The organism is Thioclava sp. JM3 (genome assembly GCF_002213185.1).
Lineage (GTDB): Bacteria > Pseudomonadota > Alphaproteobacteria > Rhodobacterales > Rhodobacteraceae > Thioclava > Thioclava nitratireducens.
Window position 1 is genome coordinate 1 of sequence record NZ_NBOB01000003.1, and the last position, 56,136, is coordinate 56,136.

General features: G+C 65.2%; 51 protein-coding genes and 2 tRNA genes (1 of these 53 only partly in view). 31 read left to right on the forward strand and 22 right to left on the reverse strand.

Annotated features, from left to right (window positions below; all coding sequences use genetic code 11):
* Positions 1–390: 390 nt before the first annotated feature.
* Positions 391–465 (reverse strand) — tRNA-Gln (locus B6V73_RS05875).
* A gap of 98 nt (positions 466–563) precedes the next feature.
* Here B6V73_RS05875 and B6V73_RS05880 point away from each other — a divergent pair.
* Entirely contained in the window at positions 564–1,754 is a 1,191-nt protein-coding gene (locus B6V73_RS05880) for an NAD(P)/FAD-dependent oxidoreductase (protein WP_088724947.1), read from the forward strand.
* Between the two features lie 95 nt (positions 1,755–1,849).
* Here the strand turns inward: B6V73_RS05880 and B6V73_RS05885 are convergent, their stop codons facing one another.
* Complete coding sequence (locus B6V73_RS05885) at positions 1,850–3,154, reverse strand: UDP-glucose/GDP-mannose dehydrogenase family protein (protein ID WP_088724780.1); 1,305 nt, start codon at positions 3,152–3,154, stop codon at positions 1,850–1,852.
* Between the two features lie 311 nt (positions 3,155–3,465).
* Here B6V73_RS05885 and B6V73_RS05890 point away from each other — a divergent pair, with 311 nt between their 5' ends.
* From B6V73_RS05890 to B6V73_RS05915, 6 genes are all read left to right on the forward strand, one after another.
* On the forward strand, positions 3,466–3,654 hold the full coding sequence (locus tag B6V73_RS05890) for a hypothetical protein (protein WP_172976163.1): 189 nt from the start codon (positions 3,466–3,468) through the stop codon (positions 3,652–3,654).
* Positions 3,655–3,925: 271 nt separating this feature from the next.
* Positions 3,926–4,969, forward strand: coding sequence for a TRAP transporter substrate-binding protein (locus B6V73_RS05895; RefSeq protein ID WP_088724781.1), 1,044 nt, complete (start codon positions 3,926–3,928; stop codon positions 4,967–4,969).
* A gap of 2 nt (positions 4,970–4,971) precedes the next feature.
* Complete coding sequence (locus tag B6V73_RS05900; RefSeq protein WP_088724782.1) at positions 4,972–5,484, forward strand: TRAP transporter small permease; 513 nt, start codon at positions 4,972–4,974, stop codon at positions 5,482–5,484.
* Positions 5,477–6,790: a TRAP transporter large permease gene (locus B6V73_RS05905; protein ID WP_088722469.1), complete on the forward strand. Its 1,314-nt coding sequence runs from the start codon at positions 5,477–5,479 to the stop codon at positions 6,788–6,790. Before B6V73_RS05900 ends, B6V73_RS05905 begins: the two co-directional genes overlap by 8 nt.
* A gap of 69 nt (positions 6,791–6,859) precedes the next feature.
* Positions 6,860–7,177 (forward strand): antibiotic biosynthesis monooxygenase, encoded by a 318-nt coding sequence (locus tag B6V73_RS05910; protein WP_075774285.1) that lies wholly within the window; start codon positions 6,860–6,862, stop codon positions 7,175–7,177.
* A gap of 100 nt (positions 7,178–7,277) precedes the next feature.
* Entirely contained in the window at positions 7,278–7,550 is a 273-nt protein-coding gene (locus tag B6V73_RS05915) for a hypothetical protein (RefSeq protein ID WP_075774286.1), read from the forward strand.
* 15 nt (positions 7,551–7,565) lie between these two features.
* On the opposite strand, the gene B6V73_RS05920 is transcribed toward B6V73_RS05915, so the two are convergent.
* On the reverse strand, positions 7,566–8,030 hold the full coding sequence (locus B6V73_RS05920; protein ID WP_088724783.1) for a YdcF family protein: 465 nt from the start codon (positions 8,028–8,030) through the stop codon (positions 7,566–7,568).
* Positions 8,031–8,106: 76 nt separating this feature from the next.
* On the opposite strand from B6V73_RS05920, the gene B6V73_RS05925 reads away from it, so the two are divergent.
* Entirely contained in the window at positions 8,107–8,706 is a 600-nt protein-coding gene (locus tag B6V73_RS05925) for a rhodanese-like domain-containing protein (protein ID WP_075774288.1), read from the forward strand.
* 3 nt (positions 8,707–8,709) lie between these two features.
* Here B6V73_RS05925 and B6V73_RS05930 read toward each other — a convergent pair whose 3' ends face one another.
* The gene (locus B6V73_RS05930; protein WP_143597877.1) at positions 8,710–9,468 is read right to left on the reverse strand and encodes a DUF6782 family putative metallopeptidase; all 759 of its coding nucleotides are present in this window, start codon (positions 9,466–9,468) and stop codon (positions 8,710–8,712) included.
* Positions 9,465–11,648, reverse strand: a complete 2,184-nt coding sequence (gene uvrB / locus B6V73_RS05935) for an excinuclease ABC subunit UvrB (RefSeq protein ID WP_075774290.1) — start codon at positions 11,646–11,648, stop codon at positions 9,465–9,467. The genes B6V73_RS05930 and uvrB overlap by 4 nt, the downstream gene beginning before the upstream one ends.
* 413 nt (positions 11,649–12,061) lie before the next feature.
* Between uvrB and B6V73_RS05940 the strand changes: the two genes are divergently transcribed.
* The gene (locus B6V73_RS05940) at positions 12,062–12,373 is read left to right on the forward strand and encodes an ETC complex I subunit (protein ID WP_075774291.1); all 312 of its coding nucleotides are present in this window, start codon (positions 12,062–12,064) and stop codon (positions 12,371–12,373) included.
* Between the two features lie 87 nt (positions 12,374–12,460).
* Here B6V73_RS05940 and B6V73_RS05945 read toward each other — a convergent pair whose 3' ends face one another.
* From B6V73_RS05945 to B6V73_RS05960, 4 genes are all read right to left on the reverse strand, one after another.
* Positions 12,461–13,666 carry an ABC transporter permease gene (locus B6V73_RS05945; protein WP_088724784.1) on the reverse strand — a complete coding sequence of 402 codons (1,206 nt, stop codon included), beginning with the start codon at positions 13,664–13,666 and terminating at the stop codon, positions 12,461–12,463.
* A complete protein-coding gene (locus B6V73_RS05950; protein ID WP_088724785.1) occupies positions 13,666–14,370 on the reverse strand; it encodes an ABC transporter ATP-binding protein in 705 nt (234 codons plus the stop codon). Before B6V73_RS05950 ends, B6V73_RS05945 begins: the two co-directional genes overlap by 1 nt.
* Positions 14,367–15,617, reverse strand: a complete 1,251-nt coding sequence (locus B6V73_RS05955) for an efflux RND transporter periplasmic adaptor subunit (protein ID WP_088724786.1) — start codon at positions 15,615–15,617, stop codon at positions 14,367–14,369. Before B6V73_RS05955 ends, B6V73_RS05950 begins: the two co-directional genes overlap by 4 nt.
* A gap of 190 nt (positions 15,618–15,807) precedes the next feature.
* A complete protein-coding gene (locus B6V73_RS05960) occupies positions 15,808–17,880 on the reverse strand; it encodes a [FeFe] hydrogenase, group A (protein WP_088724787.1) in 2,073 nt (690 codons plus the stop codon).
* Positions 17,881–18,040: 160 nt separating this feature from the next.
* On the opposite strand from B6V73_RS05960, the gene B6V73_RS05965 reads away from it, so the two are divergent.
* From B6V73_RS05965 to B6V73_RS05985, 5 genes are all read left to right on the forward strand, one after another.
* Positions 18,041–18,889, forward strand: a complete 849-nt coding sequence (locus B6V73_RS05965; protein WP_088724788.1) for a hypothetical protein — start codon at positions 18,041–18,043, stop codon at positions 18,887–18,889.
* Between the two features lie 203 nt (positions 18,890–19,092).
* A complete protein-coding gene (locus B6V73_RS05970; protein ID WP_088724948.1) occupies positions 19,093–19,914 on the forward strand; it encodes a lytic transglycosylase domain-containing protein in 822 nt (273 codons plus the stop codon).
* Between the two features lie 68 nt (positions 19,915–19,982).
* Positions 19,983–20,450 (forward strand): GNAT family N-acetyltransferase, encoded by a 468-nt coding sequence (locus B6V73_RS05975; protein ID WP_075774298.1) that lies wholly within the window; start codon positions 19,983–19,985, stop codon positions 20,448–20,450.
* Positions 20,451–20,491: 41 nt separating this feature from the next.
* Positions 20,492–20,568: transfer RNA gene (locus B6V73_RS05980), tRNA-Arg, on the forward strand.
* 146 nt (positions 20,569–20,714) lie between these two features.
* The gene (locus B6V73_RS05985; protein WP_168174871.1) at positions 20,715–21,188 is read left to right on the forward strand and encodes a glycine zipper 2TM domain-containing protein; all 474 of its coding nucleotides are present in this window, start codon (positions 20,715–20,717) and stop codon (positions 21,186–21,188) included.
* Between the two features lie 48 nt (positions 21,189–21,236).
* Here the strand turns inward: B6V73_RS05985 and B6V73_RS05990 are convergent, their stop codons facing one another.
* The 5 genes from B6V73_RS05990 to B6V73_RS06010 all read right to left on the reverse strand — a co-directional run bounded on the left by B6V73_RS05990 (position 21,237) and on the right by B6V73_RS06010 (position 27,616).
* Entirely contained in the window at positions 21,237–23,075 is a 1,839-nt protein-coding gene (locus tag B6V73_RS05990; RefSeq protein ID WP_088724790.1) for a heavy metal translocating P-type ATPase, read from the reverse strand.
* A gap of 129 nt (positions 23,076–23,204) precedes the next feature.
* Positions 23,205–24,500, reverse strand: a complete 1,296-nt coding sequence (locus B6V73_RS05995) for an MFS transporter (protein ID WP_206185565.1) — start codon at positions 24,498–24,500, stop codon at positions 23,205–23,207.
* A 116-nt stretch (positions 24,501–24,616) separates the two neighbouring features.
* Positions 24,617–25,774, reverse strand: a complete 1,158-nt coding sequence (locus B6V73_RS06000) for a PAS domain S-box protein (protein WP_143597878.1) — start codon at positions 25,772–25,774, stop codon at positions 24,617–24,619.
* Between the two features lie 49 nt (positions 25,775–25,823).
* Positions 25,824–26,723 carry an HAD-IIA family hydrolase gene (locus B6V73_RS06005; RefSeq protein ID WP_240504107.1) on the reverse strand — a complete coding sequence of 300 codons (900 nt, stop codon included), beginning with the start codon at positions 26,721–26,723 and terminating at the stop codon, positions 25,824–25,826.
* A gap of 98 nt (positions 26,724–26,821) precedes the next feature.
* The gene (locus B6V73_RS06010; RefSeq protein ID WP_088724793.1) at positions 26,822–27,616 is read right to left on the reverse strand and encodes a DeoR/GlpR family DNA-binding transcription regulator; all 795 of its coding nucleotides are present in this window, start codon (positions 27,614–27,616) and stop codon (positions 26,822–26,824) included.
* A 171-nt stretch (positions 27,617–27,787) separates the two neighbouring features.
* Here B6V73_RS06010 and B6V73_RS06015 point away from each other — a divergent pair, with 171 nt between their 5' ends.
* The 8 genes from B6V73_RS06015 to B6V73_RS06050 all read left to right on the forward strand — a co-directional run bounded on the left by B6V73_RS06015 (position 27,788) and on the right by B6V73_RS06050 (position 36,844).
* Positions 27,788–29,425: a Na/Pi cotransporter family protein gene (locus tag B6V73_RS06015; RefSeq protein ID WP_088720069.1), complete on the forward strand. Its 1,638-nt coding sequence runs from the start codon at positions 27,788–27,790 to the stop codon at positions 29,423–29,425.
* A gap of 123 nt (positions 29,426–29,548) precedes the next feature.
* Positions 29,549–30,391 carry an SMP-30/gluconolactonase/LRE family protein gene (locus B6V73_RS06020; protein WP_088724794.1) on the forward strand — a complete coding sequence of 281 codons (843 nt, stop codon included), beginning with the start codon at positions 29,549–29,551 and terminating at the stop codon, positions 30,389–30,391.
* A gap of 476 nt (positions 30,392–30,867) precedes the next feature.
* Positions 30,868–31,920 (forward strand): phosphate ABC transporter substrate-binding protein PstS, encoded by a 1,053-nt coding sequence (gene pstS, locus B6V73_RS06025; protein ID WP_088720071.1) that lies wholly within the window; start codon positions 30,868–30,870, stop codon positions 31,918–31,920.
* 77 nt (positions 31,921–31,997) lie between these two features.
* Complete coding sequence (gene pstC / locus B6V73_RS06030) at positions 31,998–32,966, forward strand: phosphate ABC transporter permease subunit PstC (protein WP_088722480.1); 969 nt, start codon at positions 31,998–32,000, stop codon at positions 32,964–32,966.
* A gap of 3 nt (positions 32,967–32,969) precedes the next feature.
* Positions 32,970–33,809, forward strand: a complete 840-nt coding sequence (pstA, locus tag B6V73_RS06035) for a phosphate ABC transporter permease PstA (protein ID WP_075776978.1) — start codon at positions 32,970–32,972, stop codon at positions 33,807–33,809.
* 29 nt (positions 33,810–33,838) lie between these two features.
* Positions 33,839–34,618, forward strand: coding sequence for a phosphate ABC transporter ATP-binding protein PstB (gene pstB, locus B6V73_RS06040; protein WP_075776999.1), 780 nt, complete (start codon positions 33,839–33,841; stop codon positions 34,616–34,618).
* Between the two features lie 69 nt (positions 34,619–34,687).
* Entirely contained in the window at positions 34,688–35,785 is a 1,098-nt protein-coding gene (locus B6V73_RS06045; RefSeq protein WP_088724795.1) for a transglutaminase domain-containing protein, read from the forward strand.
* An 84-nt stretch (positions 35,786–35,869) separates the two neighbouring features.
* Positions 35,870–36,844, forward strand: coding sequence for a glyceraldehyde 3-phosphate dehydrogenase NAD-binding domain-containing protein (locus B6V73_RS06050; protein WP_088724796.1), 975 nt, complete (start codon positions 35,870–35,872; stop codon positions 36,842–36,844).
* Positions 36,845–36,900: 56 nt separating this feature from the next.
* Here the strand turns inward: B6V73_RS06050 and B6V73_RS06055 are convergent, their stop codons facing one another.
* The gene (locus tag B6V73_RS06055) at positions 36,901–37,620 is read right to left on the reverse strand and encodes a Bax inhibitor-1/YccA family protein (protein WP_075776975.1); all 720 of its coding nucleotides are present in this window, start codon (positions 37,618–37,620) and stop codon (positions 36,901–36,903) included.
* 134 nt (positions 37,621–37,754) lie between these two features.
* Positions 37,755–37,985, reverse strand: coding sequence for a DUF1127 domain-containing protein (locus B6V73_RS06060; protein WP_088724797.1), 231 nt, complete (start codon positions 37,983–37,985; stop codon positions 37,755–37,757).
* A 114-nt stretch (positions 37,986–38,099) separates the two neighbouring features.
* Here B6V73_RS06060 and B6V73_RS06065 point away from each other — a divergent pair, with 114 nt between their 5' ends.
* Complete coding sequence (locus tag B6V73_RS06065; RefSeq protein WP_075776973.1) at positions 38,100–38,948, forward strand: LysR family transcriptional regulator; 849 nt, start codon at positions 38,100–38,102, stop codon at positions 38,946–38,948.
* Here the strand turns inward: B6V73_RS06065 and B6V73_RS06070 are convergent.
* Positions 38,939–39,907 carry an NADPH:quinone oxidoreductase family protein gene (locus tag B6V73_RS06070; protein ID WP_088724798.1) on the reverse strand — a complete coding sequence of 323 codons (969 nt, stop codon included), beginning with the start codon at positions 39,905–39,907 and terminating at the stop codon, positions 38,939–38,941. The genes B6V73_RS06065 and B6V73_RS06070 overlap by 10 nt on opposite strands.
* A gap of 396 nt (positions 39,908–40,303) precedes the next feature.
* Between B6V73_RS06070 and B6V73_RS06075 the strand changes: the two genes are divergently transcribed.
* Positions 40,304–40,666, forward strand: a complete 363-nt coding sequence (locus tag B6V73_RS06075; protein ID WP_075776971.1) for a helix-turn-helix transcriptional regulator — start codon at positions 40,304–40,306, stop codon at positions 40,664–40,666.
* A 146-nt stretch (positions 40,667–40,812) separates the two neighbouring features.
* On the forward strand, positions 40,813–41,631 hold the full coding sequence (locus B6V73_RS06080) for an inositol monophosphatase family protein (protein ID WP_088720078.1): 819 nt from the start codon (positions 40,813–40,815) through the stop codon (positions 41,629–41,631).
* 132 nt (positions 41,632–41,763) lie between these two features.
* Here B6V73_RS06080 and B6V73_RS06085 read toward each other — a convergent pair whose 3' ends face one another.
* Positions 41,764–42,747, reverse strand: coding sequence for a Hint domain-containing protein (locus tag B6V73_RS06085; protein WP_088724799.1), 984 nt, complete (start codon positions 42,745–42,747; stop codon positions 41,764–41,766).
* Positions 42,748–42,958: 211 nt separating this feature from the next.
* On the opposite strand from B6V73_RS06085, the gene B6V73_RS06090 reads away from it, so the two are divergent.
* A complete protein-coding gene (locus B6V73_RS06090; protein WP_075776968.1) occupies positions 42,959–43,738 on the forward strand; it encodes an SDR family oxidoreductase in 780 nt (259 codons plus the stop codon).
* Positions 43,739–43,837: 99 nt separating this feature from the next.
* Entirely contained in the window at positions 43,838–44,938 is a 1,101-nt protein-coding gene (locus B6V73_RS06095; protein ID WP_088724800.1) for an ABC transporter ATP-binding protein, read from the forward strand.
* Positions 44,939–44,942: 4 nt separating this feature from the next.
* Here B6V73_RS06095 and B6V73_RS06100 read toward each other — a convergent pair whose 3' ends face one another.
* From B6V73_RS06100 to ccmI, 3 genes are read right to left on the reverse strand one after another with little or no spacing between them, the layout of a single operon-like run.
* A complete protein-coding gene (locus tag B6V73_RS06100) occupies positions 44,943–45,188 on the reverse strand; it encodes a DUF1289 domain-containing protein (protein ID WP_078548071.1) in 246 nt (81 codons plus the stop codon).
* The gene (ruvX, locus tag B6V73_RS06105; protein ID WP_088720082.1) at positions 45,185–45,658 is read right to left on the reverse strand and encodes a Holliday junction resolvase RuvX; all 474 of its coding nucleotides are present in this window, start codon (positions 45,656–45,658) and stop codon (positions 45,185–45,187) included. The genes B6V73_RS06100 and ruvX overlap by 4 nt, the downstream gene beginning before the upstream one ends.
* Positions 45,655–47,226, reverse strand: a complete 1,572-nt coding sequence (gene ccmI / locus B6V73_RS06110) for a c-type cytochrome biogenesis protein CcmI (protein ID WP_088724801.1) — start codon at positions 47,224–47,226, stop codon at positions 45,655–45,657. The genes ruvX and ccmI overlap by 4 nt, the downstream gene beginning before the upstream one ends.
* A 192-nt stretch (positions 47,227–47,418) precedes the next feature.
* Here ccmI and B6V73_RS06115 point away from each other — a divergent pair, with 192 nt between their 5' ends.
* From B6V73_RS06115 to B6V73_RS06130, 4 genes are all read left to right on the forward strand, one after another.
* Positions 47,419–48,663, forward strand: a complete 1,245-nt coding sequence (locus tag B6V73_RS06115; RefSeq protein WP_075776998.1) for a sarcosine oxidase subunit beta family protein — start codon at positions 47,419–47,421, stop codon at positions 48,661–48,663.
* Between the two features lie 70 nt (positions 48,664–48,733).
* Positions 48,734–49,057, forward strand: a complete 324-nt coding sequence (locus tag B6V73_RS06120; protein ID WP_078541870.1) for a sarcosine oxidase subunit delta — start codon at positions 48,734–48,736, stop codon at positions 49,055–49,057.
* Entirely contained in the window at positions 49,054–52,008 is a 2,955-nt protein-coding gene (locus B6V73_RS06125) for a sarcosine oxidase subunit alpha family protein (RefSeq protein WP_075776962.1), read from the forward strand. Before B6V73_RS06120 ends, B6V73_RS06125 begins: the two co-directional genes overlap by 4 nt.
* Positions 52,001–52,552, forward strand: coding sequence for a sarcosine oxidase subunit gamma family protein (locus B6V73_RS06130; protein WP_088722490.1), 552 nt, complete (start codon positions 52,001–52,003; stop codon positions 52,550–52,552). The genes B6V73_RS06125 and B6V73_RS06130 overlap by 8 nt, the downstream gene beginning before the upstream one ends.
* A gap of 378 nt (positions 52,553–52,930) precedes the next feature.
* On the opposite strand, the gene B6V73_RS06135 is transcribed toward B6V73_RS06130, so the two are convergent.
* Positions 52,931–56,136, reverse strand: partial view of a pyruvate carboxylase gene (locus B6V73_RS06135; protein WP_088724802.1) — the 3' portion only. The gene runs 229 nt beyond the window's last position; the window shows 3,206 of its 3,435 coding nt (coding positions 230–3,435); its start codon lies beyond the right edge, outside the window; its stop codon occupies positions 52,931–52,933.

The following is a 56,136-nucleotide window of genomic DNA, read 5'->3' on the forward strand; positions in this document are numbered from 1 at the left end:
CGAGCCTCGACGGGCTCGCCCCGTGGGAGTATCACCAAAGGTCGAAAGAGGACCAAACCCTGAACAGAGCTAACCTATAAACGCGGACTCGAAGGGGAGCAGGTCAAAATCCTTGAGGAGCATTACGCAGGGCTTTCTTGATCGCTTCTGTCGTGAACGCGCCAATAGGGCGGGGCCTTCGGGTTCCGCCCTTTTTCGATTCGGGAGAAGTATAATGAACGACCCAGTAACGCCGAGGCTGAGCTTGCGGCTGTAGAGTGCGCGAGAGCGATCCTTCGACTCGACGAGAATGTGCGCCTAGATGGTCCGGGAACGTTATCCGCAAAAGTGTTCCGTTTGCGAAACTGGTCCGGTCCGCAATTAGCTGGTTTCGCTATAAAAAAAGGAGAGTGGCTGGGGCGGTAGGATTCGAACCTACGGTGCGCGGTACCAAAAACCGGTGCCTTACCACTTGGCTACGCCCCAACTTGGGGGCTATCTAGCCAAGCTCGCGCGGGGCTTCAAGAGGAAAATCCGACAAATTTCGATTGCGCGTCATGCGCCGCTACGGCAAGCGAGGCGGCATGGAAAAATGCGATGTTGTGATACTCGGCGCGGGCGCTGCCGGGCTGATGGCCGGGATCGAGGCGGCGCGGCGCGGGCGGTCGGTGCGCGTGCTCGACCACGCACGGCGCCCGGGCGAGAAGATTCGAATCTCCGGCGGCGGGCGGTGCAACTTCACCAACCGGCTACTGACCCGGCAGAATGCGACCGAACGCTTCCTGTCGCGCAATCCCCGCTTCGCTCTCTCGGCGCTGTCGCGCTATACGCCTGCGGATTTCATCGCGCGGTTGGATGCGGCAGGGATCGCGTGGCACGAGAAACATCTCGGCCAGCTGTTCTGCGACGGGAAGGCTACGCAGATCATCGACCTGCTGCTGCGCGATCTGCGTGCGGCAGGGGGCGAGCTGTCGCTCGAGACCTCGATCTACCGGGTGGAGCGCGAGAGCGACGGTTTCCTGGTGACGACCTCGCAAGGCCCGATCCGCGCGGCTTCGGTAATTGTGGCGACGGGCGGCAAGTCGATCCCGAAGATGGGGGCGTCCAGCCTCGGCTACGAGATCGCGCAGCGCTTCGGCCTCGAGATCGTCGAGACGCGCCCCGCTCTGGTGCCCCTGACCTTCGCCGAGCAGGATCTCGCGCGCACCGCGCCGCTGTCCGGCCTGGCGCGGCCCGTCGATCTGCGGCTCGGCAAGACGCATTTCGCCGAGGATTTGCTGTTCACCCATCGCGGGCTGTCCGGCCCTGCAATCCTGCAGATATCCAGCTATTGGCGCGAGGGCGACACGCTCAGGGTCGATCTCGCGCCAGACGATGACATCGCGGCGGCGCTGGCTGAGCAGCGCGACGCGGCGGGCCGGCAGGCGCTGCACAATGCGCTTGCGCGGCATCTGCCGGAGAAGCTCGCGCAATTTGTGGTGGCGGAGGCAAAGCTCAAGGGGCGGCTGGCCGAGCAATCGAACAAGGATCTGGCCAAGCTCGACGATCAGATTCATCGCTGGCAGGTGCGGCCCGTGGGCTCGGAAGGCTATCGCACGGCGGAGGTCACGCTGGGCGGCGTGTCCACCGATGCGCTCGACGCGAAGACGATGGAAGCCAAGCAGGTGCCAGGGCTCTATTTCATCGGCGAGGTGGTCGATGTCACCGGCTGGCTCGGTGGCTACAACTTCCAGTGGGCCTGGGCGTCCGGCTGGGCGGCGGGGCAGGTGGCCTAAGCGGCCTCCCCTTCCTCTTGGGAGAAATATCCCGGGGGGCCGAAGGGCGGGGGCAGAGCCCCCTCCCCGGGGCCGATCCCGGCGCGGCCGCTTCCTTACCGCCCGACCGCGACGTAATCCGCGAAGCCCGCCTTCCTGACGTCCTTCTCGGAGTAGATGTTGCGCAGGTCGGCCATGCGCGCGGTCTCCATCGTCGCTGCGATCTTCTGCAGATCGAGCGCGCGGAACTCGTTCCACTCGGTCAGGATCACCACGCAATCGGCCTTCTCGGCTGCCGCATAGGCGTCATCCATCCAGGACACGCCCGGCAGCAGCGCTTCGCCCTCGCGCTTGCCCTGCGGGTCGACCACACGGACCTTCGCGCCGCCGCCCACCAGTGCGGGCACGATGGTCAGGGCAGGGGCCTCGCGCATGTCGTCGGTGTTCGGCTTGAAGGTCACGCCATAGACCGCGATCGTCTTGCCATTGACCGAGCCGCCGCAGAGATCGACGACCTTCTCGATCATCCGCCGCTTGATGTCGTCATTCACCTTGATCACCGTCTCGACGATCTCCATCGGGCAGGAATAGTCCTGACCGATCCGCGCCAATGCCGCGGTGTCCTTCGGGAAACACGAACCGCCGTAGCCCGGGCCCGCATGGAGGAACTTGTTGCCGATCCGGCCGTCGAGACCCATGCCGCGCGAGACCTGCTTGATATCGGCGCCGGTCTTCTCGCAGAGCCGCGCGATCTCGTTGATGAAGGTGATCTTCGTCGCGAGAAATGCGTTCGCCGCGTATTTGATCATCTCGGCGGTTTCCAGATCGGTGTAGAGGATCGGGAATTCGCGCAGGAAGAGCGGGCGGTAGATCTCACCCATCACCGCCTCGGCCTTCTCGGAGGTGGTGCCGACGACGACCCGGTCGGGCCGCATGAAATCGTCGATCGCCGCGCCCTCGCGCAGGAATTCGGGGTTGGAGGCCACGTCGAACTCGATGTCGGGACGGGTCTTGCGCACAACCTCCGCGACCTGACGGTTGGTGCCCACCGGCACGGTCGATTTCGTCACGATCACCGCATAGCCGGTCATAGCGTTGGCGATCTCCTCGGCGGCGGCCATCACATAGGTCAGGTCCGCATGGCCATCGCCGCGCCGCGTCGGCGTGCCCACCGCGATGAAGACCGCATCGGCGCCTGCAACGGCTTTCTTCAGGTCGGTGGTGAAGGAAAGACGCCCGCCTTCGACGTTCTTCACCATCAAATCGTCGAGGCCCGGCTCGTAGATCGGCACGCGGCCGCCCTCGAGCATTTCGATCTTCGCGGGGTTCTTGTCGACGCAAACGACCTCATGGCCGAAATCCGAGAAACACACCCCCGAAACCAGGCCAACATAGCCCGTGCCGATCATCGCGATTTTCATATTCTCGTCCTTGCCTGTGCTATGTCGATGCCTTGATTCCCGGGCGGCGAAGATGCAAGCCATTTCCCGGCAAGTTCTGGTAATTCTTCTCAGAATCCGCGCCGCTCAAGAAGCGCAGAATGGTGCCATGTGCCGCGTTAGACACGAATTGTGGGCATTTCATGCAATAAACGTGCCAAAGTGCAACAGTCTTCGCCTCTGCGTGAATGGGCCGTGTAATTCACTCTTTGCAATCCCGGGAAGCTGTGTAAGTCTCGCCGGGAAGCTGCCAGAAAACCCGGCGGCTCCCTACGGTAATGACGGAGATTACTATGAAAAAGATCGCTACCATCGCCCTGGCCCTCGGCCTCACCGGTTCGACCGCTTTCGCCGGTGGCTACACCGCTCCGGTCGTCGAGCCCGAGCCCGTCGTGGTTGAGCAGTCGTCGTCCTCGAACGCCGGCATCATCATCCCGGTTCTGCTGCTGCTCGGCGTTGCTGTCGCAGCCTCGAACAACTAATTTCGGTTAACACCGAATTGGAAGAGGCCGGACGTTAGCGTTCCGGCCTCTTTCATTTCCGGAGATACGGGGTAGGGCCTGACGCTCCGGGGACAGGAAAAGCCCGCGCTTGGCGCGGGTTTTTCTTTTGCGGAAAGAGGAGGGATCCGCCCGAGCGGGGCACCGGATCGCGCGCCGCATGACAGATCCCGTCCTCTCGGGAAAAGCAAAACTGGACGTCGGGGCATCCGCCGGGTAAATCCGCTCTGGACTGCGTGAGAGGGAGCCCCGCATGAGCCAGAGATTCACCCGCCGTGAGAGTTTCGCCCTTGCCGCAGGCGCCGCCGCTCTGGCCGCGCCGCCCGTGTTGGCCGACGAGCCGGAGGTCACTCTGCGACTCCACCAGTTCCTGCCGCTGACCAGCTTCGTGCCCGCCCATATCCTCACACCGTGGATCAAGGCGGTCGAGGAGGCGACGCAGGGCCGGGTTCGCATCCAGCACTACCCCTCCATGCAGTTGGGCGGGAAACCGACCGATCTCGTCGATCAGGTCACCGATGGGGTGGTCGACATCGTCTGGACACTGCCGGGCTACACGCCGGGACGGTTCCCGCGCACCGAGGTGATGGAGCTGCCCTTCATGGTCGCCGAGGCCGAGGCGGCCTCCGCAGCGCTGTGGGAATTGGCGCAAGCGAAGATGATCGACACGGATTTTCGCGACTTCCATCTTCTGGGCACCTGGGTGCACGGGCCGGGCGTTATCCACGCGAACAAGGCGGTGCGGAACATTCCCGATTTCGAGGGGCTGAAACTGCGCGGGCCTTCGCGGGTGACGACGAAGCTGCTGGAGCATTTCGGCGCGACGGCAGTCGGGATGCCGGTGCCTTCTGTGCCCGAGGCGCTTTCCCGCGGGACGATCGATGGGGCGCTTTTGCCTTGGGAGGTGTCCGCCTCGTTGCATATCGGCGAGCTGATCCACCATCACACGCAATTCGCCGGGCCGTCGATCTACACCGCGAGCTTCATCCTCGCGATGAACAAGGAGCGCTACGCCGCGCTCGATCCCGAACTGCAAGCCGCGATCGACAGCGTCTCCGGCGCCGACTTCTCGGCGCAGGCGGGCCGTTTGCAGCAGGCCGAGGATATCCCCTCGCGTCAGGCCGCGATGGATCTGGGCAACGAGATCATCACGATCCCGGCCGAGGATACACCTATGTGGAGAGACGCCTCGCAGCCCGTGATCGACGCATGGGTCGCCGAGATGAAAGAGAACGGCGTGCCGGGCGATGAGCTACTGGAAACCGCGCGCGCCCTGATCGAGAAACACCTGTTCTGAGCATGGCTCGCGGCGCGATCGAGAGGGCGGCGCAGGGGCTCGCGCTGCTCGGCGGGCTGGTGCTATTGGCGCTGGTCGTGATGACCTGTCTCTCCAGCCTCGGCGCGCTCGGCTTGAAGGGCGCGCAAGGCGGCTGGCTCCCCGGGGGCGTTGGGATAGGCCCGTTCAAGGCAGGTTTCGAGATCGTCGAACTGAGCCTGCCTGCCATCGTCTACGCTATGATCCCCTTGGTGCAACTGCGCCACGCCCATGCGCGGGTCGAGATCCTGCGTGGCCGTTCGGCGCGCTGGCTTGACCTGTTCTGGCAGTTGGTGGCGGCGGTGTTGTTCGCTGTGATCGCGTGGCGGATCGGATTGGGTATGGGGGCGAAGATGCGCTCGGGCACCACGACCTTCCTGCTGGGGCTGCCGCTCTGGTGGGGCTATGCGGCCTGCTTGCCCGGCGCATGGGGCTCAGCCGTGGTGGCCACGTGGAACGGCTGGCGGCTTGCGGCTGGCGGGGGATACGATGAGTGATTTCGCCCTCGCATTGACCTCTTTTCCGCTATTGCTGCTGATGATCGCCCTGCGCGCGCCGATCGGGCTGGCCATGCTGATCTTGGGCGCAGGCGGGCTCTGGGCGCTGACCGGAAGCCCGCAGATCTGGCTCGCCAAGATGAAGAACGAGGGGTTTTCGACCTTCGCCCATTACGAGCTGTCGGTAATCCCGATGTTCCTGCTGATGGGGCAATTCGCGACCCAGGGCGGGATGAGCCGGGCGCTGTTTCGTGCCGCGGACGCGCTGATCGGGCACCGGCGGGGCGGGCTGGCGATGTCAGCGATCGCAGCCTGCGCGGGCTTTGGTGCGATCTGCGGCTCCTCGCTCGCGACGGCGGCGACGATGGGGCGTGTGGCGCTGCCCGAGATGCGGGCGGCGGGCTATTCGAGCGCGCTCGCCACCGCGACGCTCGCGGCGGGCGGCACGCTCGGCATCCTGATCCCGCCCTCGATCGTACTGGTGATCTTCGCGATCCTCACCGAGCAGAACATCGCGACGCTCTTCGCCGCCGCCGTGCTGCCGGGGCTGCTGGCGGTTCTGGGCTACGTGATCGCGACGCGCGCCTACCTGATCCGGCATCCTGACGCCGCCGGCGCTCCGCGCGCTGCGCTCAATTTGACCCAACGTGTGCGGGCGCTGATTGGAATCTGGCCAGTGGTCGCGATCTTCGCGCTCGTCGTAGGTGGCATCTATGGCGGCATCGTCTCGCCCACCGAAGGTGCGGCCATCGGCGCGGCGCTGACCGGGATCGCCGCCTGGGCCTCGGGGGGCTTGCGCGGAGGCGGGCTGGTGCGCGCCCTTTTGGAGACCGCGCAGACGACCGGGATGGTGTTCTTCATCATCCTTGGCGCGGCGGTCTATAACGGGTTCCTCGGCTTCGCGCGCTTCCCACAGGAACTCGCGCAGATGATCACCGGCGCGGGGGTGTCTCCGTGGGCTGTGCTGATCGCGATGCTGGTTCTTTATCTCGTGCTCGGTTGCTTCATGGACAGCCTCTCGATGATCCTGCTGACCGTTCCGACCTTCTGGCCGATCGTCGCGGGGCTCGATTTCGGCCTCGACCCGCAGGCACTCGCGATCTGGTTCGGGGTGCTGGTGCTGATCGTGGTCGAGGTCGGGCTGATCACGCCGCCCGTGGGCATGAACCTCTTCGTCATTTCCGCCATCGAAGGGCAGGGGCCGGGCCGCGCGAGCTGGGGCGCGGTCAGCTGGTTCGTCGGCGCCGATCTGATCCGGATCGCGCTGATCGTAGCGATCCCGGCGCTGGCGCTTCTGCCGCTCTGATACGGGAGAACAAAAGAGCGGTGATTTCTGCGCGCTTCTGTGCGAGCATGACCCGGAGGAGGACCGCCCATGACCGAGATTACCAGCGATTTCAAAGGACAGACCGTGATCTGCACCTTCGAGATGACGCCCGCCACAGCCGACGAATTGATGGAGAAGCTGCAAGCCGCCTATGCCGAGGTGATCTCGAAAGCGCCCGGTTTCATCGGCGCGGGCCTGCATATGAACGACGCGCGCACGCGGATCGCGACCTATTCCAAATGGCACGAGCGCGGCGACTATCAGGCGATGCTGCGCAGCCCCGAGATGATCGAGCGCAACCGGGTCATCTACACGCTCTGCCGCAATTTCGAGCCGGTGATGTACGAAGTTTCCGCCGATTTCTGACTGGCACGCACGGGGCGCTGCTCTGCCGAAATAGGCGCGCGAAGAGGGAACTTCAGAGCGCGCCTCGCGTTGATGTGAAAAGACATATCGGAGTGAAATCATGGAAAGCGTTCTGCAAGCAATCGGCACGGTCGGCCTGATCCTTCTCGTGCTCGCAGGTCTTCTGGCGGGCTGGATCGCGAGCGTCGTCTCGGGCGGACGTCACAAAGCCGCCTATCTGGCGATCGGCGTCGTCGGCGCCCTCATCACCCCGTTCATCGTGGCCCTTCTGGGCGGAGCGGTGCTTGCGGCGGGCGGCCTGCTTGCGATAATCGCCATCGCGCTTGTCGGGGCGGTGATCGTGCTGATCATCGGCAAGATGATCCTCGACTGACGCATGCGGCGCGGGTCAGGGCAAGGGCCCGCCCCGCGCCATCCACCATCCCAGCTTCAGGTAGGCGAAGCCTTCGCGGGCGCGGGCCTTCGCGCTTGCGCGGTGCGTGGGGCAATCCGCGCGTGCCCGCAGCCCCATCCGGCGCGCGATCATCACCGCGCGCGGTGCGTGGTAGGGATCGGTGACGATGGTTACCTCGTCGCCATCCAGATGCGCCTGCGCGAAGCCGATATTCTCGTAAGTGCTGGTCGAGCGATCTTCGAGAAGGATCGCCTCAGAATCCACTCCTTCCGCGCGCAATATCCGGGCCATCACTTCCGCCTCGCTCGGTGGATACCGCCCGACACCCCCGCAGCAGATCACCCGCTCCGCCGCGCCCGAGTGCCATAGCGCAGCCGCGTGCCGCGTGCGCCGTAGCAAAGTGGGGGACGGGGCGCCCTCCGCCCAGACCGCCGCACCGAGGATCAAAATCGCTCTCATTTCGTTGAGCTAAAGATCCGCACGTCCGGCGACAAGGCCGGGAGTTATGTTAAGATCACGAAAAAGGGAGGTTATCATGCGTTTCATGTTTCTTGCCGCGCTGCTTGTTGCCGCGCCTGTTCTGACCGCGCCCGCTTTCGCCGAACCGGTGAATATTCGCCCGGACGTTATGTCCGTGACCGTGGAGACTGCCAAGGGGCCGGTCGAGATCAAGCGGATTCAGGATAACGAGAACAAGCTGGAAGGCGAGTGGGCCAAGACCTCGCGCCCCTGTCCGAATTTCTGCATCCAGCCGATGATCCCGGCGCCGGGTGTGACCCCGGTGGGTGAACTGGAGATGATGGAGTTTCTCAAGGATCCCAACGTGGTGGTCGTCGACGGACGTGTGACCCGCGATTTTGAGGGCGGTGCGATCCCGGGCGCGATCAACATTCCCTACATGGAAGCCCCCGATCGTCTGGGCGAGCTTGGCTGTCAGCCCGATTTCGAGGGCTTCATCTGCGATGGTCCGGACGTGAAATCGGTCGCGCTTTACTGCAACGGTCCGTGGTGCGGCCAGTCGCCGACAGCCGCGCGCCGGATGATCGAAGCCGGCTTCCCGGCGGAAAAGATCTATTACTACCGCGGCGGGATGCAGCAATGGCGGCTGCTGGGCTTGACGGTCAGCGGCGGCTGACCCTCATCCTCCGGATTCTGCGCAAGGGTAGGCTTCGCCATCGGGAAGCCGACAAAGCGCGTTGAAGAAGCCGCTGGAAAGTCGATCATAGCTGAGCATTCTGTGGTCCCGGTCGCGGGACTCGAGATAATCGCTGCACGACGCGAGGTAGTATAGCTCGCGTCGTTCGTCTTTCGCGTACCATTGGGTGAACGCGGCGCTGGCCGCACTGATGAGATCGCCCGAGCGGCCCATTTCGGCCTCGAACGCGGTCGCGATATCGGCCTGCATTGGCCAGGTCGCCAGCGCGTTCCAGGTGTCGGGCATCCCGGCTTTGCGCAAATCCCAGGCGACGGCGAGACTGTAGGTGGTGGCATCGGCCTCCATCGCGAAGATCGCGCGGGCGTTTTCCTTCATCGACAGGTTCGGCTCGGGGCAGGAGCCGTGGAATTTCTGCTCCAGATGGCGCAATTCGTGAATCAGAACTGCCTTTTGCAAGGCGGGTGCCATATCGGTGGCGATCACGAGCCGGGAGGAGCGCGGCTCGAAATATCCCCGCGCATCGTGCAGCGTGTCGGCAACACACAGCTCTCTAGCGTCTCGAAAGAGCGCAACATGAAGGCTCGGCCAGCGGTCAAGCGCGGGACGCAGCTGATCGACGATGGTTGCGACCTCGGGGGGATCGTCGAATGGCGGTGCGGCGCAGGTTAGGGTCTGGGCCTGCGCGGGCAGGGCGAGCGCGCCGAGCCAGAGGCTCAGCAAGAGGCGCCGGACAAGCCTCACCGCCCCTTCCGCCGCTTCACACCCCCGCGCTGGCCCGGGCGACCCGCAGTAGACCGGCCCGTCGCCTTGACCGCAGCCTCGCTTGCCGCTTCCACTGCGGACTGTCGTGCGAGCGGGTCGTCGTGGACGGCGAGGTCCACCGCTTCGAGACGTTTCACCTCGTCGCGCAGGCGGGCGGCTTCCTCGAATTCCAGATCTTCGGCGGCCTTGCGCATTTTCGCGCGCATGTCGTCCAGATGAGCCTGAAGGTTGGCCCCCGGCTTCACCGCATCGACCTTGGCGGTCACGCGCGACATGTCGGTGTCGCCCTGATAGAGGCCCGCCAGAACGTCATCGACATTCTTCTTGATCGTCTCCGGCGTGATGCCGTGTTCCTCGTTATAGGCGATCTGCTTGGCGCGGCGGCGGTCGGTCTCGTCCATCGCGCGCTGCATCGAGCCGGTGATCCTGTCAGCATACATGATGACCCGCCCCTCGGAGTTCCGCGCGGCGCGGCCGATGGTCTGAATCAGCGAGGTTTCCGAACGCAGGAAGCCCTCCTTGTCGGCATCGAGGATCGCGACCAGCCCGCATTCGGGAATGTCCAAACCCTCGCGCAGCAGGTTGATCCCGATCAGCACGTCGAACGCGCCCAGGCGCAGGTCGCGCAAGATCTCGATCCGCTCGATCGTGTCGATGTCGGAGTGCATGTAGCGCACGCGAACGCCCTGCTCGTGCAGGTATTCGGTCAGATCCTCGGCCATGCGTTTGGTCAGCGTGGTGACCAGCGTGCGATAGCCGCGCGCCGCGACGGTGCGGATTTCATCAAGCACGTCGTCTACCTGCGTCTCGACCGGGCGGATCTCCACGACCGGGTCGAGGAGGCCCGTGGGGCGAATGACCTGTTCGGTGAAGACGCCACCGGTCTGTTCCAGCTCCCATGCGGCGGGCGTCGCCGAGACGAAGACCGACTGCGGCCGCATCGCATCCCATTCCTCGAACTTGAGGGGGCGGTTATCCATGCAAGACGGCAGGCGGAAGCCGTGTTCTGCCAGCGTGAACTTGCGCCGATAGTCCCCGCGATACATGCCGCCGATCTGGGGCACGGTGACGTGGCTCTCGTCGGCGAAGACGATCGCGTTGTCGGGGATGAATTCGAACAGGGTGGGCGGCGGCTCACCGGGTGCGCGACCCGTGAGGTAGCGCGAATAGTTCTCGATCCCGTTGCAGACGCCGGTCGCCTCCAGCATCTCCAGGTCGAAATTCGTGCGCTGTTCGAGGCGCTGCGCCTCCAGCAGCTTGCCTTCCTCTTCCAGCTGCTTCAGCCGGAGCGCCAGCTCCTTGCGGATGCCCTTGGCCGCTTGCTGCAGGGTCGGGCGTGGTGTGACGTAGTGGCTGTTCGCGTAGATGCGGATCTGGTCGAAACTGTCGGTCTTCGCGCCCGTCAGCGGGTCGAACTCGGTGATCGCCTCCAGCTCTTCGCCGAAGAAGGAGAACCGCCAGGCGCGGTCCTCCAAGTGGGCGGGCCACAGATCGACCGTGTCGCCCTTCACCCGGAACGCGCCGCGCTGGAAGGCCGCGTCGAGGCGTTTGTACTGTTGCGCCACCAGCTCGTTGATGAACTTGCGCTGCTCGATCAGGTCGCCGGTCTTGAGATCCTGGGTCATCGCCGAATAGGTCTCGACCGAGCCGATGCCGTAGATGCACGAGACCGAGGCCACTATGATCACGTCGTCACGTTCCAGAAGCGCCCGGGTGGCCGAGTGGCGCATCCGGTCGATCTGCTCGTTGATCTGCGATTCCTTCTCGATATAGGTGTCCGAGCGCGGCACGTAGGCTTCGGGCTGGTAGTAGTCGTAATATGAGACGAAATATTCCACCGAGTTTTCGGGGAAGAAGCTCTTGAACTCGCCGTAGAGCTGCGCGGCCAGGGTCTTGTTGGGCGCGAGGATGATCGCGGGGCGCTGAGTCTCCTCGATCACCTTTGCCATGGTGAAGGTCTTGCCGGTCCCGGTCGCCCCGAGCAGCACCTGATCGCGCTCCATCGCCTCGACCCCGGAAGACAGCTCTGCAATCGCGGTGGGCTGGTCGCCGGCCGGAGCGTACTGAGTGTGCATCACGAACCGCTTGCCGCCTTCCAGCTTGGGGCGGGTAAGCACATCGGGGCGTTCGGTGGGCAGATTGGTATTGTTGTGGGGCATCGGGCAGACCTTTTGCTTGCTCCCCAGATTTGTCCTCTTTTCGTTCGCATTCAAGGGTTTGCGAGGGAGGTTGAGAAAAGCTTAATGGGCGCTGTCGGATTGTCCATATTTAACAGAGGCTTGTGGCGGAGTTCGGCCTGGGGTCGCGACGGTCTGGGGGAGCGTCTTTTGCCTCTTGGGGCGTGTCCGACCGCCGAGCGGCGCGTCACCCTGAGCTTGCCCTCCGGTCGGTTCGCAGGTCCGCTACTTTATTTGTGCAAAGCGGATGCCCGGGCAACAGCGGCGGACGGTCTTCCTTCCTTCCCGCTGCACCCTGCATAATCGTCGCGCATCCGTCGCCATTGCGCTCCGGGGCTTGCGATTTGTTGCAGATGCACTAAGAAAAGCCAGAGGTATCGCAGAGGAGTTTGCCCATGCGCGCGCGCATCTACCAACCCGCCCGCAACGCCATGCAATCGGGCAACGCGAAGACGCGGTTCTGGTATCTCGACTACGTCGCTGCCGACGCTCGCGAAATCGACCCGCTGATGGGCTGGACCAGCTCGAACGACACGCAGGCGCAGGTACGGCTGCGCTTCGAGACACGCGAAGCGGCGGAAGCCTATGCCAAGGAAAAGGGCATCGATTACGTCGTGACCGAGCCGCATAAGCGCGCCCCGAATGTCCGCGCTCGCGGCTACGGCGAGAACTTCGCCACCGACCGCCGCGCGAACTGGACGCACTGAGGGGCCAGGTCCTCACCAACGAATGACGAGAACGGCGTTGCGGTGGCAGCGCCGTTTTGCGTTTCAGGGGCCACCCGGCCACCGCCTCTACTGGTAATGAAGCGCATCGATCGGGTCGAGCCGTGCCGCGCGTCGCGCCGGGAAGTAGCCGAAGACCATTCCCACTACCGCCGAGAAGCCGAAGGCGAGAAGAATGATATCCGGGCGTGGCGAGAAGGGGATCGCCATGATCCGCGACGCGACATAGGCGAGGCCGAGGCCGAAGAGGATGCCGATGATCCCGCCCAGAACCGAGAGCACCACCGCCTCCACCAGAAACTGCATCAGCACCTGATGCGCCTGCGCGCCGACCGAGAGGCGGATGCCGATCTCGCGGGTACGCTCGGTCACCGAGACGAGCATGATGTTCATGATGCCGATGCCGCCCACCAGCAGGCTGACCGCCGCGACGGAGGAGAGCAGGCCGGTGAGCACCGAGTTGACCGAATTGAGCATCGAACTCAGCTCGGCCATGTCGAAGACCGAGAAATCGTCCTCTTCGCCGATGGCGATGCGACGCCGCTCGCGCATCAGGGTCTCAATGTCGGAGGTCGCCCGGGCCGTCGACACGTTCGGCGCGACCTGAACCGAGATCGTGGAAACGTCCTGACTGCCCATCAGCCGTCTTTGCACCGTTCGGATGGGCATGATGACGAGATCGTCCTGATCCTGCCCGAACGAGCCTGCACCTTTCGCCTTCAGCAAGCCGATCACCTCGCAGGAAATCGACTTGATGCGGACCTTCTCGCCAGTCGGATCGGTCGCGCCGAACAGGGTCGTCCGCACGGTCTCGCCGATGATGCAAAGATTGGCGCCGCTGCGATCCTCGGCCGGGGTGAAGCTGCGCCCGAGTGCGAGAGACCAGCCACCGATATCGAGATAGGCGGAGGTCGTCCCGGTGATCGAAGTCATGCGGTTGTTATTGCCGAACACGGCCGTGGCCGCGGTCGAGACGACCGGCGCGACGGCGGAGAGGCTGCTCAGGTCTTTCAGCGCCTCGGCGTCCGACAGCTTGAAGGGCGGGGCGGCCTCGCGCGATCCGGGCCCCATCATCCGCGCACCGGATCGCAGGACGAGAACATTGGTGCCGAGCGCGGCGACATTCGCCGAGACCTGTTCCGAGGAACCTTGCCCGACGGTCATCATCGCGATGACGGCCGCCACCCCGATCACCACGCCCAGCACGGTGAGAAAGGAGCGAAGCGCGTTTCGGATGATCGCGGTGAGTGCGAGCCGGATGGTTTCCCAGAGCATCACAGGGCCCCCTCGCGCATCTTCTCGTCACGCACGACCCGGCCGTCGGTGAAGACGACGAGGCGCGAAGCGTAGGCGGCCATATCCTCCTCATGCGTGACCATGACGATGGTCAGGCCGGACTCGCGGTTGAGATCCTGCATCAGGTCCATGATCTCGACGCTGCGTTTGGTGTCGAGATTGCCCGTGGGCTCGTCGGCGAGCATAACCATCGGTTCTCCCGCAAGCGCCCGCGCGATCGCGACCCGTTGCTGCTGACCGCCCGAGAGCTGCGACGGCGTGTGATCCTCGCGCCCCTCAAGCCCGACCCGTGCCAGAGCCAGCTGGGCGCGCGCCACGCGTTCGGCCTTCCGCATCCCTTTATAGATCAGCGGAAGTTCGACGTTCTCCAGCGCGGTGGTGCGGGGCAGAAGGTTGTAGCCCTGAAAGACGAAGCCGAGGTAATGCCTGCGCAGCAGGGCCGTTTGATCGCGGTTCAGGGTCGCGACCTCGACGCCGTTGAACAGGTAATTCCCCGCGGTGGGCCGGTCGAGGCAGCCGATGATATTCATTGCGGTCGACTTTCCCGACCCCGAGGGGCCCATGATCGCAAGGAATTCCCCCGGTTCGACGCGAAGATCCACGCCGTCGAGTGCACGCACGAGGGTCTCCCCGTGGCCGTAGTGGCGCTCGATTCCGCGCAGCTCGAGGAGCGGCTCACTCATCGCGACGTGTCCCGCTGATCGGTGATGACCTGATCGCCGACGACCAGGTCGCCTTCGGTGACGATCGTGAACTTGCCATTCGTCGCCCCCGGCGTGACCGCAACCTCGACAGGGGTGCCGTCGCGAAGAACCCAGACGGATTTCCCGCTCGCGGTACCGCTCTCCGAACCCGGTCGGCTCGGTATCACGAGGCCGATGAGCCCGCTCGCGCCATTGCCTGCGTCTTCGACCTGTTGCGGGGGCGCATAGCGCAGCGCCGCATTCGGGATCAGGAGCGCGTCCTTGGCCTCGTCCACGGTGATCGTCGCCGTCGCGGTCATGCCGGGGCGCAACAGCAGGTCGGCATTGTCGACCGCCAGCACACCCTTGTAGGTCACGACATCGTCGGTGGTCTCGGGGGCGTAGCGCACCTGCGTGATCGTCGCCGGGAAAGAGCGACCGGAATAGGCGTCGACAGTGAATGTCGCGTCATTGCCGACCGCGACCTGACCGATATCCGCCTCGTCGATATCGACGAGCAACTGCATGCGGCGCAGGTCCTCGGCGAGCGTGAACAAGGTGGGCGCGGATAGCGAGGCGGCCACGATCTGACCGGCCGAGACATTGCGGTCCAGAACGACGCCGTTGATCGGGGACCGGATGACCGATTTCTCGAGATCGTCCTTCTCCAAAGCAAGGTTCGCCTCGGCCAAAGTCAGCGACGCTTTCGCGGCCTGAACGGCCGCCACCGCGCGATCGCGCTGCGCGATATAGGTGACGAAGGTGCTATGGGTCGAGACGCCGCGCCGGTCCAGTTCCGCCTGTGTCTCGTAGAGTGCCGTCGCTTCCTTCTGGGTGGCTTCGGCCTGTGCGAGCTGCGCCTTGGCGGCCGCAAGCGCGGCCTCGGCATTGGCGACCTGCGCCTTGAATTTCGTATCGTCGAGCCGCGCGAGCACCTCACCCACCGTGACCTCGTCGTTATAGTCGACGTCGATGCTTGCCAGCGTACCCGACAGCTCCGAGGAGACCTCGACTTCCGTCGTGGGCTGCACCGTGCCGGTCGCGGTGACCGTGACGGTCAAATCGCCCCGGGTGACGGCCTGCGTGATGTAGCTCGTGCCGGTGCTGTCGCGGGACGGCGCCAACCAGACCCAAGCGCCGACCGCGATCACGAGGGCCCCCGCGCCGAGGGCCCAGAGCCGCCAAGGTCGGCGGCTTTTCGCGCTGGACAATACGTGTTCGATCTCGTCGCGGCTCTGACTCGGCATGATGAATCCGTTCCGGTTTCTCGTCCCGCAGGGGCGGGCAGGTGTGATACGTCGCAAAGGATGAACCCCGTCGCCCGCCATGGCCTTGCTCTAGAACAAGAAGCGAAGAAGAAACGCGCGTGGGGTCGGCGAGTTGATCAATTCGCGATCTGTCGTCGGCCGCTGCGGGCAATGCTTGCACATCACCGCATCAAAGGACCGTGCGCGTGAGGGTCTTGATCGCCATCTGCGAATATCCGTCCTCCTCCACGGTGCTCAGCTCCAGATCGAAGCGGCTGCGGCTCCCGTCGGGGGCGAGGACCGTGAGATCGTCGATATCCGAGGCGCGCTCCATCTGGTGGCGCGCATATTTCGCGCCGCGCAGGTTCGGCGGAAGCTTCGCGTCGATGAGCCCCGCGATCTCGTCCGCGCCGGTCAGCACGCCGAAGGGAGAGGCGGTCGACCAGACCCCGTCGGGATGAAACAGCTTTGCAGCCGCCGCACCGTCGCGCCGGTCCACGCAATCCAGAAAGCGCATCAGCAGCGAGCGTTTGGAATGTCTGGCGGCGTAATGGGTGTGGAGCAGATGGTGCGCGGTCGGGGAGTTCGGCGCGCCCAGTTCCGAGGCATAGAGCGCCTGCACATCCGCATTCTCATAGGAACGGCGGCGCGGTGCCTTTGCATCGACGCTGTAGATCGCCTTGGCGCGTTTTTGCAGAATTTGCGGGTCCATGGATTTCGGCTCGCCGCCGCCGCCGAGGCAGCCACCGACGCAGGCCATGACCTCGATCGCGACATAGTCCTCGCGCCACGTCTCATCCTCCAGCATGCGCTGGGCGGACGCGATCCCGTTGCACACGGCCACCGTGCCGACGCCGGGAATGGTCGCGGTCTTCACGCCCTCGCGCACACCGCGCAATGCCTCCCATTCCAGCGGCAGATCGTGCTCGACCCCTTTGAAATGCGCAGCCGTGCGGACCATCGCCTCCATGACGCCGCCCGAGGCGCCGAATATCTGGGCGGCCCCGGTGCTCTCGCCCAGCGGGCTGTCGAATTGCCCGTCCTCGGAGAGCGCCCCGAACGGGATCCCGCGCGACCGGATCATCCGCGCCAGCTCTCGGGTGGTGAGCACATGATCCACGTCGCCCGAAACGCCGGGCCGCTGAGCCTCGTCCTTCTTGGCGGTGCAGGGCATCACGCTCACCACGTAGGGTTCGGCCTTGCCGTCTGCGAAATCAGGGCCCAGAGACCGCGCGAAGCGGCCCCGTTTGGCGATCGCGCCATGCATCTGCTGTGGCGATTTGGTCGTGCTCAGATGCGGCAGAAGATCGGGCCGGTTCAACTCGACCCAGTTCACCCAGCCCGGACAGCAGGAGGTGAACAGCGGCAAATCTGTGCCCGCCTCGAGGCGCGACAGCAGTTCAGTGCCTTCCTCCATGATCGTGAGATCGGCGGCGAAATTCGTGTCGAACACATAATCGAACCCCAAGAGCCGCAGCGCATTGATCAGGCGCCCCGTGCTGACAGTTCCCGACTCCAGACCGAATTCCTCGCTGATGGCGATGCGGGTCGCCGGGGCGACCTGAACCACGGAGACCCGCCGATGGGCATCGAGCGTGCGCAGCACCTCGTGCCAATGCGGGGCCTCGATCAGCGCGCCAACCGGGCAGACAAGTGTGCACTGGCCGCAGGAAATGCAGTTGGTCTGCGACAGCGGCACGTCGAAGACGGTGACGGGGCGCCGGTCGAAGCCCCGATTGGCGAAGCCGATCACGTTCTGGTTCTGCACGCTGTCGCCGCAGACCTCCGCGCAAAGCCCGCATTCGATACATTTCGACAGGTCCCGCCAGATGCTGGGGGAGGTGTGATCGCAGGAGGGTTCTTCCGACGCGGTGACGGCCCCGGCCGGCGTCTTCGGCCAACGCTCTTCCCACTGGTTCTCATGGACGAGACGCTGGAGCTGGCACGCCCCGTTCACTTCGCAGCGCATGCAGTCGTTCGGATGCCGCGCGAGCAGCCATTCCGCATCGGCTTTCCGAAAGGCAGTCAGCGCTTCGCTGTCCGTCGTCACCACGTCCCCATCCTTCGCCAGAGTGCGACAGGCCGGTTGCGGGTTCTGCGTGCCCTCGATCTCCACGAGGCACATGCGGCACACGGCATGGGCGGGCAGGCCGGGATAATGGCACAAGGTCGGGATGTGGATGCCGGCTGTCTTCGCCGCCTCCAGCAAGCTGGTGCCGTCCTCGACGTCGATATGTCGCCCATTGATCGTCAGCGTGATCATGCGAAGAAACCTCCCGATCCGAAAAGTATAACAGAGGCTCCCGTCGTCGCAGAAGGTCCACCTTCGGTCTGCCTCGCAGCCCGGTCGGCGAGGCGGATTCCCGGTTTTCGGCTCGGTCGTGCTACACTGACGCTTGATAGTGCTCGAAAGGACGGCGTGAATGGCCCGAGCCACCCGGACATCGCAACCAGCCCCGCTCTGGGGCATCGGCGCATATTGGCGCGGCGCGTACCCGCCGTGGATCGCGCTTATAGTCGTGCTGATCGGCGGGCGGTTCGCCGTGGCTCGGCTTTGGCAGGTCGTGTCGCCGCCGGTGCCAATGCCACTCTTCTCAATGCTCATCCTCGCGGACATCGCGCTGGCGGTATGGCAGGTGGTGGGGGCGTGGCGCAGCGTCTCGCATTGGGTCGATGCGCGGGCACGGGGCGATGTGCTGTTCGCCGCGCGTGTGGCGATCGGGGCCGTCGCGGTGGTGAGCGCGACGCATGCGCTCGACCAATCGGCGCGGCAAACGATGGCCTTGGCGCCGATCGCTCATGCCGGGCCGATGCCGCTGGAGGTGCGAAACGGCATCGTCTATCTCACCGGCGATATCAGCTACGATCTTCTGGCTCGGTTCGAGGCAACCCCGACGCAGGGCGTCTCGGCGATCGATCTCGACAGCGCCGGTGGGCACGTCTTTGCCGCCCGCGCGCTGGCGCAGCGCGTGATGAGGCGGGGGCTGAAGACGCGGGTGACGAAGCGATGCTACTCGGCCTGCACGCTGATTTTCATGGCAGGCGCGCATCGCGATCTTGGCCCCGAAGGGAAGCTGGGTTTTCACGGCTACAGCCTGGAAGCTTACCCGTTGCCGATCGACATCGGAAAAGAGGAGGAGATCGACCGCGCTTTCCTGCGCGAGCGTGGCGTGACGGCGCGCTTCGCCGCGCGGGTCTTCGCGACACCGCATACCGATATCTGGCGGCCTGACCGCCACGCGCTGACCGCCGCCGGGGTGCTGCGCGACTAGGGCTGCGCGACTGGGGCTGAGCGAAAGCTGCTTGAAGCCAGCCCATTCGTCCATGCAGCCGCACGATGTCTGGTGACTTCGTCCTTGAACTCGCGCTGGCCCCACGCCGGGAATCCCGGTAATTTTCCGCAATGCGAGCCGTCCTTTCCGCCCTGATCCTCTGTGCCCTCGCGGGGACGCCGAACGCGCAACCGGCGCGGGCGATGATCGGTCCGCCCGCGCCCGATCTGCGCTGCACTGCGGACGGGCGGCGATGTATCGGACTGACGGATTATTTCGCCGACACCTGCAGGCTCATTCAAAGCGCGGCCGACGAGGCTGGGCTCGATCCGGGCTATTTCGCGCGGCTTTTGTGGCGCGAAAGCCGGTTCGATCCGGCGGCGATCAGCCCGGCGGGCGCGCAGGGTATCGCGCAATTCATGCCGGGCACGGCGCGGCTGCGCGCGCTTGCCGACCCGTTCAACCCGGCGCAAGCGATCGAGGCCTCGGCGCGTTACCTCGGCGAGATGGCCAGACGCTTCGGCAATCCCGGCCTCGCAGCGATCGGCTATAACGGCGGCGAGGATCGCGCGGCGGGCTTCATTGCGAAGACCGGCGGCCTCGCGGGAGAAACCCGGGCCTATGTCCGCGCGATCACGGGGCACTCGGCAGAAGACTGGCGCGACACGCCGCCAGATAGGGTGGATTACAGGCTCGATGGCGATACGCCTTTCCTCGTCGCCTGCACCACATTGGCGGAGGGTCAGGCGATCCGCGAATTCCGCGATCCGGTCCCGCCCTGGGGCGTCATCGTGGCCGCCGGGCGCACCCAGAGATCGGCCGAGACTTTCGGGAAAAAGGCTGCCGCGCGCCACTCCGGGGTTATCGGCGACGCCAAGCTGCGCTTCGTACGTGCGGTCATGCCGGGCTTCGGACGACGCGCGCAATACACCGCGCAGGTCCCGGCGGGTTCGCGCAAGGAGGCGCTGGCGACCTGCGAGAAAATCCGCGGTGGGGGCGGCTTCTGCAAAGTCATTCGCAACTGATGCGTTTTCGCGCTGGAGGCCGGCGCGCGCCATGCCTAATCTGCCGCCGACACGAATGAGGACGCCCAATGCAAGACACGATCGAAATCGCGCGCGAGACCCCGCTGGGGGGCGATCTCGCAGAGCTTCACGCCCGCCACGCGGCGGCGATGCACGCCGATACGCCGCCGGAGTCGATCCACATGCTGCCGCCCGATGCGCTCGCCGCGCCCGGCATCTCGTTTTTCGTTATGCGGCAGGCGGGACGCCCGGTCGGCATGGGGGCGCTGAAGCGCATCGCGCCCGATGAGGGCGAGATCAAGTCGATGCACATCCTTTCCGAAATGCGCGGGCAGGGGCTGGCGCAGCGGATGCTCGAGCAGTTGGTCGAAGCCGCCCGCGCCGAGGGCATGGCGCGCCTCTATCTCGAGACCGGATCGCAGGATTCCTTCGCTCCGGCGCGCCAGCTTTACCTGCGCGCGGGATTTACGGAATGCGGGCCCTATGTCGGCTATCAACCCGATCCGAATTCCGTCTTCCTGATGCGCGCGATCTGAACTTGCGCCGCGCGCCCCGATCGCGCATTTAGGGGCCACGCGGTCCCTTAGCTCAACTGGATAGAGCAGCTGACTTCTAATCAGCAGGTTGAGGGTTCGAGTCCTTCAGGGATCGCCAAGAAACTTTCTCCCCTCCATGCAGCCTCCGCCTGCGACTTCTTCGCGCGTATTGTCCGAAAACAAGGAAACGCTCTCTGAGTCGCGGCAAGCTCTTCCTACGCCCCGATGTCGACGACATGCGGCGGAGCTACCATGGAGGTTCAAATGCGTTTCTTTCTTCTTGTCCTGCCGGCGGCGCTGAGCGTCGCTGCCTGTAACCCGACGCCGGGTCCCTATGCGACCGGGCCCTATAACGGCCCGGCCCCCGGCACGCGCACCACCTACAATTACGAGAGTGTGGAATACGGCCGCATCGTCGCGATGCAGCCGGTCACGATGCGCCGGACCAGTGACGGCGACCAGATCGTCGGCGCGGTCACGGGCGGTCTCGTCGGTGCCGTGATTGGCCATCAGCTCGGCTCAGGGCAAGGCAAGGACGTGATGACCGGCGTCGGCGCGATCGCGGGCACGATCGTCGGCAGCAACATCGCCAGCCAGGGCGGCACCTACACCTCCTATGCGTGGACCGTGCGGCTCGACAATGGCGGCTCGATCACCGTGATCCAGATGTCGAACCAGTTCCGCGTCGGCGACAGGGTGAGCGTCGTGCGCAGCGGCAACCAGGTCTACCTGCGATAGCATCGTTCGGCGCAGGGCCGGGTGAGGGCGCGCGATTGCGATGCGGTCTCACTCGGGCCTGATCCGGAGGGCGCGCAAGGCGTTGAGGATGACGGCGACGTCGATCACCTCCTGCAAAATCGCCCCCTCGACCGGGGTCAGGTAGCCGTAGGCGGCCGCGATCATACCGAGCACGGAGAGCCCGATCCCGGCGGCGACGCTCTCGAAGGCAATCCGCCGCGAGGACGCGGCGATTTCGATGCCCGCGCGCAGTTGATCGATCCGGTCGACGAGAAGCACCACATCCGCCGCTTCGGCCGAGGCGGCGGCCCCGCGTGCGCCCATGGCGACGCCGACATCTGCCGCGGCGAGGGCGGGCGCGTCGTTCACGCCGTCGCCCACCATCATGACCGGCCCGTTCTTGCGCTCGGAGAGCACGAGGAGGACTTTCTGGTCCGGTGTGAGGCCCGCGCGCAACCCGTCGAGGCCGAGCCCCTCGGTCACACGCTCGGCGACGTCCGTCCGGTCGCCGGTCGCGAGCAGGATGCGGGCGATCCCCTCCTGACGCAGCCCGTCGAGCATCGCGCCCGCACCTTCGCGCAGCGGATCGGCCATCACCAGATGCCCGGCCATCCTGCCATCCACTGCGACGGCGACGAGAACCGCCCCGGCGGCCATCGCTGGGTGATCGCCCGGTTTGCGCCCGACCCGCGCCGCTACGAAATCGTCGCCGCCGACGAATACCTTGCGCCCCTCGACATGGCCGACGACTCCCTCGCCCGCGATTTCAGCGACATCCGACGGGACGGGCAGGGTGAAGCCGCGCTCTTTCGCTTCAGCGACGATCGCCTGTGCTACGGGGTGTTTCGACGCCTGATCGAGCGCTGCGGCGAGGCGCAGGATCTCGTCCTCCTCCATCCCGTCATGGCTGTCGATGGACACGATCTGCGGGCGGCCGTCGGTCAGGGTCCCGGTCTTGTCGAGGATCAGCGTGCGGATACGCGCCATCGTCTCAAGCGGGCCCGCACCCTTGATGAGCACGCCGTAATGCGCCGCGCGCGAGAGGCCCGCGACCAGCGCGACCGGTACGGCGAGGATGAGCGGGCAGGGCGTCGCGACCACCAGAACGGCAACGGCCCGGATCGGGTCTCCGGTGAACCACCACGCGGCGAAGGCGATGGCGACGGTGACCACGAGAAAGCCCAGAGACCAGCGATCCGCCAGCCGCGACATCGGCGCCTTCGAGGCCTGCGCTTCCTCGACCAGCCGGACGATCCCGGCATAGGTGCTGTCCTTCGCGGGCCGCACCGCGATAAGGTCGAAGGCTTCGCCCGCGTTGGTCGAGCCGCTCATGATGTCGCCCCCGTGCGCCAGACGCACTGGCAAGGACTCCCCGGTCAGCGCCGATGTGTCCAGAAAAGCCGTCTCGGACGCCAAGGTCCCGTCCACGGGCACCACGTTGCCCTGATGGATCAGCAGGCGGTCCCCGGGGGCGATCTCGTCGAGGGAGATATCTTCCAGCTCGCCGTCGCGGTGACGCGTCGCGGTCCGAGGGACGCGGGAAAGCAGGTCGTGCATCTCCCGCCGGGCGCGGCCTTCGGCGAAGCTTTCGAGGAACGTGCCGCCGGAATACATCACCGCCACGACCGCGGCCGCGAGTGTTTCGTCAAAGACAAGCGCGGCGGTCATCGAGAGCGCGGCCACGATATCCAGACCGACTTCGCCGCGCCTCAGGCTGCGCGAGATTTCGTAAACCAGCGCGGCGAGGGTGGGCACGACGCCGACGACCCAGCTCGCTTTTGCCATGGCCTCGGCGCCCGCGAACCAGAAGGCGAGCCCCACGATCAGGGCCGCTGCGGCGAGCGCGAGAAGAGCGAGCTTGAGACGGTCGGTTCCGCGCTGTTCCATCCGGTCTGCGTTCCTTCTGCACGGTTCACGGTCGATCGCGCGTCAGTCCGCAGAGGATCGCGCCGATACCGTGATAGCGCATCCCGGCGATCGGTCCAGCCTTCAATCGGGTTTCGCCAGGCGATCCGGTCAGCGCAAGGGCGCGCGGCTGCGATCCGGGGTGAAGAGGAGTGCGACCACAGCGATCAAGCCCGCCACGAGCATGTAGAGCGCGGGGGCGGTGACGAGGCCCGTCGCGGCGATGAGGCTCGTGGCGATCATCGGGGTGAGACCTCCGAAGATGCCGAGGCCGATGTTGAAGGCCACGGAATAGCCCGAGAGCCGGTCCCGCTCGGGGAACATCTCCGCGAACAGGGCGGGCCCCGATCCCAGCGGTACGGCCAAGAGCAGGAAGCTCACCGCATGCGCCACCACCACGGGCAGAATCGCGCCGCCTGACGCGAGCATCCATTCGTGCAAGGGCCACGCGGCCAGCGCCAACGACCCGATCGCCAGAGCGATCCAGACCTTGCGCGGCAGCCACCGGTCGCCCACGATCGCCGCCAGTGGCATCGCGGGGATCACGAGGACCGTCATCGCGGTGTTGATCAGAAGCGCCGTGTCTCGCGCCATCAAGCCCTGGCCGGACAACCATTCCGGAAGATAGACGAAGGCGATGTAGTAGCAGGTGCCGTAACTGGCCGCGAAGGCCACCGCCAGAAGCGTCTCTTTACGGTTCGTCGTGAAGGCTTCGAGAAGGGGAGACGTCTCGTCGCGCCCCTCCTGATGCTGCCGGAAATGCTCGGACATGTGCAGGTTGCGGCGGATCAGGATCGCCACCGTCCCGAGGAGTGCGCCCCCAAGGAAGGGCAGGCGCCACGCCCAATCGGCGAGCGTCTGCGCGTCGAACAGGTTCGTCACCAGCGCCGCCGCCCCGACCCCGAGAAGTGATCCCGACATGGAGCCGATATTGGCCCAGCTCCCCGTCAAGCCGCGTTTCTTCAGGGGCGCGGTTTCGACAAGATAGGTCGCCGAGGACGAGAACTCCCCACCGACCGACAGGCCCTGCAGCAGCCGCACCAGAACCAGAAGTGCCGGCGCCAGCACGCCGACCTGCGCATAGGTTGGTAATATGCCCAGAAACAGCGTCGGAATCGCCATCATCACGACCGAGATCTGCATCGTTCGGGCGCGCCCGTAGCGGTCGCCGAACCACCCGAACACCGCCGCGCCTAGTGGACGCATCAGGAACCCGGCCGCGAAAATCCCGTAGGTTGCAATCAGGCCCGCGGTCGGGTCGTTCGAGGGGAAGAAGACCGGGGCGATGACGCCCGCCAGATAGCCATAGAGCGCGAAGTCATACCATTCGACCACGTTGCCGATGAAGCCGGCCATGATCCGGTGCCGAAGCTCTGCCGGTTTGGATGCGCTGTCGTCCCGCGTCATTGCCGAGCCTCGTGATTTTGCCGCCATCTTTGAGGTATACGTAGCCCTTACTCCGGCCCGGACGCAAATCGGCAGGCCAGACCTTCAGGTCGCAGGCATCTCGATGCCGGTCGCTCTCACGACATTTCCGATACGGCGGCCAGATCGAGGTCCAAGGTCGCGACCAGACCCTCTGGCGTGAATTCGCGCGAGAAGCTACCTCCGAGCGAGGTTGATACGGTCAGCCGGCACAGGGACGTGCCAAACCCCTTGCTTTCTGCTTGGCCCGACCCCGCTTCGGTGATGCCGGGTTCTTTCCACGTGAGCCCGAAGCGCCCGTCTTCTATCTCGGCGTTTATCTCGATGCCGTGGCCGTCCCGCGAAAGGCCACCGTACTTCACCGAGTTCGTCGCGAGTTCGAACAGAACGAGCGTCAGGGGCGTGATCGCGGCGGGTCGCACCTGAATATCGGGAAGCGAGGTCTCGACCGTCGCCCCTTCGCTGAAAGGTTTCAGGATGGTGCTCACGAGATAGGAGAGCGGCATGCCTTCCGCTTCGTCGCCGGATGGGTCGTTCACCGTCATCGAGTTGAGCGACGCGATGGCGTGGAGACGGCAGCGCATTTCGGAACTGAGCTGCTCGACGCTTTCCGCCTGTCGCGCGGCCACGGCAATCAGGGAGGCCGCGACGGCGAAGGCGTTCCCGACCCTGTGGCGCATCTCTGACAGGAGCAGCCGCTGCTGCTCTGCCAGTTGATGCTGCAAGGTGATGTCGCGCGCGATCTTAGATGCGCCGACGACATGTCCCTCGGCATCGCGCACGGGCGAGACGGTCAGCGACACCGGGACAGGGCTTCCATCTTTGCGTTGACGGACCGTTTCGTAATTCGCGATCCGCTCGCCGCGCCGCAGGCGGGCGATGAAGTCGACCTCCTCGTCCATCCGGTCGTCGGGAAAGATGATCGTGATCGGCCGGCCAATGGCTTCTTCCGCAGTGTAGCCAAACAGGTTCTCCGCGCCGCGGTTCCAGCTCAGGATGATGCTGTTGAGGTCCTTGGTGACGATCGCATCTTCCGAGCTTTCCACGATAGCGGCCAAATGCTGTTGGATGCTCTCTGGTGAGTCCATGACAGGTCTGGTCTCCATGCTTTTCCGGCAACAGATACTAAAAGATGCATATGAAGTATACCCTTTAGCCCGGCGGCGTAAGGCGTGCCCGAGGGCATTGTCCGGCCACGCGTTGTCGCCGAGACGGCGTGACGCCGCATGCCGCATGGCAGCAAGGACGCGGCGCACGGCTCAAGTCTCGCGCTGAGGGCGTCGAACTATACTGGTCGCCGCGGGCTCACGGGCGTTGCAGCACGAAGTCCGGACAGATGCCGCAGGTCGCGATTGCCGCTTGCGCGTCCTCGCCGCCGAAGAACCCGTATCCCGCGATCAGGGCAGAGCGAATACCGGCGGCCTGCGCGCCGAGAATGTCGGTGTGCAGGCTGTCGCCGACCATCAGCACGCGCGCGGGGTCGACCGGGCCGAGACGCGCGAAGGCGAGATCGTAGATATTGGTGAAGGGCTTGCCAAAGAACTCCGGCGCGATGCCCGTCGCATCGGCGAGCCGGTGGGCAAAGTGCCCCGGTTCCTGCGTGAAACCGATCTCGCGCGGGGCGACGATGTCGGGATTGCCGACCCAGACCGGGCGCGGGTTGTCGCGCAGAGAGGCTTCGAGCAGGGCGTGCCGCTCCTCGGTCCATTCCGCCGCGCCGATCAGAAGGAAGCCCTCGACCGCGTCGTAGGCGGCACGGTCTTCGGCGAGCCATGTGACATCGAACGCGTCCAACTCGCCGATCCCGGCCGCGCGGCTCGCCATTAGACCCCAGGCGCGAGGAGAGGCGGTGCGCAGGGCGGAGACGAGGGCGGCACGGCTGGTGACGACATCCTCGGGCGCGAAGCTGTAGCCGAGCCTTGTGTATTTTTGCATCAGCGTGTCGTGCGGGAAGCCCGCCGCGTTCGACACGACCATTACCCGCTTGCCCGCCGCTTGCAGCGTCGCGACGCGCTCGGGCGTGCCCTCGATGGCGGTCTCGCCGATATTGAGAACGCCGAACGCATCGAGCAGAAAGACGTCGAACAGATCGGCAAGCTCCGAGAGGTCGCGGGCCATCCGGCTCGTCTTGGCCAGCCCGGGGGAGGGCAGTCTGTGGCGCGCGCGCTCATAGGCCACAAGCGCTTCCTGCGCTGTCATTGTCATCAGAAGGTCGTCCCTAAGCACTTTCGTCGATGGCCATGCGCTTATCACCACTGCGGTCGCGATCACCAGCCGGTTCGGGCGCGCCTGTGACCTTGCCGTCACTTCGCGAGCAGCACGTCCACGCCGTTCTTTCGCAGCGCCTCTTCCAGATCGGCGGGCGGTGCGCGGTCCGCCACCACCGAGGCCAGCGCCCCGAGCGTCGCGGCGCGCGTGAAACCGTGAATGCCGAATTTCGAGCCGAGGATCAGCAGCATCCCCGCCTGCGCCTGCGCGAGCATCGCGCGTTTGACCGCAGCGAAGCCCGGAATGGACTCGGACACGCCCTCGAGCGAAAGCGCCGTGGCGCCGATCACCGCCCGGTCGACGTGATGGCGTGACAGGAAATCGAGCGTCTCTTCGCCCACGACCGCCGACTCCGTGGGCAGGTAATTCCCCGGCGCGAGGATCACGTCCGCCCCCTCGCTACCACCGAGAAGCATGGCGATGGGCAGGGAATTGGTGATCACACGACAGGGCGTTCCTGCCATGGCGAGAAATCTGGCCATCTGCTGCGTGGTCGAGCCGGAGTCGATCATCAGCGTCTCGCCAGCGGCGACCTGCGCGGCGGCCATGCGGCCGATCCGCTCGCGCTCCTGAAACTGGTCGCGTTCGCGCTCGTCCAGCGTGGGATAGTGGCCAGGATGGGGCCGCGACGCGCCGCCATGCGCGCGGTCGATCAGCCCCTTTTCTTCGAGCGCATCGAAATCTCGCCGGATCGTCTCTGTCGAGACCCCGAACCGCGCCGCGAGTTCCGAGATGCGCAAGTGCGGGCGCAGCTTCAACTCGAACAGGATCTGTTCCCGCCGGTCGCGTTTGCGGAGCCGCCTTCCCTCTTGTTTCGCGCTCGCGTCCATTGCCTCTCCCGAAAGGTGATCCTTTCACCGCGTTCCTAAAAATTGATGTGGGCTATGCCTCGTAATTTCAAGAAAAATGTTGCTAATGCCACATTTTGATGCAGTTTATCCTGAAAAGGTCCGCGCGCCGTCGGATGTAACCCGGGCGGCGTGCGGGATTTGGGAGAGCGCATGATCTATTTCCTGATCGATCTGGCGGGCGCGGTGGCGCTGCTTCTCTGGGCGGTTCGGCTGATCCGCACCGGGGTCGAGCGCGCTTTCATGGCGTCGCTGCGACAGTTCCTGCGCCGCACGGCCGGGACGCGGATCAGCGCGATGGCGGCGGGGACGGGGGCAGCGATGCTGCTGCAAAGTTCGACCGCCGTCGCGATCCTGACTGCAGGTTTTGCCGCGAGCGGAACATTGGCGGCGATCTCTGGCGTGGCGCTCGTGCTGGGCGCCGATCTGGGCTCGTCGATCGTGGCCCAGATCCTGCTCTCGCCGATTCATGTGCTGGTGCCCGCGCTGCTGGTGATCGGGGTGACGCTGTTTCTCAAATCGAAAGCCCGGCGGCCGCGGCAGGCGGGGCGTATCTTCGTGGGGCTGGCGCTGGTGCTGCTCTCGCTCGGCCTGATCGGCGAGGCGACGGCGCCCCTGCGCGAAAGCGCGCTCGTCAATGCGGTGCTGACGCGGTTGGGCAGCGATCTGGTCTCGGCCTTCGTCCTCGGAGCCCTGCTGACCTGGGCGATGCATTCCTCGATTGCGGCGGTGCTGATGTTCGTGACCTTCGCCGGGCAAGGCCTGCTGCCGGGGCCGGGCGCTGCGGCGATGGTGCTCGGCGCCAATCTCGGCGGGGCGATCATCCCGGTGATGCTGACCCTCTCGGCCGATCCGATCCCGCGCCGGATCATGGTGTCGAATTTCGTCCTGCGCGGGGGCGGGGCCATGCTTGTGCTGCTCGGCCTGATTTTCTATCCGCAAGCGCTCGACTTCTTGGGTGGCACGATGGCGCGGCGGGTGATCAACCTGCACCTCGTCTTCAACCTCGGCGTCGCAATCCTGTCGCTTCCGCTGATCCCGTCGGTGCTGCGCCTTGCCGGAGCGGTCGTCGCGGACCGCAAGGAGATGTCGCCCACTCGGATCAGCGCCCTCGATCAAAAGGGGCTTGGCGATCCGGGCCATGCGCTCGGCAATGCGGCACGCGAGCTGTTGCGCATGGGCGAGTCGGTCTTCGAGATGCTGCAACCCGCCTTGGGGCTCTTCGTGCATTGGGATCCGGAAATCGCCGCCCGCATCAAGCGCACCGAGAACGAAGTCGACCGGATGCATTACGAGATCAAGCTCTATGTCGCGCGGCTCAACGAGACACGGCTGAGCACCGAGCAATCCCGGCGCGCGATGGAGATCGCGATGGTCGCGAACCATCTCGAGGATGCGGGCGACCAGATCTCGACCAATCTCGTGGATCTCGCGCAGCGTATCCACGAACGCGGCCTGACCTTCTCCGAAGAGGGGCTGCGTGAGCTGACCGATTTCCACGACCGAGTCGCGTCGAATGCGCGGGTTGCGCTGAACGTCCTGATGTCGGGCGAGATCGACGACGCGCGACAGCTCGTGGAGGAGAAAGACCGCACCCGCGCCGCCGAGGCCGAATTGCAGGCCGCACACCTCGCCCGGCTGCGTGCGAATAACAGCGCCTCCATCGAGACCACGAATATCCATCAGGAAACCGTGCGCGCGCTGAAGCAGATCAACACGGACATGACCTATGTCGCCTACCCGATCCTCGAACAGGCGGGCGATCTGCGGGCGACGCGGCTGACCGGGTGAGCCTAGCGCAGCCTGGAGACCCGTCGCGCCTTGCGGAGGGTCGATTGCCGGAACAAGTCCTGGACCCTCTTGCCCGAGGACTTGCAGGAGTGAGAGGGTTCCGCAAATTGCGGGAGGAAATAGATGAGCGTGTTTGACGACGGGGTTTGCGAACTGGGCGAAGGGCCGTTCTGGCATCCCGAGCGTAGCCAGTTCTTCTGGTTCGACATCCTGAATCGCAGGCTGCTGACGCGCGATGCCAACGGGCCGAGCGAATGGCAGTTCGAGGGCATGGCCTCGGCGGCGGGCTGGGTGGACCGCGAGCGGATGATCCTCGCGACCGAGATCGGGCTGTCTCTGTTCAACATTGCCGAGGGGACGCTCGAGCCGCTCATCGAGGTGGAAGGCGACGATCCCGGCACCCGCTCGAATGACGGGCGCGCGGATCGGCAGGGCGGCTTCTGGTTCGGCACGATGGGCAAAAAGGCCGAGCGACGGCGCGGTGCGATCTACCGCTATTACCGCGGCGAGCTACGTCGTCTGGTCACGGAGATTTCGATCCCCAACGCGATTTGCTTCACGCCGGATGGGCGGACTGCCTATTTCGCGGATACGCCCAGCCACAAGGTCTGGCGTCAGCCGCTGGATGCGGATGGCTGGCCCGAGGGGGAGCGGAGACCTTTTCTCGACCTCTCGGCCGAGGGCCTCTATCCCGACGGCGCGGTGGTCGATGCCGAGGGTGGCCTCTGGTGCGCGCTGTGGAGTTCCGGGCGCGTGGCCCGCTTCGATGCGGAAGGTCGTATGACCCACCATCTCGATCTGCCCGGGAAGAACAGCACCTGTCCGGCCTTCGGCGGCGCGGATATGCGCGACCTGCTGGTTACGAGCGCGCTGGAGGGCATGACCGACCCGGATGCGGCGCAAGGGCTGACCTATCTTCTGCGCGCGCCGTTCGTGGGCATTCCCGAGCCGTGCGTGATCTTGTGAGCGGCCCGGCGGCCCGGCAGGTCGCGTAGTTGGCCTGCGGAGGCCGGGCATGGCGAGTCAGCCGGTCGCCGGAGGGCTGTGGCGCCGCGACTCGGGGTCGCCGGAGATGAACAATCCGGCCCTCACGGACGCTGCTTGAGAGAGAAACCGTCACAAAAAAACGCCTGCCACCTGTCATTTTCTCGGGGAAATTTACACGAGGGGTGGCCCAAAACGCTCGTGCCTCGCGACCTTGCGATTTTTTCGTGATCGCCAGCCGCACGCGAAAGCGTCTTGCAGGTCGTCATTTTCGGGGCGTCCGTGCGCCGCGCCTCGTGATCCCGAAGTCCGCGAAAAGGTCCGGATATCACGGTCTTTCACGCAGTCGCGACTGTTACATAGCTGTCAAGAAGCCCCGTCATTAGTCCCCCCAGCGGACGGGACGAGTTTCGTTACCGCGTTCACAGTATCCGAATTCTGACAGCGAGGACTGTTCAATGTTCATCACCCGCCTCACCCTCTCCGCCGCGATCGCCGGTGCGACGCTGGCTTCGGCCGCCGCCGTGCAGGCCGCCGATATCTCCGGCGCCGGCGCGACCTTCCCCTACCCGATCTACTCGGACTGGGCGAAAACCTACAAAGAGAAGACCGGTACCGGTCTCAACTACCAGGCCATCGGCTCGGGCGGTGGCATCAAGCAGATCGAGTCCCGCACCGTGACCTTCGGCGCGTCCGACAAGCCGCTCGGCGGCGACGAGCTGGAGAAGAACACGCTGGTTCAGTTCCCGACCGTCATGGGCGGTATCGTTCCGGTCGTGAACGTCGAAGGCATCAAGCCGGGCGAGCTGGTTCTCGACGGCGAAACGCTGGCGAAAATCTACGAAGGCAAGATCACCAAGTGGAACGATCCGGCCATCGCGAAGCTCAATGACGGCGTGAAGCTCCCCGACGCGGCGATCGCCGTTGTCCACCGTTCGGACGGTTCGGGCACCACCTTCAACTACACCTATTACCTCGCCTCGGTCGACGAGACCTGGAAGAACGATATCGGCGTCTCGACCTCGGTCGAATGGCCGGTGGGTCTTGGCGCCAAGGGTAACCAGGGCGTGGCCGCGAATGTCGATCAGACGAAGAACTCGATCGGCTATGTCGAATATGCCTACGCGCTGCAGAACAACATGACCTACACGGACATGATCAACAAAGCAGGCAAGAAAGTCGCGCCGAAGGCCGAAGCCTTCGCCGCTGCCGCCGCCAATGCCGACTGGTCGAGCCAGCCGGGCTTCGGCGTGATCCTCGCCAACCAGCCGGGCGACAAGACCTGGCCGATGACCGCGGCGACCTTCATCCTGATGCACAAGGATGCCAAGGACGGCGCAGCGTCGAAAGAGGCGCTGAAGTTCTTCGACTGGGCCTACGCCAACGGCGACGACGCCGCGGCCAAGCTGGACTACATCCCGATGCCCGACAATGTCGTGGCCCAGATCAAGAAGGAATGGGGCCAGATCAAGGGCAAGGACGGCAACCCCGTCTGGGCCATGAACAACTGATCCTTCCTTCATAAACACCTTCGGGGGAGGGCCGTGACTGCGGCCCTCCCTTTCTGCGATTTTGAGTGGAGTGCGCGATGACGGCGACAAGCGATTACGACAGAGGCGTGAAGAGCGCGCGCCCGGTAGCCCAGTCCGATCGGATTTTCGGAACCTTGACGCTGGCCGCCGCGGTGGTGGTGCTGCTGGTCCTTCTGGGCGTGTTCGTCTCGCTCATCATGGGGGCGTGGCCGGCACTCAAGGAATACGGGCTGCCGTTCCTGTGGACCGAGAAATGGAACCCGGTGACCGAAAAGTTCGGCGCGCTGGCACCGCTCTACGGCACGGTCGTCACCTCGATCATCGCGATGGTCATAGCGGTGCCGGTGGGCCTTGGCATCGCGATCTTCCTGACGGAGACCTGCCCGCGCATGTTGCGTCGCCCGTTGGGGATCGCGATCGAGCTGCTCGCGGGCATTCCCTCGATCATTTACGGCATCTGGGGCCTCTTCGTCTTCGCGCCCTTCATGCAGAGCTATATCCAGCCCTTCCTGATCGACACGCTGGGCAATGTCCCGGTGATCGGTGGCCTCTTCGCGGGCCCGCCCTACGGGATCGGGATGCTGACGGCGGGGCTGATCCTCGCGATGATGATCCTGCCCTTCATCGCCTCGCTCGCGCGCGACATCTTCCAGACGGTGCCGCCGATGCTGCGTGAAAGCGCCTATGGCATGGGCATGACCCGTTGGGAGGTGAACCGCCACATCGTGATCCCGCATGTGCGCACCGCGCTGGTGGGCGGTATCATGCTGTCGCTCGGCCGCGCGCTGGGCGAGACGATGGCCGTGACCTTCGTGATCGGCAACGCGCATCGCATCTCGGGCTCGATCCTCGCGCCGGGCACGACAATCTCGGCGGCCATCGCCAACGAATTCACCGAGGCCACGACGCCGATCTACACCTCATCGCTTATCGCGCTGGGCCTCGTTCTGTTCATCCTCACCTTCATCGTGCTCGCCGCTGCCCAGTGGATGCTCAAGCGCATGAAGCAAAAGTCGGGAGCGTAACGCATGGCTTCGATGACCCGCAGAAAGACCGTCAACGCGGTGATGATGACGCTGTCCACGGGGGCGGCGGCGCTCGGCCTCTTCGTGCTGGCCGTGATCCTGCTCTACCTGCTCTACAAGGGAGCGAGCGCGCTGAACCTAGCCGTCTTCACGCAAGACACGCCCTCGCCGATGGAGCCGGGCGGCTTGCGCAACGCGATCCTCGGCTCGGTGATCATGTCGGTGATCGCGGTGGCGATCGGGACGCCGATTGGCATCCTCGCTGGGACCTACATGGCGGAATACGGGCGCTATGCGAAGCTGTCCAAAGTGATCCGTTTCGTGAACGACATCCTGCTGTCGGCGCCGTCGATCATCGTCGGCCTCTTCGTCTATCAGGTGCTCGTCGTCAGCCTCGGGCATTTCTCCGCGCTTGCGGGCTCGGTCGCGCTGGCGATCCTCGTGATCCCGATCGTCGTGCGCACCACAGAGGACATGCTGCGCCTCGTGCCCGATCAGCTGCGCGAAGCGGGGCTCGCGATGGGCTGGCCGCGCTGGATCGTGATCCGCACGGTCGCTTACAAGGCGGCGATGGCGGGGATCGTGACCGGCGTGCTGCTGGCCATCGCCCGGATTTCGGGCGAGACAGCGCCGCTTCTGTTCACGGCGCTCAGCAACAATTTCTTCAGCCTCGATCTGACGCAGCCGATGGCCTCGCTACCGATCACCATCTTCCAATTCGCGCTCTCGCCCTACGATAACTGGCAGGCCCTTGCCTGGGCAGGCGCGCTTCTCATCACCGTCGCGGTGCTGGCGCTGTCGATTGTCGCCCGCCTCGTCACCTCCAAGAAGGAGAAACACTGATGGATACCCTCACCCGCGAACGCTCGCCGATGACCTTCGACGGGGTCGATCCCGCGCCGAAACCGCGCATCTCGATCAAGAATCTCGATTTCTTCTACGGTGATTTCAAAGCCCTGAAATCGATCAATCTGGACCTGCCCGAGAACCGCGTGACCGCCTTCATCGGCCCGTCGGGTTGCGGCAAGTCCACGCTCCTGCGCGTGCTCAACCGCATGTATGACCTCTATCCGAAGCAGACCGCGACGGGGGAAGTGCTGCTCGATGGCGAGAATATCCTCGGCAAGAAGGTCGATCTGAACCGGCTGCGCGCGAAGGTGGGCATGGTGTTCCAGAAACCCACGCCCTTCCCGATGACGATCCACGAGAACATCGCTTTCGGCCTGCGCCTCGCGAATTACGCGAAATCCGAGATCGACGACCGGGTGCAGGCGGCGCTGAAAGGCGCGGCGCTCTGGGACGAGGTGAAGGACAAGCTGCAAAGCTCGGGCCAGTCGCTCTCGGGTGGTCAGCAGCAGCGCCTGTGCGTCGCGCGTACCATCGCGGTGGAACCGGAGGTGATCCTGCTCGACGAACCGGCTTCCGCGCTCGACCCGATCTCGACCGGCAAGCTGGAGGAGACGATCCACCAGCTCAAGGAGCAGTTCACCATCGCCATCGTGACCCACAACATGCAGCAGGCGAGCCGCGTCAGCGATCGTACCGCCTTCATGTATCTGGGCGAACTGATCGAAGAGGGCGAGACCGCTCAGATTTTCACCCGCCCGCGGGTCGAGCGCACGTCGGATTACATCACTGGCCGTTTCGGCTGAGCGCACGGATGCCTTGTTCTTGCAGGGACGCGGGCGTAGAACGCGGCCAGAATTCAGCGGAGTGGTGACATGGCTTTGAACAGACGGCGTCTTCTGCAACTCGGCGCGGCTTCGGTGGCGCTGGCGGCCAGCCCGCGCGGCGCGATGGCGGCGTTCGATCCCAAGCCCACGGGCTGGCGCAACTTCGAGCTGGTCACCAAAGTCAGCCTGCCCGGCGGCGGCGAGACGGCGCAGCTCTGGGTGCCGGTACCCTCCGTGCATGGTGACGGCTGGATGAAGCCCGGCGCGGTGAACTGGGAAAGCGATGCGGACGAGGTGCAGATTGTGAACGCGCCCGATAGCGGCACTCCGATGGTGCACGCGGTCTGGGGCGCTTCCGAGGGCCCGCGCAAGCTGACCGTGACCGCACAGGCCCAGACGCAGGATTTCGTGGTCGATCTGAGCAAGCCGGGCGATGTCGAGCCGCTGGACGAGGTCGAGCGTGCGCGTTTCACCGCCGCGACCAAGCTGCTGCCGACCGACGGGATCGTGAAGCAGACCGCTGACTCGATAACCCGTGGAAAGACCGGCGATCTGGAGAAAGCCCGCGCGATCTACGAATGGATCGTCGAGAACACCGTGCGCAACCCGAAGACGCCGGGCTGCGGCTTGGGCGATATCGCCTTCATGCTGACCTCGGGCGATCTGTCGGGCAAATGCGCCGACCTCAACGCGCTCTTCGTGGGTCTGGCGCGTGCCGCCGGGCTCCCTGCGCGCGATGTCTATGGCATCCGCGTCGCGCCCTCGCGTTTCGGCTACAAGAGCCTCGGTCTGAAATCCGACGACGCCACCGGCGCGCAGCATTGCCGCTCGGAGGTTTGGCTGAGCGGCTTCGGCTGGGTGCCTGCCGATGCCGCCGATGTGCGCAAGGTGATGCTGCAGGAAGGCGAGGGGCATCTGGGCCTCAAGGACCCCAAAGTGGTCGATGTGCGTGCGAAGCTCTTCGGCGCATGGGAAGGCAACTGGGTCGCCTATAACTACGCGCATGACGTGGAACTGCCGGGTTCGGACGGGCCGGAGCTGCCCTATCTTATGTATCCGCAGGCCGAGATCGACGGCAAACGCCGCGACTATCTCGACGCCAAGGACTTCACCTACCAGATCACCGCGCGCGAATTGTCCGCTTGAGGCGGTCTCTGCCGTATCGGTGACAATCGCGCGCTTTCCCTTGGCGCCTTGCGGCGCTAAGGGCGGTTGCAGGAGGTGCGCCAGATGCGTGTTTTCATAAACGGGTTCGGACGGATCGGTCGCTCGGTGCTGCGCGCCTGGGCGGAGGCGCCTGCGAGCTGGCCGGGGCTGGAGATCGTGGGCGTAAACGATATCGAAGCGCCCGAGATGCTGGCTTACCTCTTCGAATATGACAGCGTCTTCGGCCCGTGGCGCGGCACGGTCGCGCTGGAAGAGGACGCGCTGGTGATCAACGGCACCCGGATCGCGCTGCACCGCGCGGATGATATCTCCATGCTCGATCTGTCGGATGTCGATCTGGTGATGGAATGCACCGGTCGGGCCGACAGCCCGCAGATTGCAGGGCAGGGGATCGCGGGCGGCGCGTCTCGCGTGCTGATCTCGGGACCTGCGAAAGCGGCGGAGATCACGGTGGTTCTGGGCGCGAATGACGCGGCGCTGAACGGCCAGAAGATCGTCTCCAATGCAAGCTGCACGACGAATGCGCTGGCGCCGCTTGCGCGGCTGATCGATGCGGAATTCGGGATCGTCACCGGCTCGATGACGACGGTGCATTGCTATACCGGCTCGCAGCCCACGGTCGACAAGCCGAGCGGCCCGATGGAACGCTCGCGCGCGGCGGCGTTGTCGATGGTGCCGACGACGACCTCTGCGGGAAAGCTGATGGAAGAGGTGCTGCCCGATCTCGCCGGTCGCCTGATCGCGCAGGCGGTGCGGGTGCCCACGGCCTCCGTCTCGGCGGTTGATCTGGCGGTGACGGTGAAAAATCCCGCCACGGTCGAACAGGTCAACGCGATGCTGCGTGACGCAGGCGGGGTGATCGGCACGACCGGGAAGCCGCTCGTCTCCACCGATCTGCGCGCGCGCCCCGAGAGCGTCGTCATGGCGCTGCCCGAGACGCGGGCGACCGCGCACGGGCTGATCCGGGTCTTCGGCTGGTATGACAATGAGTGGGGCTTCTCCAACCGGATGCTGGATATGGCGCTACGGATGGGCTGACATGAAAAAGCCCCGCCGGAAGGGCGGGGCTTTCGAATGTCTCGTGGGCGTGCCAATTACTGGCGGTTGCCCATGAATTGCAGCAGGAACATGAACAGGTTCAGGAAGTCCAGGTAGAGCTGCAGCGCGCCGATGATGGCGGCCTTGCCCATGAACTCCGAGTCGCTGGCAGCGAGCTGCAGGTAGGTGTTCTTGATGTTCTGCGTGTCGTAAGCCGTGAGGCCCGCGAAGATCAGAACGCCGATCACCGAGATCGCGAAGGCCATCGCCGAGGAGGCGAGGAAGATGTTCACGATCGAGGCGACGATCAGGCCGATCAGACCCATCATCAGGAACGAGCCCATCGCGGAAAGGTTACGCTTCGTGGTGTAGCCGTAAAGCGAGAGACCCGCGAAGGAGATCGCCGTCACGAGGAAGGTCTGCGCGATCGAGATGCCGGTATAGGCGGCGAAGATGAAGCTGATCGACAGGCCCATCAGTGCGGCATAGACGAAGAACACGATCTGCGCCGTGCTGGTCGACATCTTGTTGATCATCGCGCCGAAGGCGAAGACGATCGCCAGCGGTGCCAGCATCACAACCCATTTGAGGCCCGAACCGAAGATCGCGGCAACGAGCGCCGGGTTCGTACCCACACCAAACGCCACGGCCCCGGTCACCAGCATCGCCAGCGACATAAGCCCGTAGACCTTGTTCATATGTGCGCGAAGACCCTCGTCAATCGCAGCCTGACGCGTGCCCGCGCGAGGGGTCCGCATCGTTTCGAAATCAGCCATCAGCACCTCCAACTATGTCGTCCGGTCGTCCCTCGGACCGGTTTCCCGACCGATATTGGCAGAGCAGCCCCGGAATTCAAGATTTGGGGCTGCTGGAAAATGCGTCGTTTCACATGGTTTTCACAGGTTGTGCCTCAGCGACCCGCGCGCCAGTGGTCGGGGGCGTCCCAAATCCGGCGCCGGACTTCGAACGCGGCTTCGGACTCGGTCAGCCCGATATCCTCGAGAAGCCTTGCATCGAGCCTCGCCAACGCCCGGCGCGAGCGGTAATGGGTGACAATCGCGGCGAACGTGGCAAGGACGCTCCGCCGGGCGGGGCGGTCAGGGGCGCAACAGGCGGCGTTGCGCTGGGTCAGGAAGGTCATTGTCTTATCCTCCGAGGGTGATCGTTTCTGCCCGGAAGGATGACGCAAGTTTTTTAATGATGAAAACGAATGATTGTGCTATTAAGTATCACGAAACGTGATGGATAGGCCGACATGGCACAAAACCTCGATATCGCAGCGCTGCGTGCGCTTCTGACCGTTTCGGAAACCGGCTCGGTGACGCAGGCGGCGCGGCTTCTGAACCTGACCCAATCGGCAGTCTCGATGCAGATCCGCCGCTTGGAGGAGGCGCTCGACAAGGTGCTCTTCGATCGGTCGAACCGGAGGATGGCGCTGACCCGTGCGGGGCGCTCTCTTCTGGACCATGCGCGCCGGATCTGCGCCGAGAATGACGCGGCTCTGGCGCGGCTGCGCGCGGCGGATGCCGAGGTGACCGTGCGCTTCGGCCTGCCACATGATCTGGTCAGCCCGCAGATGCCGCATCTGTTGCGCGCGCTCTCAGAGCAATGGCCGATGGTCCGGCTGCAACTCGCCTCGCGCCGCTCGCAGACCCTGCGGCGAATGCTGGATGCGGGCGAGCTGGACATGATCCTGACAACGGAGGAGACGCCCGGTCCGGAGGCCGAGGTGCTCTCTGCCGATCAACTGGTCTGGATCGGCGCGCAGCTCGGGCGCGCCTTTTGCGCGCGCCCTCTGATGCTGTCGATCGAGGAAGGATGCGCGTTCTACGGCGCGGCCTTGGCGGCGCTCGAGGCGGTCGGGATCGAGTCCAAACCGGCTTTCGACGGGCAATCAGACGAAATGGCGAGCGCGGCGGTGGCCGCCGATATGGGCGTCGCGGTGCGGCTGTCGCGTGACATCCCGCCGGGCTGCGTGGCGCTGGGACCGGAAAGCGGTCTGCCGCCGCTCGGCCGCTCGCGGATCTGCTTCTACGACACGGGCCGGCTGACCGGCGATCCGGTCGAGGGGCTGCGTGCGCTGATCCGGGAGGCCTATGCCTGAGCGTCGATCTCGATGACCAGCTTGCCGGTGGAGCGGCGCGCGCGCAGATCTTCCAGCGCGTCCGGGATCTGCGCCATCGGATAGGTCGCGCCGATATGGGGGCTGAGGCCGCCCTGCGCGAACCAGTCGAAGAGCCGCGCCATCGACCCGGTCAGAACCTGCGGGTCGAGCTTGAGATAGCCACCCCAGTAAAGCCCGTGGATCGCGATATTCTTCACCAGCGCGTGGTTGAGGGGCAACTTCGGCTGGCTGCCGCTGGCGAACCCGATCATCAGATAGCGCCCGCCGGGTTTCAGGGCGCGGAAGGCGGCTTCGCCTGCGGGGCCGCCGATTGCGTCGTAAACCACGTCGCAACCGCCAAGGGCCTTGATCGCGCTTTTCAGATCGTCGCTCTCGCTATCGAGCGTCTCATCGGCCCCGGCGGCGCGCGCGATCTGCTGCTTCGCCTCGCCGCGCGCACAGGCAATCACCCGTGCGCCCATCTTCTTGCCGATCTCGACCGCCGTGAGGCCGACTCCACCGGCCGCGCCCAGAACCACCAGCGTCTCGCCCTCGGCGAGGCCTGCACGCGTCTCCAAGGCCACATGGCTGGTGCCATAGGCGATCTGGAAGGCCGCCGCCTGCGCGTAGCTCATCGCGTCCGGCATCGGCGTGCAGCGGATTTCGGGGAAATTGCCCGCCTCGGCCAGCCCGCCTTGCCCTGAGAAGACGGCGACGCGGGTGCCCGTGGCGAGGGTGCAGCCCTCGCCTGCCGCGATGACCTCTCCCGCGAGCTCCATGCCGAGGGTGAAGGGCGGGGTGGGGGTGTCCTGATATTTCCCTTCGATCATCAGCAGGTCGGCGAAGTTCAGACCGCAGGCCCGGATGGCGACCTGCACCTCGCCCGGTGCCGGGGCGGGAAGGGGGATTTCGGTCAGCTCGGGGTTTTGCCCGGGGGCGGCTTGAACATAGGCGCGCATCGAATGCTCCGGCAAGTTGTGTCGCGGGGTTGGTTGGCCAGCAAAGCGGACCCTACGTCGCCCGTGATAGACCGCGTAGCCGATCAGGGCCAGCCCGCCTGCCAGAGCCCGGAGCGGGACGTCGCGGCAGGGTCGCCGCCGGGTATTGACCAGCGAATCAATCCTCCGTGAGAGGGCGGTTGGCATCATAGTCTTCCGTAACGGAACCCAACTCTTCGAGTTGCAAATCGCAAAACACGCGGAAGGCGAATAGGGGGGCACCTATCCTTTAGGTTAGGTGTGCTGCGGAAAGCTGCAATTTCCCTGTCTTTTTAGACAGGTTTGCGATTTTACCCGCGCAGGCCACACTCAGCGCACGGTAGTTTGTGGGTGAAATTGGCTTGAAGGGGAAAGAGTATGAAGCATCCGGTTGATGTCCATGTAGGCAAGCGGATCCGGCATCGCCGCTGGATGATTGGGATGACCCAACAACAGCTCGCGGACAAAGTTGGGATCAAATTCCAGCAGATCCAGAAATACGAAACCGGGATGAACCGGGTTTCGGCATCTCGACTCTGGGATATCGCGGATGCGCTCGAAGTTCCGATCTCCTTCTTCTTCGAAGGGCTCGCGGAAGATAGCGGGATGCAACCGGAAGTGGCGGGAGATATTCTGTCTGACAAGGAGGCGCTCGCGCTCGTGCGCTCCTATTACTCGATCCCGGAGGCGCAGCGCCGCCGGCTGTTCGAACTGGCCAAGGTGCTCTCCGACGCGGCCTGAGCGCTACGCGGACGCCTTTAGGCGCAACTGGCGACCGAATGTGGGGCGGTCGGCAGCTTGACCCGGAGAAGGGGGGCGGTTACCGCTCCCCTTATCTCATTTCTGGGGGTCGGTTGCGGTGACTGCGCGGCCCGGGGAGGACACTGATGCTTGATCTCGACACCGATACCCGCGCGGAGCTTTCGGCCTTGGCCGCTGAGCTTGCCGATTGCGCGCGGCGGGAGACCTTGGCGCAGTTCCGTCCCGTGGGCGGGATCGGCGCGGATAACAAGCTCGAAGGTGGGTTCGATCCGGTGACCGAGGCCGACCGTGCCGCCGAGGCCGCGATGCGTGCCCTGATCATGGAGCGTCGTCCGCAAGACGGCATCTACGGCGAAGAGCATGGCGTCACCCGCGGGCAAAGCGGACTGACCTGGGTACTCGACCCGATCGACGGCACCCGCGGCTACCTGTCGGGAACGCCGACCTGGGGCGTGCTAATCGCCTTGTGCGCCGAGGAACCGGACGGCCCCGGCGCGCCGCTCATGGGCGTGATCGACCAACCTTATATCGGCGAACGTTTTACCGGCGGCTTCGGGCGCGCGACGCTCGACGGTCCGCATGGCGCGCGCCAGCTTGGCGTGCGGACCGGGCGCGGGCTCGACAGCGCGACGCTTTTCACCACCTTCCCCGAAGTCGGCACGGCGGAAGAGGGCGCGGCCTTCGCTCGGTTGTCGAAGCAGGTGCGGCTGACGCGTTACGGCATGGATTGCTACGCCTATGCGCTGCTTGCCGCCGGCCAGATCGATCTGGTGGTCGAGGCCGGCCTGCAGCCTTATGACGTGGCGGCTCCGATCGCGGTGATCGAAGCGGCGGGAGGCCTTGTCACCAACTGGCAGGGTGGTCCGGCCCATCGCGGCGGGCAGGTGCTCGCCGCCGCCTCGCCGGAGATTCATGCCGCCGCGCTCGAAGCGCTGAACGGCTAATCTCTTCCTCTTTTTGAAAAGATCCCGCCGGATGAGGCGAGATCAGCGGCCTTTCAGTGGAAGGACGCCCCGCGGAACGCCCGAAGCGCAAGCGGAGGGCAGAAAAGAGCGGGGGCCGCGCCCCCTCGTGCTTCAATCCTTGCGCTTGCGGAACAGTTTCTCGCGCCCGATCCGATCGAGAAGATCGCGCGTCGCCTCGGTGCCGAAATGCTGGCGGTGGGCGAGGTCGGGCAAGCGCTCGGATATCTCGCGGCCCAATTCTTCGGGTAGAAGTGACAGCGTCGCCTCGGACACCATCAGGCTCTCGACCGGAACGCCTTCGGCATAGATGATCTCATGCCGGTCGAAGACCAGCGCGAAGTAATCGACGAACCCGCCCTCGCGCTGCCAGACATTCTCGCCATCGACGAGATGCTTCGCCTGCACGAGGATTTCCGACGTGTCGCCCAACTTCTGCGCGCCGCGGCGATAGAGGAACACGCGGTGATGGGGCGAGATCACCAGGTCGCCTTCATTGCCCAGTACGCCCGCCGAAATCACGACCGGCGCGAAAGACCCCAGCGCGCGCATCGTCGCCTTCGCCACCAGCTTCACCGGCTGCGGGCCATTGTCGCGGGTCAGCACCCGCGCGCCGGGGGTGAGTTGCTCGATCGGCATCTGCGCGCCGCCGGCCAGCGTGATCATCGTGCCGGTGGTGAAGGCCACGCAGACGAGGTCCGACAGCCGCACCTCGCCGGGATCGTCGCGCGCCTCCAGCAACGTGTAGTCGAAGCGCGCTGCCATCGGTGAGAGCGGCAACGCGTAATGCGCGCCCGTGGCCTCGTGGCAGATCATCAGGATGTCGACCGTGTCGCCCTCGGGCGTGATCAGCAGGTGCCGCGCGATCAGCTCGAGCGCATCCCCCGGCGCGCCGATCTCGGAGCCTTCAGCAACGGTCGGCGCGGCGCCTTGCTGGGCCAGCACGAGGCGGCGCGGTTTGGCGGCGCGATGGAGCTGATAAATGTCGCCGGGTTCGCATTCTTCGGCAAGGCCGAGCGCGTCGCCCTGATTGGCCCCGGAGGTGACCCAGATATCCTCTGCCTCGAAGACGTGAACGATCTGGCTCGGGTTTGACACGCGCTCTCCCTCGCCCTGTCGGGCCGTCTGAAACTGCTGGATCGCATCGGCTTACCGCGGGCCGCTCGTGATGGTCAAGCGGCCACAGCGCGCTTGTCCTCCCATTCGGGCAAGCTACTGTGCGAGGCGTAGCTGGCAGGGCCGCGCGCGATGTTTCGCGCGATGGGCTCGCCGGATCACGCCGGAGAATGAAAGCAAAGGAGAGGGCGCGATGGATCTTGGTATCAGGGGCCGCAAGGCGATCGTATGTGCGGGCTCGAAAGGGCTAGGACGGGGCTGCGCGATGGCGCTCGCGCAGGCAGGTGTCGACATCGTGCTGAATGCGCGCGGCGCCGACACGCTGGCCGCGACGGCGAACGAGATCATGGCCGCGACCGGGGTCACCGTGACGCCCGTGGCCGCCGACATCACCACGCCCGAGGGACGCGCGGCGGTGCTGGGCGAAGCGGGCGAGGTCGACATTCTGGTGACCAATGCGGGCGGGCCGCCTCCGGGCAACTGGCGCGACTGGTCGCGCGACGATTTCATCGCGGCGCTCGATGCGAACATGCTGGCCCCGATCGCGATGATGCAGGCGGTGCTGCCGGCCATGATCGAGCAGCGCTGGGGGCGGGTGGTCAATATCACCTCGCAATCCGTGCGCGCGCCGATCGCGCAGCTCGGCCTGTCGAACTCTGCACGTTCCGGCCTGACCGGCTTCGTCGCCGGCACTTCGCGGCAGGTCGCGGAATATGGCGTGAACATTAACAACCTGTTGCCGGGCCTGCATGCGACCGACCGCGCGGTGTCGCTCGATACGGCGGCGGCGAAGGCGAAGGGCATCTCGGTCGAGGAAGCCAAAGCGCAGCGCGAGGCATCGATCCCGGTGCGTCGCTACGGCACGCCCGAGGAGTTCGGTGCGACCTGTGCCTTCATGTGTTCGGTTCACGCCGGGTTCATGGTCGGGCAGAACGTGATGCTCGACGGCGGGCTGAACAACATCTCGATTTGAGCCGGGTCTGCCGGACGACCTACCGGGCTTGCTTGGGGGGCGGGGGGCTGTTATCTCCCGCCCTGCATTGCCTGACACTTTCGGTCGAGATTTCGCTGCATGAGCGCACAATTACCCCCTCCGCGCCTCGAAGTTCGCGCGCTTGGCCGCGTGTTCGACGGGTTGGCCGTGGTCGACGACGTGTCCTTTGCGATCCCAGCGGGGCAGGTGACCTGTCTGCTGGGCCCCTCGGGCTGCGGCAAATCGACGACGCTCCGGCTGATCGCGGGAGTCGATACGCAGGATGCGGGCGAGATCTACGTCGACGGGGCCGCGATCAGCGACGGCTCCGTTCACGTCCCGCCCGAGCAACGCGCGATCGGGCTGATGTTTCAGGACTTTGCGCTGTTTCCGCATCTGACGGTTGCCGAGAATATCGCCTTCGGCCTCAAGGGCGATGCGGCGGCAAAGCGCGCCCGCGTGACGGAATTGCTCGAGAAGGTCCGCCTGCTGCGCCATCGCGACAGCTATCCGCACGGGCTTTCGGGCGGCGAGCAGCAGCGCGTGGCGCTGGCACGTGCGCTTGCACCCCGACCGCGTATCCTCTTGATGGACGAGCCTTTCTCGGGACTGGACGAGCGTCTGCGCGACGATATCCGCGACGAGACCCTGGCGCTTCTGAAAGAGGAAAACACCGCCGTTTTGCTGGTCACGCATGAGCCGCATGAGGCGATGCGGATGGCCGATGAGATTCTGCTGATGCGCGGCGGGAAGATCGTGCAGCGCGGCGCACCCTATAACCTCTATAACGCGCCTGTGGACCGGGCGGCGGCGGCGTTCTTCTCGGATGTGAACGTGCTCCAGGGGCAGGTGCAGGACGCGCTGACCGTGACGCCCTTCGGCGATTTCCTGACGCCGGGCCATGCGGACGGGACCGAGATCGACATCGTGATCCGCCCGCAGCATCTGAAGATCGATTTCGACCGGGCAGGGCGCGGCCCGTCCCCGACGCCGCAGGACGGCACGCCCGCGCGTGGGGTGGTCGAACGCGCACGCTTCTTGGGCCGCGAGAGCCTCGTCGAGTTCCGGATGGATTTCGACGGCACGATCCTGCGCGCCAGCGTCCCGAACGTATTCCTGCCGAAGCCCGGCACGCCGATGTGGCTGATGATCCGGCGCGATCGCTGCTTTGTCTTCCCGGCGAAAGGGGGCGGCGCTTAAGCGCTCAGCGGTCCTGTCGGCCTGCGCGTCCGCCGCGGCGCTTGCGCAGTTGCGGCGCTCGTTCGGGCAGCTCCGCCATCACTTCGCGGCGCGCCTCGGGTGTCATCCGCGACCACGCGCCGATTTCTTCCATCGTGCGGTAGCAGCCGATGCAGATCCGCGCCTCGGGGTGAATCTGGCAGAGCTTGACGCAGGGGCTCTCGATCTCGGCGCGTTTCCAGATGTCGTCGGTGTTTTGCGGATCGTTCATGCCGCCCCCAGATAGCGCAGCCGATCCAGCGCGCCTTGCAGAATGAAGCTTGCCGCGACGTGGTCGATCGCCTCTGCGCGTTTGGCGCGCGACATATCGGCCTCCAGCATCGCGCGTTCGGCGGCGACCGTGCTCAGCCGCTCGTCCCAGTAGCTGATCGGCAGATCGGTGAGGCGGCTGAGGTTGCGAGCGAAGGCGCGGGTCGATTGGCAGCGCGCTCCTTCGGTCCCGTCCATGTTCTTCGGCAGGCCGAGGATCAGCCCCTTCAAATCACGCTCCGCCACGATCTTGAGAAGCGCCTCGGCATCTAGGCCGAACTTCCTGCGCTTGATCGTCGATAGCGGCGTCGCGACCGAGCGCAGCCCGTCGGACACCGCGACGCCGATGGTCTTGGTGCCCAGATCGAGCCCTGCGACGCCGCCCATGCGCGGGATCGCATCGGCGAATTCTTCGATCGTCTCGCAGATCATTGCGCCACACCTGCCGATTTCGCCGCCGCCTCGACCTGAGCCAGCGCATCCGGTTTGTCGGCCAACGCCTTCTGCGCCTCGCCCCAGGCTTCCTTGGCGCGGTCGGTTTGGCCCAACGTGGCGAGGGACGAGATCACCCGCGCCCATTCCTGCGGCGTGCCACCCTCGGTGGTCAGGCGGTCAAAGAGACCATCGACCATGCCCTGGATCATCTGCTGGCGCTCCTCGGGCGTCATCGAGGCCGCGTCCTTCATCTGCTGCGCGCTCGGACCGGGCAGGGCGGGGGCCGCTTGCGGGGCGCTTTGCCCCGCCTGCGCGCCACCCATGTCCTGCAGCGCCTGACCGGCCGGGGCCTGATGGGCCGCGTCGATCTTCGCCATGTCGTCCGGGCGCGAGCCGAATTTGCCCTTCGCTTCGCCATAGACCGCATCTGCGCGGTCGACCTCACCGATCATGCGCAGCGACGAAATCAGGCGTGCCCAGTCATCTGCGCTGCCGCCTTCCTGCGCCAGCCGGTCGTTCAGGCGCTCCACCATCGAGCGGATCATCTGCTGACGCGCCTCGGGCGACATGTCCGCCGCCGCCGCGACATCTGCCTGCGACGGGCCGGGCGCGCCGCGCGGTCTCGGCGGGGTGTAATCCTTCTCGCCCGCGAGCCATGCCAGTTCCTCGATGTTCTGCTGCACCAGCGGCACCCACGGATCGCTGCTTTCCGAGTTGCGCAGCAGGTTGTCCCAGAGGCGGAATGCCCGGTCGCCGCGCCCGTTCTGCGCCATCATCAGGCCAACGTAATAGAGCGCGAGCCCGTTATTCTGGTCCATCTTCAGCGCGGTCGCGAAGACTTTCTCCGCCTCGGGCGTGATCAGCCCGCCAGCGGCCACGGCCATCATCTCGCCCAGCTCGGCGTAATCCTGAGCGGTGGCGGCATCGCCCTTTGTCGCGACGAGCCGCTGCTGCGCTTTCCATGCGGCGTCGAAATTGCCCAGCGCCGCCTCGTTGCGTGCAAGCAGTTCGAGGCCCTTCGGATCGTCGGGCTTCTTCGCCACGGCTTCGCGCAGCTTTTTCATCAGTTCGAGGAATTTCGGGTCCGGATTGGCCGGGGGGGTCGCGCGGGCTTTCTGCATCTTCTCGGCCTCGGCCTGCGAGGGGCGGCTGTCATAGAGCTTGTCGGCATCCGCGAAACGCTGCGCGATCGGCTGGTCCTGATAGCCCTCCGCGCCCATCCGGGTATAGAGCCAGAACGCCGCGCCGAAGATCACGACGCCACCTATCACCAGCGCGATGGTCGGCCCTTTCGGTGCCCGGCCCAGATCGGAGCCTGCCTGCGCCTTGCGGTCCGCCTCGAGCATCCGGCGCGAAATTTCCAGCTTTGCCCGGTCGGCTTCCTCGCGCGATGTGACTCCACGCTCGACGTCGCGTTCCAGATCGCGCAGCTGATCGCGATAGACCTGCACGTCATACGAGGCCGCCGGTGCCATCTCGTCTTCCCCACGTCCGCGCAACAGGGCAAGCGCAAACAGAAGCGCAATGACCGCAACGAGCGCGGCGGCGATAATCCAGAACAGCATGGCGTCTCCTCATCCTTCGCCCCCCATTTAGGCGAGATGACGCCGCGCCGAAAGGGTCTAGCGCGTGAATGGAACCCGATGTCGCAGGCCCATGTCGCTTTTTTCCCTGCGATGCCGCAACAGGGGGGCTTTCGCCCGCCGCCCCGGTCCATCACAAAGGCGAAAGAGTCGAGACTGCTCGGAGGCGCGCTCATGAAACGCTATTCGATGTTTGCCGTTGCGCGTGAGGCGATGCGCTTCCATCGCGGTTGGGAGCGGGCCTGGCGCTCGCCCGAGCCGAAGAAACGCTACAAGGTCATTGTCGTGGGGGCAGGGGGGCATGGCCTCGCCACCGCCTATTACCTTGGCAAGGTGCATGGGATCACCGATGTCGCGGTGATCGAGAAGGGCTGGCTGGGCGGCGGCAATACCGGCCGCAACACCACGATCATCCGCTCGAACTACCTGCAGGATCCGTCGGCGGCGATCTACGAGAAAGCCCGCGCGCTTTACGAGGATCTGAGCCAGGACCTGAACTACAACGTGATGTTCTCGCCGCGCGGTCTTTTGATGCTGGGCCAGACCGAGCACGAGGTGCGCGGCTACAAGCGCACGGTGCACGCCAACCGCCTGCAGGGCATCGACACCGAATGGATCGGACCGGAGCAGGTCAAGGAGCTGGTGCCGATCATCAATATCGACGGGCCGCGTTACCCGGTGTTGGGCGCTCTGCTGCAAAAGCGCGGCGGCACGGCGCGGCACGACGCGGTGGCCTGGGGCTATGCGCGGGCGTGCTCGGACATGGGCATGGACATCATCCAGAAATGCGAAGTGACCGGTGTGCGCACCGAAGGCGGCAAGGTGCAGGGCATCTCGACCACCAAGGGCGAGATCGACTGCGAACAGCTCGCCATCATCGTCGCGGGGCATTCCTCGGTCCTGGCCGAAATGGCGGGCTTCCGTCTGCCGATCGAGAGCGTGGCGCTGCAGGCCTGGGTGTCCGAGCCGATCAAACCCTGCATGGATGTGGTCGTGATGGCCAACACCGTGCACGGCTACATGTCGCAATCCGACAAGGGCGAGATGGTGATCGGCGGCGGCACGGACGGGTTCAATAACTACACCCAACGCGGCTCGTGGCACCATGTCGAGGAAACCACCCGCGCGCTGGTCGAGACCTTCCCGATCATCTCGCGCCTCAAGATGTTGCGCCAATGGGGCGGCATCGTCGACATGACCGGCGACCGCTCGCCTATCCTGTCGAAAACGCCGGTCGAGGGCATCTTCGTCAATTGCGGCTGGGGCACCGGCGGGTTCAAGGCGATCCCGGGCTCGGGCTATGGCATGGCCGAGCTGATCGCACGTGGCCACTCGCCGCTGACCGACCAATTCGGCCTCGACCGCTTCAAGGAAGGCCGCTTCATCGATGAAAGCGTCGCCGCAGGGGTGGCGCACTGATGAAGACGACCTCCCTTTCGACCTGCTTCAAATCCCTCCCGGCGCTCTCCAGTAAAGAGGTGCATCCGACATGCTGACCCTCACCTGTCCCTGCTGCGGCGTCACCGCCGAGGAAACCGAATTCGCCCCGGGCGGAGAGGCGCATCTCAAGCGCTTCGGGCCGGGCTCGTCGGATGACGAGTTCGAGGGCTACCTGTTCGCCCGCAAGAACCCGAAAGGCGTCCATTTCGAACGCTGGCGGCATGCCTATGGCTGCGGCAAGTGGTTCCTGGCTGCACGCGACACCAACACGCTCGAGGTATTTGCGACCTACAAGGCGCAGACCACCGAGCCCCCCGCCGATGTGATCGCGAAGATCAAAGCGAAACGCCCCGACTGGGAGGGCTATAAATGAGCACGCGTCTTTCCAAGGGTGGTCGTCTGATCGACCGCGCGAAACCGCTCGCCTTCACCTTCAACGGCAAGCCGATGCGCGGCTTTGCGGGCGATACGCTGGCCTCGGCGCTCTTGGGCGGCGGTCAGGTTATGGTGGGCCGGTCGTTCAAATATCACCGCCCGCGCGGCATCGTGGCCTCGGGCGCGGAAGAGCCGAACGCGCTCGTCGGTCTGGGCCGCAACGCGCGGTTCGAGCCCGACCAGCGGACCACCACGACCGAGCTGTTCGAGGGGGCCGAGACCACCAGCCAGAACCACTGGCCGTCGCTCGATTTCGACATCGGCGAGATCAACAACACCTTCTACAAATTCCTGCCCGCGGGCTTCTACTACAAGACCTTCATGGCCCCGCGCGCAGCGTGGAAGCACCTGTTCGAACCCATCATCCGCAAATCGGCGGGCTTGGGCGGCGTGCCGAAAGAGGCCGACCCGGATCGCTACGAGCAGGTCTACGCCCATTGCGACGTGCTCGTCGTGGGCGGGGGTGTGGCGGGTCTTGCCGCGGCGCTCAAGGAAGGCCGCGCCGGTAAACGCGTCTGGCTGATCGAGCAGACCCCGAACTGGGGCGGGCGCACGCCGGTCGATGGCGGTCAAATCGACGGTCACGACGCGCAGACCTGGATCGACAGCGCGCTGGTCGAACTGTCCTCGATGGAGAATGTCACGATGCGCACCCGCCTGATGGCGGCGGGTCTGCACGATCATGGCTATGTCATCGGCTACGAGAACCTCGCCGACACCACTCCCGGCGATGGCCGTCCGCGCCACCGTCTCTGGCGCATCCGTGCGGGCCACACGATCACCGCGACCGGCGCGATCGAACGTCCGCTTGCTTTCGCGGGCAATGACGTGCCCGGCGTGATGCTGGCTTCGGCGGTGCGCGATTACATCGTGAACTGGGCGGTCTCGCCCGGCGATCGCACGGTGATCGTGACCAACAACGACGACGCCTATCGCACGGCGCTCGCGATCCTCGATGCGGGGCTGACGGTCTCGGCCGTGGTCGATGCGCGCGAGGAAACCCATGGCGCGCTGCCCGAAGCCGTGAAGGCGCGCGGTGTGCGCGTGCTTGAAGGCCGCGGCATCGCGAAAGTGCTCGGCCGCAAACGCGTCTCCGGCGTCGAGATCTGCGCACAGGCCGGCGAGGGCGGGGCGGTCGAGACGATCGACTGCGATTGCGTCGCGATGTCGGGCGGCTGGTCGCCGGTCGTGCACCTGTGGTCGCATTGCGGCGGCAAGCTGACCTGGGACGATGCGCGTGCGATGTTCCGCCCCGATCCGAACCGTCCGCCGACCGGCGCGGATGGGACCGGCATGGCGACGGTCGTGGGGGCCGCCAATGGCGATCTGACGCTCTCCGAGGCGATGGGCGGTCTGGGCATCGGCGCGGCTTCCGAGGAAGAAGCGCCGCTCGCCCCCGTCTGGATGATGCCCGCGGGCGCGCCCGATGCGCTGCGCTTCAAGAGCTTCCTCGACTACCAGAACGACGTGAAAGTCTCCGACGTGCAGCTGGCCGCCCGCGAGGGCTACGAGTCGGTCGAACATACCAAGCGCTACACCACGCTCGGCATGGCGACCGATCAGGGAAAGCTGAGCAATATCAACGGGCTCGCAATCCTCTCGGATGCGCTTGGCCAACCGATCCCGGCCACTGGCACCACCACATTCCGCCCGCCCTACACGCCGATTTCGCTCGGCGCCGTGACGGCGGAGGCCAAGGGCGAGCTGTTCCAGCCGCTGCGCCGCACCCCGATCCAGTCCTGGCACGAAGCCAAGGGCGCGCATTGGGAGCCGGTCGGCCATTGGCGTCGCCCCTATTGCTACCCGAAATCGGGCGAGAGCCACCGCGACGCGGTCAATCGCGAAATCACCAATACCCGCAAGAATGTGGGCATGCTCGACGCCTCGACGCTGGGCAAGATCGTGGTGAAAGGGCCGGATGCGGGGAAATTCCTCGACATGCTCTACACCAACATGATGTCGACGCTGAAAGTCGGCAAATGCCGCTACGGGCTGATGTGCAACGAGAACGGCTTCCTGATGGATGACGGGGTCGTGGCGCGCCTGTCCGAAGATACGTGGCTGTGCCACACGACGTCGGGCGGGGCGGATCACATCCATGGCTGGATGGAAGACTGGCTGCAATGCGAGTGGTGGGACTGGAAGGTCTACACCGCCAACCTGACCGAGCAATATGCCCAGATCGCCGTCGTCGGCCCGAAGTCGCGCGAACTGCTGGAGCGACTGGGTGGCATGGATGTCAGCAAGGAGACGCTGCCCTTCATGCAATGGGCGGACGGCACGCTGGGCGGTTTCGACGCGCGCATCTTCCGCATCTCCTTCTCGGGCGAGCTGAGCTACGAGATCGCGGTTCCCGCGTCGCAGGGCCTCGCGCTGTGGGAGAAGCTGATGACCGAGGGCGAAGCGCTTGGCGTGATGCCCTACGGCACCGAGGCGCTGCACGTGATGCGCGCCGAGAAGGGCTTCATCATGATCGGCGACGAGACCGACGGCACCGTGATCCCGCAGGATCTGGGCCTCAACTGGGCGATCTCGAAGAAGAAGACCGACTATCTGGGCAAGCGCGCGCAGGAGCGGTCCCACATGACCGACCCGAACCGCTGGAAGCTCGTCGGCCTCGAGACGCTCGACGGATCGGTGATCCCCGATGGCAGCCACGCGCCCGCCGACGGGTTCAACGCCAACGGTCAGCGCAACACGCAAGGCCGCGTCACCTCGACCTATTACTCGCCGACGATCGGCAAGGGTATCGCGATGGGGCTGGTGCTGAACGGGCCCGACCGAATGGGCGAGGTGATCGAGTTCACCGGTGAGGGCGAGGACATGGTCAAGGCGCGGATCGTCGATCCGGTCTTCTACGACAAAGACGGGGAGAAGCAGAATGTCTGAGGCCGTCAGCGCCCTTTCCGGGCAGAGCCACGAAGGTTTCGTCACCGTGTCCGAGGCCGGACTGGTGGGCATGATCTCCATCCGCTGCGATCTGGGCGCGAAGGCGCTGGCCAAGGCGCTCAAGGCCGAGGGGCTGCCCGTCCCGGGTCCGCGCCGGATCGAGACCGTCGACGGGCGCTCCATCGCGTGGATGAGCCCGGATGAGCTGTTGCTGATCTGCGCCCATGACGAGGCGCCCGCGCTTACCGACCGGGTTGCCGAGGCGCTTGCCGCAGAGCATGCGCTGGTCGTCAACGTCTCTGACGCCCGCGCGATGTTCACCATCCGCGGCGAGAAGGCCGACCAAGTGGTGATGAAGCTCTCCCCCGCCGATGTCGCGACTCTACCCAAAGGCGAAATCCGCCGCTCCCGTGCGGCACAAGTGGCGGCGGCGTTCTGGCGATCGGGGGAAGACGAGATCTCGCTGGTCTCCTTCCGCTCCGTCGCGGGCTACGTGATGGGTCTTCTGGAGGTCTCCTCGCGCCCCGGGTCGGAATTGTTCTGAGGTGCGGGGACTGGCGCCCGCCGGCCCTCAGTCCAGGCTATTCAGTGTTCGGGGTCGTGTCGTTTGAAACGACGAATTCTCACTCCGCCTCACGCCTCAGGGGAATATCAAGCAATTGGAAAGCCGAAATAATTACTAAGCCTCGGTCCGTCTATGCTGCCGCTGCGGTGCAGGCGGGATGCCGGTTGCCGCGCAGTTCGAGAAGCCCGGCTTTCCCTCCGCTCTGAGGCTAGAGCCGGGCGTTTTTCGCCTTCAATGAACCAAATATCCCGTGCCGGCCCGGGGGCAGCCCCCTCGAACTCCACGGTCGGTCCGAAAATGAAACCGCGCGCCGGGGCGGGGGCCTTGGCGCGCGGTTCGGTCTCGATCAGGACCGGTTTACTCCAGCTCGATCAGCAAATCCTTCGCGTCGATCTGGGCGCCCGGCGAAACGTGGATCGCTTTCACGGTGGCGTCGCGCTCGGAGTGGATCCCGGTTTCCATCTTCATCGCCTCGATGGTCAGGAGCATATCGCCCGGCTTCACCTTCTGGCCGACATTGACCGCGATCGAGGCGATCGAACCCGGCATAGGCGCACCGATATGATCCGGGTTACCCGCCTCGGCCTTCGGTTTCGCCGCGGTCGTCGCCTTCACCGCGCGGTTCGGAACGCGCACGGCGCGGGGCTGGCCGTTGAGCTCGAAATAGACCTTCACCTCGCCCAGTTCGTCGGTGTCGCCGGTGGTGAGATAGCGGATCTCCAGCGTTTTGCCGGGGTCGATCTCGGCGGAAATCTCGTCCTGCGGCTCCATCCCGTAGAAGAAGACGGGGGTCGGCAGGGTGCGCACCGGGCCATAGGCTTCGTGGCGACTTGCGTAATCGGTGAAGACCTTGGGATACATCAGGTAACCCGCCAGATCCTCGTTATCGATCTCGCGCCCGTCGAGTTGTTCGGAGGCCTCCTTGCGGGCGGCTTCCAGATCCACCGGGGGCAGGTTTTTACCGGGACGCTCGGTCGAAGGCGTTTCGCCCTTGAGCACCTTCGCCACGATCCCCTCGGGCCAGCCGCCGGGCGGTTGGCCGAGATTGCCGCGCATCATGTCGATGACCGAATCCGGGAAGGAGACATCCTTGGCCGGATCGAGCACGTCTTCCTTGGACAGGCCCTGCGCGACCATCATCAGCGCCATGTCGCCCACGACTTTCGAGGACGGCGTGACCTTTACGATATCGCCGAAGATCTGGTTGGCATCGGCATAGGCCTGCGCCACCTCGTGCCAACGCTCTTCCAGCCCCAGCGAGCGCGCCTGCGCCTTGAGGTTGGTGAACTGGCCGCCGGGCATTTCGTGCAGGTAGACCTCGGAGGCGGGAGCCTCGAGACCGCTCTCGAAGGCCGCGTATTGGTGGCGCACGGCCTCCCAGTAGTTCGAGATCATCCGGATCGCGTGGATATCGAGGCCGGTATCGCGCTCGGTATGGGCCAGCGCCTCCACGATGGAGCCGAGGCAGGGCTGCGAAGTGCCGCCCGAGAACGCGTCCATCGCCGCGTCCACCGCATCGACGCCCGCATCGGCGGCAGCTAGGATCGTCGCGCCTGCGATGCCAGAGGTGTCATGGGTGTGGAAGTGGATCGGGATATCGACCTCTTCCTTGAGCGCCGAGATCAGCTGACGCGCGGCGGCCGGTTTCAGAAGGCCCGCCATGTCCTTGAGGCCGAGGATATGGGCGCCCGCCGCTTCCAGCTCTTTCGCCATGCCGATATAGTATTTCAGGTCATATTTCGCGCGGTCGGGATCGAGGATGTCGCCCGTGTAGCAGATCGTGCCTTCGCAGATCTTGCCGCTCTCGATCACCGCATCCATCGCGACGCGCATGTTCTCGACCCAGTTCAGCGAGTCGAAGACGCGGAACACGTCGACGCCGCTTTCCGCCGCCTGCTTGACGAAGAACTGCACCACGTTGTCAGGGTAGTTCGTGTAGCCCACGCCGTTCGAGGCGCGCAGAAGCATCTGGGTCAGGATGTTGGGCATCTCTTCGCGGATGTCGCGCAGGCGCTGCCACGGGCATTCCTGCAAGAAGCGGTAGGCCACATCGAATGTCGCGCCGCCCCAGCATTCGACCGAGAACAGATCGCTCAGGTTTGAGGCATAGGCGGGGGCTGCCTTGATCATGTCGATCGAACGCATCCGGGTTGCCAGCAGCGATTGGTGGCCGTCGCGCATCGTGGTGTCGGTCAGCAGCAGCTTCTTCTGCGCCTTCATCCAGTCGGCGACCGCCTTCGCGCCCTCTTTCTCGAGCAGGTTGCGGCTGCCGGGCTTCACCTCGTCTTTCAACGCGGGCAGGCGCGGCGGTCTCGCCTCGGCATGCGGCTTGTTGCGGCCCGCGGTCTCGGGGTGACCGTTCACCGTGATGTCCGCGATATAGGTCAGGATCTTGGTGCCCCGGTCGCGGCGTTGCTTGAAGTCGAACAGCTCCGGCGTCGTGTCGATGAACTTCGTCGTGTAGCTCATGTCGAGGAAGGTCGGGTGCTTGAGCAGGTTGATGACGAAGTCGATATTCGTGCTCACGCCGCGGATACGGAATTCGCGCAGGGCGCGGTCCATCCGGCGGATCGCCTGATCGGGATCCTGCGCCCGGGCGGTGACCTTCACCAGCAGAGAGTCGTAATAGCGGGTGATGACGCCGCCCGCATAGGCTGTGCCGCCATCGAGGCGGATGCCGTTGCCGGTCGCCGAGCGATAGGCGGTCAGTCGGCCGTAATCGGGGATGAAGTTGTTCTGCGGGTCCTCGGTGGTCACGCGGCATTGCAGCGCGTGGCCCGACAGTTCGATCTCGTCCTGCGACTTGGCGCGGGTCGCCTCTGCGAGTGTCGCGCCTTCGGCAATCTTGATCTGGGCCTGCACGATGTCGATGCCGGTGACTTCCTCGGTCACGGTATGCTCGACCTGAACGCGCGGGTTCACCTCGATGAAGTAGAAATTGTCGGTGTCCATATCCATCAGGAATTCGACCGTGCCGGCACATTCATAGCCGACTGCCTGACCGATCTTCAGCGCGAGTTGGCAGACCTCTTCGCGCTGTTCGTCCGACAGGTAGGGGGCAGGGGCGCGCTCGACGACCTTCTGGTTGCGGCGCTGCACGGTGCAGTCGCGCTCGTAGAGGTGATAGAGATTGCCATGCGTGTCGCCCAGAAGCTGCACCTCGACGTGGCGCGCGCGGGTGATCATCTTCTCGAGATAGCCCTCGCCATTTCCGAAGGCGGCTTCGGCTTCGCGCCGGCCTTCGCGGACCTTCTCGACCAGTTCCTCCTCGCCGAGGATCGGGCGCATGCCGCGCCCGCCGCCGCCCCAGCTGGCTTTCAGCATTAGCGGGTAGCCGATCTCGGCGGCCTCTTTCTTGATCGCGTCGAAATCCTCGCCCAGCACTTCGGTCGCGGGAATGACCGGCACGCCGGCCTTGATCGCGACGCGCCGGGCCGAGGCCTTGTCGCCGAGCGCGCGCATCGTTTCGGCTCTCGGGCCGATGAAGGTGATGCCGGCGGCATCGCAGGCTTCGACGAAATCGGGGTTCTCCGACAGCAGGCCATAGCCCGGGTGGATCGCGT

Excerpts from the sequence above, each read along its gene's own strand:
- B6V73_RS05885 (WP_088724780.1), bottom strand. The coding sequence starts at position 3,154 with ATGAAAATCGCGATGATCGGCACGGGCTATGTTGGCCTGGTTTCGGGG.
- B6V73_RS05970 (WP_088724948.1), top strand. The coding sequence starts at position 19,093 with ATGATCGGTCCGCCCGCGCCCGATCTGCGCTGCACTGCGGACGGGCGG.
- B6V73_RS05975 (WP_075774298.1), top strand. The coding sequence starts at position 19,983 with ATGCAAGACACGATCGAAATCGCGCGCGAGACCCCGCTGGGGGGCGAT.
- B6V73_RS06080 (WP_088720078.1), top strand. The coding sequence starts at position 40,813 with ATGCTTGATCTCGACACCGATACCCGCGCGGAGCTTTCGGCCTTGGCC.
- B6V73_RS05995 (WP_206185565.1), bottom strand. The coding sequence starts at position 24,500 with ATGACGCGGGACGACAGCGCATCCAAACCGGCAGAGCTTCGGCACCGG.
- B6V73_RS05900 (WP_088724782.1), top strand. The coding sequence starts at position 4,972 with ATGGCTCGCGGCGCGATCGAGAGGGCGGCGCAGGGGCTCGCGCTGCTC.
- B6V73_RS05925 (WP_075774288.1), top strand. The coding sequence starts at position 8,107 with ATGCGTTTCATGTTTCTTGCCGCGCTGCTTGTTGCCGCGCCTGTTCTG.
- B6V73_RS05880 (WP_088724947.1), top strand. The coding sequence starts at position 564 with ATGGAAAAATGCGATGTTGTGATACTCGGCGCGGGCGCTGCCGGGCTG.
- B6V73_RS06060 (WP_088724797.1), bottom strand. The coding sequence starts at position 37,985 with ATGACCTTCCTGACCCAGCGCAACGCCGCCTGTTGCGCCCCTGACCGC.
- B6V73_RS05950 (WP_088724785.1), bottom strand. The coding sequence starts at position 14,370 with ATGAGTGAGCCGCTCCTCGAGCTGCGCGGAATCGAGCGCCACTACGGC.
- B6V73_RS06050 (WP_088724796.1), top strand. The coding sequence starts at position 35,870 with ATGCGTGTTTTCATAAACGGGTTCGGACGGATCGGTCGCTCGGTGCTG.
- B6V73_RS05910 (WP_075774285.1), top strand. The coding sequence starts at position 6,860 with ATGACCGAGATTACCAGCGATTTCAAAGGACAGACCGTGATCTGCACC.
- B6V73_RS06055 (WP_075776975.1), bottom strand. The coding sequence starts at position 37,620 with ATGGCTGATTTCGAAACGATGCGGACCCCTCGCGCGGGCACGCGTCAG.
- B6V73_RS05915 (WP_075774286.1), top strand. The coding sequence starts at position 7,278 with ATGGAAAGCGTTCTGCAAGCAATCGGCACGGTCGGCCTGATCCTTCTC.
- B6V73_RS06065 (WP_075776973.1), top strand. The coding sequence starts at position 38,100 with ATGGCACAAAACCTCGATATCGCAGCGCTGCGTGCGCTTCTGACCGTT.
- B6V73_RS06090 (WP_075776968.1), top strand. The coding sequence starts at position 42,959 with ATGGATCTTGGTATCAGGGGCCGCAAGGCGATCGTATGTGCGGGCTCG.
- B6V73_RS05955 (WP_088724786.1), bottom strand. The coding sequence starts at position 15,617 with ATGCCGAGTCAGAGCCGCGACGAGATCGAACACGTATTGTCCAGCGCG.
- B6V73_RS05920 (WP_088724783.1), bottom strand. The coding sequence starts at position 8,030 with ATGAGAGCGATTTTGATCCTCGGTGCGGCGGTCTGGGCGGAGGGCGCC.
- B6V73_RS05895 (WP_088724781.1), top strand. The coding sequence starts at position 3,926 with ATGAGCCAGAGATTCACCCGCCGTGAGAGTTTCGCCCTTGCCGCAGGC.
- B6V73_RS06005 (WP_240504107.1), bottom strand. The coding sequence starts at position 26,723 with ATGACAATGACAGCGCAGGAAGCGCTTGTGGCCTATGAGCGCGCGCGC.
- uvrB (WP_075774290.1), bottom strand. The coding sequence starts at position 11,648 with ATGCCCCACAACAATACCAATCTGCCCACCGAACGCCCCGATGTGCTT.
- ccmI (WP_088724801.1), bottom strand. The coding sequence starts at position 47,226 with ATGCTGTTCTGGATTATCGCCGCCGCGCTCGTTGCGGTCATTGCGCTT.
- B6V73_RS06100 (WP_078548071.1), bottom strand. The coding sequence starts at position 45,188 with ATGAACGATCCGCAAAACACCGACGACATCTGGAAACGCGCCGAGATC.
- B6V73_RS06115 (WP_075776998.1), top strand. The coding sequence starts at position 47,419 with ATGAAACGCTATTCGATGTTTGCCGTTGCGCGTGAGGCGATGCGCTTC.
- pstC (WP_088722480.1), top strand. The coding sequence starts at position 31,998 with ATGACGGCGACAAGCGATTACGACAGAGGCGTGAAGAGCGCGCGCCCG.
- B6V73_RS06070 (WP_088724798.1), bottom strand. The coding sequence starts at position 39,907 with ATGCGCGCCTATGTTCAAGCCGCCCCCGGGCAAAACCCCGAGCTGACC.
- B6V73_RS06095 (WP_088724800.1), top strand. The coding sequence starts at position 43,838 with ATGAGCGCACAATTACCCCCTCCGCGCCTCGAAGTTCGCGCGCTTGGC.
- B6V73_RS05990 (WP_088724790.1), bottom strand. The coding sequence starts at position 23,075 with ATGGAACAGCGCGGAACCGACCGTCTCAAGCTCGCTCTTCTCGCGCTC.
- pstB (WP_075776999.1), top strand. The coding sequence starts at position 33,839 with ATGACCTTCGACGGGGTCGATCCCGCGCCGAAACCGCGCATCTCGATC.
- B6V73_RS06125 (WP_075776962.1), top strand. The coding sequence starts at position 49,054 with ATGAGCACGCGTCTTTCCAAGGGTGGTCGTCTGATCGACCGCGCGAAA.
- B6V73_RS05965 (WP_088724788.1), top strand. The coding sequence starts at position 18,041 with ATGGCCCGAGCCACCCGGACATCGCAACCAGCCCCGCTCTGGGGCATC.
- B6V73_RS05940 (WP_075774291.1), top strand. The coding sequence starts at position 12,062 with ATGCGCGCGCGCATCTACCAACCCGCCCGCAACGCCATGCAATCGGGC.
- ruvX (WP_088720082.1), bottom strand. The coding sequence starts at position 45,658 with ATGATCTGCGAGACGATCGAAGAATTCGCCGATGCGATCCCGCGCATG.
- B6V73_RS05945 (WP_088724784.1), bottom strand. The coding sequence starts at position 13,666 with ATGCTCTGGGAAACCATCCGGCTCGCACTCACCGCGATCATCCGAAAC.
- pstA (WP_075776978.1), top strand. The coding sequence starts at position 32,970 with ATGGCTTCGATGACCCGCAGAAAGACCGTCAACGCGGTGATGATGACG.
- B6V73_RS05985 (WP_168174871.1), top strand. The coding sequence starts at position 20,715 with ATGCGTTTCTTTCTTCTTGTCCTGCCGGCGGCGCTGAGCGTCGCTGCC.
- B6V73_RS05890 (WP_172976163.1), top strand. The coding sequence starts at position 3,466 with ATGAAAAAGATCGCTACCATCGCCCTGGCCCTCGGCCTCACCGGTTCG.
- B6V73_RS05905 (WP_088722469.1), top strand. The coding sequence starts at position 5,477 with ATGAGTGATTTCGCCCTCGCATTGACCTCTTTTCCGCTATTGCTGCTG.
- B6V73_RS06015 (WP_088720069.1), top strand. The coding sequence starts at position 27,788 with ATGATCTATTTCCTGATCGATCTGGCGGGCGCGGTGGCGCTGCTTCTC.
- B6V73_RS06010 (WP_088724793.1), bottom strand. The coding sequence starts at position 27,616 with ATGGACGCGAGCGCGAAACAAGAGGGAAGGCGGCTCCGCAAACGCGAC.
- B6V73_RS05960 (WP_088724787.1), bottom strand. The coding sequence starts at position 17,880 with ATGATCACGCTGACGATCAATGGGCGACATATCGACGTCGAGGACGGC.
- B6V73_RS06075 (WP_075776971.1), top strand. The coding sequence starts at position 40,304 with ATGAAGCATCCGGTTGATGTCCATGTAGGCAAGCGGATCCGGCATCGC.
- B6V73_RS06045 (WP_088724795.1), top strand. The coding sequence starts at position 34,688 with ATGGCTTTGAACAGACGGCGTCTTCTGCAACTCGGCGCGGCTTCGGTG.
- B6V73_RS06120 (WP_078541870.1), top strand. The coding sequence starts at position 48,734 with ATGCTGACCCTCACCTGTCCCTGCTGCGGCGTCACCGCCGAGGAAACC.
- pstS (WP_088720071.1), top strand. The coding sequence starts at position 30,868 with ATGTTCATCACCCGCCTCACCCTCTCCGCCGCGATCGCCGGTGCGACG.
- B6V73_RS06130 (WP_088722490.1), top strand. The coding sequence starts at position 52,001 with ATGTCTGAGGCCGTCAGCGCCCTTTCCGGGCAGAGCCACGAAGGTTTC.
- B6V73_RS06020 (WP_088724794.1), top strand. The coding sequence starts at position 29,549 with ATGAGCGTGTTTGACGACGGGGTTTGCGAACTGGGCGAAGGGCCGTTC.